This is a genomic window from Microbacterium allomyrinae, assembly GCF_020682705.1.
Lineage (GTDB): Bacteria > Actinomycetota > Actinomycetes > Actinomycetales > Microbacteriaceae > Microbacterium > Microbacterium allomyrinae.
The window spans coordinates 1-54553 of sequence record NZ_JAGTTN010000002.1; the positions used below are offsets into that span (position 1 = coordinate 1).

At 68.4% G+C, this 54553-nt stretch carries 68 protein-coding genes, 1 tRNA gene and 1 rRNA gene (1 of these 70 cut by a window edge); 61 read left to right on the top strand and 9 right to left on the bottom strand.

The genetic code is table 11. From position 1 onward, the window contains the following. The 17 genes from rrf to der all read left to right on the top strand — a co-directional run. Positions 1–72 (top strand): 5S ribosomal RNA (gene rrf, locus KEC57_RS19245); the annotation flags it as partial. Positions 73–1133: 1061 nt separating this feature from the next. Further along, positions 1134–2132: a tetratricopeptide repeat protein gene (locus tag KEC57_RS06210; protein WP_229383710.1), complete on the top strand. Its 999-nt coding sequence runs from the start codon at positions 1134–1136 to the stop codon at positions 2130–2132. Then, positions 2132–3172 carry an HAD-IIA family hydrolase gene (locus KEC57_RS06215; RefSeq protein ID WP_229383711.1) on the top strand — a complete coding sequence of 347 codons (1041 nt, stop codon included), beginning with the start codon at positions 2132–2134 and terminating at the stop codon, positions 3170–3172. Before KEC57_RS06210 ends, KEC57_RS06215 begins: the two co-directional genes overlap by 1 nt. A gap of 38 nt (positions 3173–3210) precedes the next feature. Next, positions 3211–3369: a hypothetical protein gene (locus KEC57_RS06220; protein ID WP_229383712.1), complete on the top strand. Its 159-nt coding sequence runs from the start codon at positions 3211–3213 to the stop codon at positions 3367–3369. Beyond that, the gene (locus KEC57_RS06225; protein ID WP_229383713.1) at positions 3366–4166 is read left to right on the top strand and encodes a TlyA family RNA methyltransferase; all 801 of its coding nucleotides are present in this window, start codon (positions 3366–3368) and stop codon (positions 4164–4166) included. Before KEC57_RS06220 ends, KEC57_RS06225 begins: the two co-directional genes overlap by 4 nt. Further along, positions 4163–5233 carry an NAD kinase gene (locus tag KEC57_RS06230; RefSeq protein ID WP_229383714.1) on the top strand — a complete coding sequence of 357 codons (1071 nt, stop codon included), beginning with the start codon at positions 4163–4165 and terminating at the stop codon, positions 5231–5233. The genes KEC57_RS06225 and KEC57_RS06230 overlap by 4 nt, the downstream gene beginning before the upstream one ends. Then, the gene (gene recN, locus KEC57_RS06235; RefSeq protein ID WP_229383715.1) at positions 5230–6921 is read left to right on the top strand and encodes a DNA repair protein RecN; all 1692 of its coding nucleotides are present in this window, start codon (positions 5230–5232) and stop codon (positions 6919–6921) included. Before KEC57_RS06230 ends, recN begins: the two co-directional genes overlap by 4 nt. A gap of 17 nt (positions 6922–6938) precedes the next feature. Next, on the top strand, positions 6939–8636 hold the full coding sequence (gene pyrG, locus KEC57_RS06240; protein WP_229384393.1) for a CTP synthase: 1698 nt from the start codon (positions 6939–6941) through the stop codon (positions 8634–8636). Continuing rightward, a complete protein-coding gene (locus tag KEC57_RS06245; RefSeq protein ID WP_229383716.1) occupies positions 8629–9240 on the top strand; it encodes an NUDIX domain-containing protein in 612 nt (203 codons plus the stop codon). Before pyrG ends, KEC57_RS06245 begins: the two co-directional genes overlap by 8 nt. 40 nt (positions 9241–9280) lie before the next feature. Next, positions 9281–10261, top strand: coding sequence for a site-specific tyrosine recombinase XerD (gene xerD, locus KEC57_RS06250; protein ID WP_229384394.1), 981 nt, complete (start codon positions 9281–9283; stop codon positions 10259–10261). A 79-nt stretch (positions 10262–10340) separates the two neighbouring features. After that, on the top strand, positions 10341–11222 hold the full coding sequence (locus KEC57_RS06255) for a ParA family protein (protein ID WP_229383717.1): 882 nt from the start codon (positions 10341–10343) through the stop codon (positions 11220–11222). Beyond that, on the top strand, positions 11206–12102 hold the full coding sequence (locus tag KEC57_RS06260; protein ID WP_372456956.1) for a segregation and condensation protein A: 897 nt from the start codon (positions 11206–11208) through the stop codon (positions 12100–12102). The genes KEC57_RS06255 and KEC57_RS06260 overlap by 17 nt, the downstream gene beginning before the upstream one ends. Beyond that, on the top strand, positions 12092–12775 hold the full coding sequence (gene scpB, locus KEC57_RS06265; RefSeq protein WP_229383718.1) for an SMC-Scp complex subunit ScpB: 684 nt from the start codon (positions 12092–12094) through the stop codon (positions 12773–12775). The genes KEC57_RS06260 and scpB overlap by 11 nt, the downstream gene beginning before the upstream one ends. Beyond that, positions 12772–13644, top strand: a complete 873-nt coding sequence (locus KEC57_RS06270; RefSeq protein WP_229383719.1) for a pseudouridine synthase — start codon at positions 12772–12774, stop codon at positions 13642–13644. Before scpB ends, KEC57_RS06270 begins: the two co-directional genes overlap by 4 nt. Continuing rightward, a complete protein-coding gene (locus tag KEC57_RS06275; RefSeq protein ID WP_372456957.1) occupies positions 13645–14799 on the top strand; it encodes a prephenate dehydrogenase in 1155 nt (384 codons plus the stop codon). Beyond that, complete coding sequence (gene cmk, locus KEC57_RS06280) at positions 14792–15553, top strand: (d)CMP kinase (RefSeq protein ID WP_229383720.1); 762 nt, start codon at positions 14792–14794, stop codon at positions 15551–15553. Before KEC57_RS06275 ends, cmk begins: the two co-directional genes overlap by 8 nt. Then, positions 15543–17084, top strand: a complete 1542-nt coding sequence (gene der, locus KEC57_RS06285) for a ribosome biogenesis GTPase Der (protein ID WP_229383721.1) — start codon at positions 15543–15545, stop codon at positions 17082–17084. Before cmk ends, der begins: the two co-directional genes overlap by 11 nt. 44 nt (positions 17085–17128) lie before the next feature. Here der and KEC57_RS06290 read toward each other — a convergent pair whose 3' ends face one another. Then, positions 17129–17545: a GNAT family N-acetyltransferase gene (locus KEC57_RS06290; protein WP_229383722.1), complete on the bottom strand. Its 417-nt coding sequence runs from the start codon at positions 17543–17545 to the stop codon at positions 17129–17131. Positions 17546–17806: 261 nt separating this feature from the next. On the opposite strand from KEC57_RS06290, the gene KEC57_RS06295 reads away from it, so the two are divergent. Further along, entirely contained in the window at positions 17807–18730 is a 924-nt protein-coding gene (locus tag KEC57_RS06295; RefSeq protein ID WP_229383723.1) for an NUDIX domain-containing protein, read from the top strand. 21 nt (positions 18731–18751) lie between these two features. On the opposite strand, the gene KEC57_RS06300 is transcribed toward KEC57_RS06295, so the two are convergent. Further along, the gene (locus KEC57_RS06300) at positions 18752–20332 is read right to left on the bottom strand and encodes an MDR family MFS transporter (protein ID WP_372456960.1); all 1581 of its coding nucleotides are present in this window, start codon (positions 20330–20332) and stop codon (positions 18752–18754) included. 137 nt (positions 20333–20469) lie between these two features. Here KEC57_RS06300 and KEC57_RS06305 point away from each other — a divergent pair, with 137 nt between their 5' ends. Beyond that, the gene (locus tag KEC57_RS06305; protein ID WP_229383724.1) at positions 20470–21048 is read left to right on the top strand and encodes a TetR family transcriptional regulator; all 579 of its coding nucleotides are present in this window, start codon (positions 20470–20472) and stop codon (positions 21046–21048) included. Positions 21049–21093: 45 nt separating this feature from the next. On the opposite strand, the gene KEC57_RS06310 is transcribed toward KEC57_RS06305, so the two are convergent. From KEC57_RS06310 to KEC57_RS06320, 3 genes are all read right to left on the bottom strand, one after another. Next, positions 21094–21471, bottom strand: a complete 378-nt coding sequence (locus KEC57_RS06310) for an RNA-binding S4 domain-containing protein (RefSeq protein ID WP_229383725.1) — start codon at positions 21469–21471, stop codon at positions 21094–21096. After that, positions 21468–22136: a lysoplasmalogenase family protein gene (locus KEC57_RS06315; protein ID WP_229383726.1), complete on the bottom strand. Its 669-nt coding sequence runs from the start codon at positions 22134–22136 to the stop codon at positions 21468–21470. Before KEC57_RS06315 ends, KEC57_RS06310 begins: the two co-directional genes overlap by 4 nt. A 114-nt stretch (positions 22137–22250) precedes the next feature. Beyond that, positions 22251–22838 (bottom strand): GNAT family N-acetyltransferase, encoded by a 588-nt coding sequence (locus KEC57_RS06320; protein WP_229383727.1) that lies wholly within the window; start codon positions 22836–22838, stop codon positions 22251–22253. Positions 22839–22967: 129 nt separating this feature from the next. Between KEC57_RS06320 and KEC57_RS06325 the strand changes: the two genes are divergently transcribed. Continuing rightward, positions 22968–23041, top strand: a tRNA-Pro gene (locus KEC57_RS06325). A 106-nt stretch (positions 23042–23147) separates the two neighbouring features. On the opposite strand, the gene KEC57_RS06330 is transcribed toward KEC57_RS06325, so the two are convergent. The 3 genes from KEC57_RS06330 to KEC57_RS06340 are packed head-to-tail and all read right to left on the bottom strand — an operon-like array spanning position 23148 to position 25268. Then, positions 23148–24458, bottom strand: a complete 1311-nt coding sequence (locus KEC57_RS06330; RefSeq protein ID WP_229383728.1) for a tyrosine-type recombinase/integrase — start codon at positions 24456–24458, stop codon at positions 23148–23150. Continuing rightward, positions 24458–24898, bottom strand: coding sequence for an ImmA/IrrE family metallo-endopeptidase (locus KEC57_RS06335; protein WP_229383729.1), 441 nt, complete (start codon positions 24896–24898; stop codon positions 24458–24460). The genes KEC57_RS06330 and KEC57_RS06335 overlap by 1 nt, the downstream gene beginning before the upstream one ends. A gap of 16 nt (positions 24899–24914) precedes the next feature. Next, the gene (locus KEC57_RS06340; RefSeq protein ID WP_229383730.1) at positions 24915–25268 is read right to left on the bottom strand and encodes a helix-turn-helix domain-containing protein; all 354 of its coding nucleotides are present in this window, start codon (positions 25266–25268) and stop codon (positions 24915–24917) included. A gap of 90 nt (positions 25269–25358) precedes the next feature. Between KEC57_RS06340 and KEC57_RS06345 the strand changes: the two genes are divergently transcribed. From KEC57_RS06345 to KEC57_RS06440, 21 genes are all read left to right on the top strand, one after another. Next, positions 25359–25613, top strand: coding sequence for a hypothetical protein (locus KEC57_RS06345; RefSeq protein WP_229383731.1), 255 nt, complete (start codon positions 25359–25361; stop codon positions 25611–25613). Then, the gene (locus KEC57_RS06350; protein WP_229383732.1) at positions 25613–25864 is read left to right on the top strand and encodes a helix-turn-helix transcriptional regulator; all 252 of its coding nucleotides are present in this window, start codon (positions 25613–25615) and stop codon (positions 25862–25864) included. The genes KEC57_RS06345 and KEC57_RS06350 overlap by 1 nt, the downstream gene beginning before the upstream one ends. Further along, a complete protein-coding gene (locus KEC57_RS06355) occupies positions 25861–26085 on the top strand; it encodes a hypothetical protein (RefSeq protein WP_229383733.1) in 225 nt (74 codons plus the stop codon). Before KEC57_RS06350 ends, KEC57_RS06355 begins: the two co-directional genes overlap by 4 nt. A 439-nt stretch (positions 26086–26524) precedes the next feature. Next, a complete protein-coding gene (locus KEC57_RS06360) occupies positions 26525–26704 on the top strand; it encodes a hypothetical protein (RefSeq protein ID WP_229383734.1) in 180 nt (59 codons plus the stop codon). Beyond that, positions 26701–27393 carry a phage antirepressor KilAC domain-containing protein gene (locus tag KEC57_RS19080; protein WP_229383735.1) on the top strand — a complete coding sequence of 231 codons (693 nt, stop codon included), beginning with the start codon at positions 26701–26703 and terminating at the stop codon, positions 27391–27393. The genes KEC57_RS06360 and KEC57_RS19080 overlap by 4 nt, the downstream gene beginning before the upstream one ends. A gap of 11 nt (positions 27394–27404) precedes the next feature. Further along, positions 27405–27536 carry a hypothetical protein gene (locus KEC57_RS18905; protein ID WP_267492222.1) on the top strand — a complete coding sequence of 44 codons (132 nt, stop codon included), beginning with the start codon at positions 27405–27407 and terminating at the stop codon, positions 27534–27536. Beyond that, positions 27533–27673: a hypothetical protein gene (locus tag KEC57_RS06370; protein WP_229383736.1), complete on the top strand. Its 141-nt coding sequence runs from the start codon at positions 27533–27535 to the stop codon at positions 27671–27673. Before KEC57_RS18905 ends, KEC57_RS06370 begins: the two co-directional genes overlap by 4 nt. Positions 27674–27675: 2 nt before the next feature. Continuing rightward, a complete protein-coding gene (locus tag KEC57_RS06375; RefSeq protein ID WP_229383737.1) occupies positions 27676–27900 on the top strand; it encodes a hypothetical protein in 225 nt (74 codons plus the stop codon). After that, a complete protein-coding gene (locus KEC57_RS06380) occupies positions 27897–28154 on the top strand; it encodes a hypothetical protein (protein ID WP_229383738.1) in 258 nt (85 codons plus the stop codon). Before KEC57_RS06375 ends, KEC57_RS06380 begins: the two co-directional genes overlap by 4 nt. Continuing rightward, entirely contained in the window at positions 28151–28606 is a 456-nt protein-coding gene (locus KEC57_RS06385; protein WP_229383739.1) for a RusA family crossover junction endodeoxyribonuclease, read from the top strand. Before KEC57_RS06380 ends, KEC57_RS06385 begins: the two co-directional genes overlap by 4 nt. Then, positions 28603–28908, top strand: coding sequence for a PIN domain-containing protein (locus tag KEC57_RS06390; protein ID WP_229383740.1), 306 nt, complete (start codon positions 28603–28605; stop codon positions 28906–28908). The genes KEC57_RS06385 and KEC57_RS06390 overlap by 4 nt, the downstream gene beginning before the upstream one ends. Continuing rightward, positions 28905–29165, top strand: coding sequence for a DUF3263 domain-containing protein (locus tag KEC57_RS06395; RefSeq protein ID WP_229383741.1), 261 nt, complete (start codon positions 28905–28907; stop codon positions 29163–29165). Before KEC57_RS06390 ends, KEC57_RS06395 begins: the two co-directional genes overlap by 4 nt. 34 nt (positions 29166–29199) lie before the next feature. After that, a complete protein-coding gene (locus KEC57_RS06400) occupies positions 29200–30684 on the top strand; it encodes a ParB/RepB/Spo0J family partition protein (protein WP_229383742.1) in 1485 nt (494 codons plus the stop codon). A 92-nt stretch (positions 30685–30776) separates the two neighbouring features. Further along, positions 30777–32330, top strand: a complete 1554-nt coding sequence (locus KEC57_RS06405) for an Lsr2 family DNA-binding protein (RefSeq protein WP_229383743.1) — start codon at positions 30777–30779, stop codon at positions 32328–32330. Further along, a complete protein-coding gene (locus KEC57_RS06410) occupies positions 32327–32902 on the top strand; it encodes a hypothetical protein (protein WP_229383744.1) in 576 nt (191 codons plus the stop codon). The genes KEC57_RS06405 and KEC57_RS06410 overlap by 4 nt, the downstream gene beginning before the upstream one ends. Next, complete coding sequence (locus KEC57_RS06415; protein WP_229383745.1) at positions 32899–33075, top strand: hypothetical protein; 177 nt, start codon at positions 32899–32901, stop codon at positions 33073–33075. Before KEC57_RS06410 ends, KEC57_RS06415 begins: the two co-directional genes overlap by 4 nt. Beyond that, on the top strand, positions 33075–33641 hold the full coding sequence (locus KEC57_RS06420; protein WP_229383746.1) for a hypothetical protein: 567 nt from the start codon (positions 33075–33077) through the stop codon (positions 33639–33641). The genes KEC57_RS06415 and KEC57_RS06420 overlap by 1 nt, the downstream gene beginning before the upstream one ends. Then, positions 33638–33943, top strand: coding sequence for a hypothetical protein (locus KEC57_RS06425; RefSeq protein ID WP_229383747.1), 306 nt, complete (start codon positions 33638–33640; stop codon positions 33941–33943). The genes KEC57_RS06420 and KEC57_RS06425 overlap by 4 nt, the downstream gene beginning before the upstream one ends. 800 nt (positions 33944–34743) lie before the next feature. Next, a complete protein-coding gene (locus tag KEC57_RS06430) occupies positions 34744–35316 on the top strand; it encodes a hypothetical protein (protein WP_229383748.1) in 573 nt (190 codons plus the stop codon). Between the two features lie 238 nt (positions 35317–35554). Next, on the top strand, positions 35555–36151 hold the full coding sequence (locus KEC57_RS06435) for a MerR family transcriptional regulator (protein WP_229383749.1): 597 nt from the start codon (positions 35555–35557) through the stop codon (positions 36149–36151). Between the two features lie 708 nt (positions 36152–36859). Next, positions 36860–37129, top strand: coding sequence for a hypothetical protein (locus tag KEC57_RS06440; protein ID WP_229383750.1), 270 nt, complete (start codon positions 36860–36862; stop codon positions 37127–37129). 12 nt (positions 37130–37141) lie between these two features. Here KEC57_RS06440 and KEC57_RS06445 read toward each other — a convergent pair whose 3' ends face one another. Further along, complete coding sequence (locus KEC57_RS06445) at positions 37142–37690, bottom strand: hypothetical protein (protein ID WP_229383751.1); 549 nt, start codon at positions 37688–37690, stop codon at positions 37142–37144. 121 nt (positions 37691–37811) lie between these two features. On the opposite strand from KEC57_RS06445, the gene KEC57_RS06450 reads away from it, so the two are divergent. From KEC57_RS06450 to KEC57_RS06545, 20 genes are all read left to right on the top strand, one after another. Beyond that, positions 37812–38324, top strand: coding sequence for a phage terminase small subunit (locus KEC57_RS06450; protein WP_229383752.1), 513 nt, complete (start codon positions 37812–37814; stop codon positions 38322–38324). Then, entirely contained in the window at positions 38324–40009 is a 1686-nt protein-coding gene (locus KEC57_RS06455) for a hypothetical protein (RefSeq protein WP_229383753.1), read from the top strand. The genes KEC57_RS06450 and KEC57_RS06455 overlap by 1 nt, the downstream gene beginning before the upstream one ends. Positions 40010–40018: 9 nt before the next feature. Then, positions 40019–41359 (top strand): phage portal protein, encoded by a 1341-nt coding sequence (locus tag KEC57_RS06460; RefSeq protein WP_229383754.1) that lies wholly within the window; start codon positions 40019–40021, stop codon positions 41357–41359. A 19-nt stretch (positions 41360–41378) separates the two neighbouring features. Then, positions 41379–42188 carry a hypothetical protein gene (locus KEC57_RS06465; protein WP_229383755.1) on the top strand — a complete coding sequence of 270 codons (810 nt, stop codon included), beginning with the start codon at positions 41379–41381 and terminating at the stop codon, positions 42186–42188. 73 nt (positions 42189–42261) lie between these two features. Further along, complete coding sequence (locus KEC57_RS06470; RefSeq protein ID WP_229383756.1) at positions 42262–42759, top strand: hypothetical protein; 498 nt, start codon at positions 42262–42264, stop codon at positions 42757–42759. A 68-nt stretch (positions 42760–42827) separates the two neighbouring features. Then, on the top strand, positions 42828–44072 hold the full coding sequence (locus KEC57_RS06475) for a hypothetical protein (protein ID WP_229383757.1): 1245 nt from the start codon (positions 42828–42830) through the stop codon (positions 44070–44072). Positions 44073–44099: 27 nt separating this feature from the next. Next, positions 44100–44684 (top strand): hypothetical protein, encoded by a 585-nt coding sequence (locus tag KEC57_RS06480; RefSeq protein WP_229383758.1) that lies wholly within the window; start codon positions 44100–44102, stop codon positions 44682–44684. Continuing rightward, complete coding sequence (locus tag KEC57_RS06485; protein WP_229383759.1) at positions 44674–45006, top strand: hypothetical protein; 333 nt, start codon at positions 44674–44676, stop codon at positions 45004–45006. The genes KEC57_RS06480 and KEC57_RS06485 overlap by 11 nt, the downstream gene beginning before the upstream one ends. Before the next feature lie 15 nt (positions 45007–45021). Further along, positions 45022–45255, top strand: a complete 234-nt coding sequence (locus KEC57_RS06490; RefSeq protein WP_229383760.1) for a hypothetical protein — start codon at positions 45022–45024, stop codon at positions 45253–45255. Continuing rightward, positions 45255–45653 carry a phage tail termination protein gene (locus KEC57_RS06495; protein ID WP_229383761.1) on the top strand — a complete coding sequence of 133 codons (399 nt, stop codon included), beginning with the start codon at positions 45255–45257 and terminating at the stop codon, positions 45651–45653. The genes KEC57_RS06490 and KEC57_RS06495 overlap by 1 nt, the downstream gene beginning before the upstream one ends. Positions 45654–45762: 109 nt before the next feature. Further along, positions 45763–46317 (top strand): phage tail tube protein, encoded by a 555-nt coding sequence (locus tag KEC57_RS06500; RefSeq protein WP_229383762.1) that lies wholly within the window; start codon positions 45763–45765, stop codon positions 46315–46317. Beyond that, positions 46317–46514, top strand: a complete 198-nt coding sequence (locus tag KEC57_RS06505) for a hypothetical protein (protein ID WP_229383763.1) — start codon at positions 46317–46319, stop codon at positions 46512–46514. Before KEC57_RS06500 ends, KEC57_RS06505 begins: the two co-directional genes overlap by 1 nt. A gap of 87 nt (positions 46515–46601) precedes the next feature. Next, entirely contained in the window at positions 46602–46973 is a 372-nt protein-coding gene (locus tag KEC57_RS06510; protein ID WP_229383764.1) for a hypothetical protein, read from the top strand. Then, positions 46970–47374: a hypothetical protein gene (locus KEC57_RS06515; protein WP_229383765.1), complete on the top strand. Its 405-nt coding sequence runs from the start codon at positions 46970–46972 to the stop codon at positions 47372–47374. Before KEC57_RS06510 ends, KEC57_RS06515 begins: the two co-directional genes overlap by 4 nt. Positions 47375–47388: 14 nt before the next feature. Beyond that, positions 47389–50127, top strand: a complete 2739-nt coding sequence (locus tag KEC57_RS06520) for a tape measure protein (protein ID WP_229383766.1) — start codon at positions 47389–47391, stop codon at positions 50125–50127. Further along, positions 50127–51044 (top strand): phage tail family protein, encoded by a 918-nt coding sequence (locus KEC57_RS06525; RefSeq protein ID WP_229383767.1) that lies wholly within the window; start codon positions 50127–50129, stop codon positions 51042–51044. The genes KEC57_RS06520 and KEC57_RS06525 overlap by 1 nt, the downstream gene beginning before the upstream one ends. Before the next feature lie 11 nt (positions 51045–51055). After that, positions 51056–52123 carry a Gp37-like protein gene (locus KEC57_RS06530; RefSeq protein ID WP_229383768.1) on the top strand — a complete coding sequence of 356 codons (1068 nt, stop codon included), beginning with the start codon at positions 51056–51058 and terminating at the stop codon, positions 52121–52123. Positions 52124–52126: 3 nt separating this feature from the next. Further along, positions 52127–53539 (top strand): hypothetical protein, encoded by a 1413-nt coding sequence (locus KEC57_RS06535; protein WP_229383769.1) that lies wholly within the window; start codon positions 52127–52129, stop codon positions 53537–53539. Next, entirely contained in the window at positions 53536–54318 is a 783-nt protein-coding gene (locus tag KEC57_RS06540; protein WP_229383770.1) for a hypothetical protein, read from the top strand. Before KEC57_RS06535 ends, KEC57_RS06540 begins: the two co-directional genes overlap by 4 nt. 43 nt (positions 54319–54361) lie before the next feature. Further along, positions 54362–54553 carry the 5' portion of a hypothetical protein gene (locus tag KEC57_RS06545; RefSeq protein WP_229383771.1) on the top strand. The gene runs 192 nt beyond the window's last position, so 192 of the gene's 384 nt are visible here — the first part of the coding sequence; its start codon is at positions 54362–54364; the stop codon falls past the right edge of the window.

The window sequence follows — 54553 nt, forward strand, 5'->3', positions numbered from 1 at the left end:
CCGGAAGCTAAGCCTCTCAGCGCCGATGGTACTGCAGGGGGGACCCTGTGGGAGAGTAGGACACCGCCGGACTTCCATTACCGAAATGGCCACCCAACGCAGGGTGGCCATTTCGCGTTAACAGACCGATTGCCTGGGGGCACGGCATCCAGGAGGATCGAGTAATGACAGACCACGAATCACGTGACGGCGCGGGAGCGAGCGCGCCGCGCGAACGATCCGGGGAGAAGTCGTCCTCGAACCGAAGCGATCGCAAGCCCTACGAGAAGCGCGGCTCCGACCGCGCTCCTCACCAGAAGCGTGACGGCGATAAGTCGTACGCTCCGCGTGAGGGGGATCGGAAGCCGTACGCCCCGCGCGATGGCGATCGGAAGCCGTATCAGAAGCGTGATGGCGACCGTCCCTACGCTCCTCGGGACGGTGACCGGAAGCCTTACGCTCCTCGGGACGGCGATCGCAAGCCGTACACCCCGCGCGATGGCGAGCGGAGGCCGTATCAGAAGCGTGATGGTGACCGTCCTTACGCTCCGCGTGACGGGGATCGCAAGTCGTACCCTCCGCGCGATGGCGAGCGGAGGCCGTATCAGAAGCATGATGGCGACCGTCCCTACGCTCCGCGCGATGGGGATCGCAAGCCGTACACCCCGCGCGATGGCGAGCGGAGGCCGTATCAGAAGCGTGATGGCGACCGTCCCTACGCTCCTCGGGACGGTGACCGGAGGCCTTACGCCCCTCGGGACGGTGACCGGAAGTCGTACGCCCCGCGTGACGGCGATCGCAAGCCGTACCCTGCGCGCGATGGCGATCGGAAGCCGTATCAGAAGCGTGATGGCGACCGTCCCTACGCTCCGCGTGACGGTGACCGGAAGCCGTACACCCCGCGTGACGGTGACCGGAAGCCGTACACCCCGCGTGACGGTGACCGGAAGCCGTACACCCCGCGTGACGGTGACCGGAAGCCGTACACCCCGCGGGACGGTGACCGGAAGCCGTACACCCCGCGTGACGGTGACCGGAAGCCGTACACCCCGCGTGACGGTGACCGGAAGCCGTACACCCCGCGTGACGGCGATCGCAAGCCGTACGCCGCGCGCGACGGCGATCGTGCCTACGCGCCGCGCGGAGACCGGCCGATGCGTGGTGGGGCGGATCGTCCCGACCGCGCCACGCGTGATGGCGAGATCCGTTCCGTTCGCCCGCGGCACGACGACCCCTTCATCCCGGAGGAGGTCACGCCGCACGATCTTCCTGCGAGCGCCCGCAATGAGCTCAAGACCCTGAGCAAGGAGAACGCCGACGAAGTCGCCCGTCACCTGGCGATGGCTTCGCAGCTGATCGACGAGGATCCCGCACTCGCCCACCAGCATGCGCTGTCGGCATCCCGTCGTGCCGGTCGCATCGCGATCGTCCGCGAGACGCTCGCGATCACGGCGTATGCCACGGAGGACTACGCGCTCGCGCTCCGCGAACTGCGGACGTACCGGCGGATCTCTGGCAACGACGACCAGATCGCACTGATGGTCGACAGCGAACGCGGTGTGGGACGACCGGACCGCGCGCTCGAGGTTGCTCGCGCCGTCGATCGCACCAAGCTTCCGACAGCCGTGCGGGTCGAGCTCGCGATCGCGATGTCGGGCGCTCGGCTGGACCTCGGCGAAACGGAGCGCGCACTTCACGAACTGGACATCCCGGAATTCGATCCCGACCGTGCTTTCGAGTGGAGTCCCGCGCTGTTCGCGGCCCGCGCGTCCGTGCTCGAAGAGCTCGGTCGCACGGACGAGGCAGCGGAGTGGTCGCGGCGAGCGTTTGTTGCCGCCGAGGCGCTCGACGCCGCATCCGGAGCCGGCGATCTCGAGACGGTGTTCGTCGAGGACGCGTTCGAGGACAACGGGATCGACGTCGAGGATGACTCGGATGAGGATGACTCGGATGAGGATGACTCGGATGAGGATGACTCGGATGAGGATGACTCGGATGAGGATGACTCAGACGACGAGGACGAGGACGAGGACGTAGTCGCTGCGGCTGCCGAACCAGCGCCGTCGATCGAGGACGAGGTCGCCGAGATCCTCGTCGAAGCAGGCATCGACGATCCCGAGTCCGACGAGCAGATCGACGAGGCCGGACGCTGATGGCACTGTTCGGGCGGCGGTCGTCGTCGACGACCGCCCCGCTCGAGGGTGTGGATGTCGTGCTCGCCGATCTCGATGGCGTCGTGTACGCCGGGGCTGGCGCGCTGCCCTACGCGGTGGACAGTCTGAATCTGGCTCGCGACGGTCGCACGCTCGCCTACATCACGAACAATGCGTCGCGGACGGATGCCTCGGTGGCAGCGCACCTGACGGAGCTCGGTCTCGAGACGGCGCCCCGCGATGTCGTCACGAGCCCGCAGGCCGCGATGCGGTTGCTCGTGGATCTCATCGCCCCGGGTTCGACGATCCTCGTGGTCGGCGGCGAGGGACTCGTCGTCGAAGTGGAGAAGGCGGGCTTCGTCGTGACGCGCAGCGCCGACGACTCGCCGGCCGCCGTCGTGCAGGGCTTCGCGCCCGAAGTGGGCTGGACCCAGCTCGCGGAGGCTGCGTTCGCGCTGAAGACTCCTGAAGAGGAAGGTGGCATTCCCTGGATCGCCACCAACACCGACTGGACGATTCCGCAGTCGCGGGGGATCGCACCAGGCAACGGCACTCTGGTGTCGGCTGTGCACACCGCCATCGGTCGCCTTGCGACGGTGGCGGGCAAGCCCGAGGTGCCGATCTTCGACGAGGCTGTCACGCGATTCGACTCGCGGCATCCGCTATTTCTCGGCGACCGTCTCGACACCGATATCCTCGGGGCCAATCGTGCGGGGATCGCGTCGGCGCTCGTGCTCACGGGAATCGACCGGCCCAAGCATGTGCTCGCGGCCCCAGAAGGCTCGCGTCCCGCGTACATCCTGGGCGATTTGCGTGAGCTTCACGAGCCGTACCCGGAAGTGCTCGTCGCCGACGGCATCGCGACGGTGCGGGGAGCGCGGGTCGCGATCGAGGGACCCGACGTGCGCATCGTGAGCGAGGGGGATCGGCCGATCGATCTCGTGCGCGCCGGCGCGGCCGCGATCTGGTCGACGGGGCGGGCGATCTTCGGATTCCGTGTTCCCGAGCGGCTCTACGCGGATCCGTTCCACCGGCCCTGATCGCCGACCGGCGCGCTGCTCGGCCGTATCCTGGGGGCATGGATCAGCCTCGTGACCGTGACGCCGACGCCGGCGACCTGCTGTCGACCCTCGAGGTGATCGAGGCGCAGCCCCTCGCCACGCGAGCGGACGCGTACGACGCCCTGCACGACACGCTGGCCCGCCGCCTCGAAGCGACGCCCGGCGCGACCTCATGACGACTCGCCTCGACGCCGCTGTCGCCGCTCGGGGCCTCGCGCGCTCCCGCACCCACGCCGCGGCGCTCATCGCCGAGGGGCTCGTGAGCGTCGATGGGCTTCCCGTGGTCAAGGCCTCCACCATCGTCTCCGACGACGCGGCGATCGAGGTGGCAGGCACCGACCACTACGTGAGCCGTGCGGCCCACAAGCTGCTCACCGGTCTCGACGCGTTCGGCGTCGATGTGCGCGGGCGCGTTGCGCTCGATATGGGCGCCTCCACAGGCGGGTTCACCCAGGTGCTGCGCGAGCGCGGCGCCGAGCCCGTGATCGCTGTGGATGTCGGGCACGGTCAGCTCGCGGCATCCGTCGCCGGCGATCCTTGCGTGATCTCGATCGAGGGTTTCAACGTCCGTTACATGACGCCCGCATCGCTCGCAGAGGCGAGCGGCGTCCAGGCGCCTGTGTCCGTGATCACCGGAGACCTTTCATTCATCTCTCTGGCGCACGTCCTGCCGGCGGCGCGCGGTGTCGCGGCGTCGGATGCCGATCTCGTACTCCTCATCAAGCCGCAGTTCGAGGTCGGCAGAACCGCGGTCAAGGGCGGCCTGGTGACCAACCCGACTCGTCGCGCCGATGCCGTCGCGGGCGTGCTCTGGGCGGCCTGGGATGCGGGACTGGGTACGTGCGGCGTCATCTCCTCCCCGATCCTGGGCACGCACGGCAATTCCGAGTTCATCGCCCACCTCGCGCCGGACCGGGGAAGCAATCCGACAGAATGGTTGAGCACTGTGAACCGACTGGCGGGGAGCCGATGAACAACGCCGACGCACAGCACCATTCGCGCGCTGACGGGCAGGCCGAGCGCAGCATCCTGGTCGTGGCGCACGCCCACCGCCCAGACACGGTGATCGCCGCGGAAAGGGTCGTGGCGTCTCTGCGCGCTGCCGGCGCGCGACCCGTGCTGGCGCCCGACGATCGCGACGACCTCATCGCGGTGCGGTCCACCCTCGTGGATGTGGCCGTGCTCGGAATCGATGTGCCCGTCGACGACATTGAGCTCGCGATCGTGCTCGGTGGCGACGGCACGATCCTCCGGGCGGCGGAGCTCGTTCGAGAAGGAACCGCACCGGTGCTCGGCATCAACATGGGGCACGTCGGCTTCCTCGCCGAGATCGAACGCGACGATATGGACGAGGCGGTGCACCGCGTCATCAATCGCGACTACGACGTCGAGGAGCGCCTTGCCCTGCAGGTGCGAGTGAAGGACACCGTCGACTCCGTCATCTATGAGACATGGGCGCTCAACGAGGCGACCGTCGAGAAGGCGAGCCGCGAGCGCATGCTCGAGGTCGTGATCGAGATCGACGGGCGTCCGCTGTCGACGTTCGGCTGCGATGGAGTCGTCGTGTCGACGCCCACCGGCTCCACCGCCTACAACTTCTCTGCCGGAGGGCCGGTCATCTGGCCCACTGTCGAGGCGATCTCGGTCGTTCCGCTCTCGGCGCATGCCCTGTTCGCCAAACCCCTCGTCGTCGGCCCCGAGCACGCGGTCGCGATCGAGGTGCTCGAACGAACGAACGGCACCGGCATCCTGTGGTGCGACGGGCGGCGCTCGCACGAGCTGCCCCCGGGCGCTCGGGTCGTGGTGCGCAGGTCAGATCGCCCGGTGCGTCTGGCGCGCCTGCATCTGGCGCAGTTCACCGACCGGCTGGTGCGCAAGTTCCGCCTTCCCGTCGAAGGCTGGCGTGGTCCGGCAGCGATCACCGCGCCGCTCACCAGCCGAACGGTGGATCCCGCGCGCCGTGGCCTTTCGTCCGTCGTTGCGGACGCTCCCGGGGAGCCGGTCGTTCTCGCGCCCCCGGGAACCGAGGGCGCACTGTGATCGAGGAGATGCGCCTGCGCGATCTCGGAGTGATCGCCGAGGCGACGCTGCCGATCGGTCCGGGATTCACGGCGATCACGGGTGAGACCGGAGCAGGCAAGACGATGGTCGTGACGGGTCTCGGTCTGCTGCTCGGACAGCGCGCCGACTCCGGCGCGGTGCGCGCCGGAGCCTCGCAAGCCACGGTCGACGGCGTATGGATCATCCCCGAGGCGGGGGGAGTGGCCGATCGCGTCCGCGAGGCCGGCGGCGACGTCGAGCCGATCGGCGACGGACGTGCCGAGCTGTTCGTCGGCCGCTCCATCTCGAGCGAGGGCCGCGGGCGGGCCTCCGTCGGCGGACGCGCGGCGCCCGCGGGCGTGCTCGCCGACCTCGCCGACGAGCTCGTCGTCGTGCACGGTCAGTCCGACCAGCTGCGCCTGCGGTCGGCCGCGGCCCAGCGCCACGCTCTCGACCGCTTCGGCGGTGCGAAAGTGCAGTCCGCGCGTGATGAGTATCGGCTGGCATTTGAGCGATGGCGCGCCCTCGATCGCGAGCTGTCGCAGCTGACGGCCGATCGCGACACGCGGGCGCGCGAGGCGGAGGAACTGCGCGCCCAGCTCGATGAGATCGAGCAAGCTGCCCCCCAGACAGGCGAAGACGCCGAACTCGCCACGCGTGCGGAACGTCTCGCGAATGCCGAAGAGCTGCGGGTCGCAGCCGCTTCCGCCCATGACGCTCTCTCGGGCGAGGGGGAGGCTCCGGATGCCGGATCCCTGCTCGCCGAAGCACGTCGTGCACTCGAACGCGTGCACGACCCGGTGCTGGAAGAACTCGCCGGTCAGATCGCCGATCTCGGCTACCGGGCCGCCGACATCGCGGCAGCGCTCGCCGGATACCTCGCGGATCTCGACGAGTCGGGTCCTCACGAGTTGGCCGCCGTCGAGGAACGCAGGGCTGTGCTCGCCGGCCTCGCTCGTGCCCACGGCACGCTCGATGCTGCAGTGGCGCTGCTCGACACGGGCTCTTCGCGCCTTGCCGAACTCGAAGACGACTCCGACCGCCTCGAACGGCTGACCGTCGAGCGGGACTCCGCGGCATCCGCTCTCGACAAGACCGCAAGCGCTCTCACCGCGGCCCGCACCGCAGCCGCCGGTCGCTTGGGAACCGCCGTGACGGTCGAACTGCGGGCACTCGCGATGCCCGACGCGCGGCTCGAGGTCGCCGTGTCTGCGGGCACCGAGACCGCGTCAGGGCGCGACGACGTCGCGATCCTGCTGGCGCCGCACCCGGGCGCTGAGCCTCGCAGCGTGGCTCGCAGTGCGAGCGGCGGCGAACTCAGCCGCGTGATGCTGGCCATCGAGGTCGTCATCTCCGCCGTCGACCCGGTGCCGACGTTCGTGTTCGACGAGGTCGATGCCGGAATCGGCGGGGCTGCAGCCATCGAGGTCGGTCGGCGCCTGGCGCGGCTCGCACTGTCGTCCCAGGTGATCGCCGTCACCCATCTCGCGCAGGTCGCGGCCTTCGCAACGAACCACTTGAGTGTCGTGAAGGCGAGCGACGGCACGGTCACCGCCTCGGACGTCCGCCGCCTGGACGGATCCGAGCGAGAGGCCGAGATGGCGCGTCTGCTCTCGGGAATGCCCGACTCGGAGGCTGCGCTCAGTCACGCTCGTGAGTTGCTCAGCCTTCGCACTGCCACCGACTGATAGGATCAAAGCCCGTGATGCAGACTTCTGGTTCTACCCGCGGCGACAGTTCGAACGACACCACCAAGCACATCTTCGTGACCGGCGGTGTCGTTTCCTCGTTGGGCAAGGGCCTCACCGCCGCCAGCCTCGGAAATCTCCTCACGGCGCGCGGTCTGCACGTCGTGATGCAGAAGCTCGACCCTTATCTCAACGTCGATCCGGGAACGATGAACCCGTTCCAGCACGGCGAGGTGTTCGTGACCGACGACGGCGCTGAGACGGATCTCGACATCGGCCACTACGAGCGCTTCCTCGACATCGAGCTGAGCCAGGCGGCGAATGTCACGACCGGTCAGATCTACTCGCAGGTCATCGCCAAGGAGCGTCGCGGCGAGTACCTCGGCGACACGGTGCAGGTGATCCCGCACATCACCGACGAGATCAAGCGCCGCATGCGGTTGCAGGCCGACGAGAATCCCCGGCCCGACGTCATCATCACCGAGATCGGCGGCACGGTCGGCGACATCGAGTCGCAGCCCTTCATCGAGTCGGCGCGTCAGATCCGCCACGAGCTGGGCCGTGCGAACGTGTTCTTCGTGCACGTGTCGCTCGTGCCGTTCATGGGTGCGTCCGGCGAGCAGAAGACGAAGCCCACGCAGCACTCGGTCGCAGCTCTGCGTTCCATCGGCATCCAGCCCGACGCTCTGGTCCTGCGCAGCGATCGCCCCGTCACCGAGGCGAACAAGCGCAAGATCGCGCTCATGTGCGACGTCGACGAGGATGCGGTCGTCAACGCGGTCGACGTTCCGAGCATCTACGAGATTCCGACCATGCTGAATGCGCAGGGTCTCGACGAGTACATCGTGCGCACCCTCGGTCTCGGCAAGGCTGCCGATGTCGACTGGTCGCGGTGGCAGCGAGTGCTCCAGGCGGTACACAACCCCAAGCACGAAGTCACGATCGGGCTCATCGGCAAGTACATCGATCTGCCGGATGCCTACCTCTCGGTCACCGAGGCGCTCAAGGCCGGCGGGTTCGCACAGGAGACGCATGTCAGCATCCGGTGGATCCCGTCCGACGAGTGCGAGACGCCGGAGGGCGCCGAGAAGGCGCTCGGCTCACTCGACGGCATCGTGATCCCGGGCGGCTTCGGCATTCGGGGGATCGAAGGCAAGATCGGCGCGCTCAAGTTCGCGCGTGAGCAGGGCATCCCGACGCTCGGCATCTGCCTGGGTCTGCAGTGCATCGTGATCGAGTACGCGCGGAACGTCGCCGGCATCGTCGATGCGTCCTCCAGCGAGTTCGACCCCGACACCGAGCACCCCGTCATCGCGACGATGCAGGAGCAGGTCGACATCCTCGACCACGGCGACCTCGGCGGTACGATGCGTCTCGGCCTCTATCCGGCGAATCTCGCGGAGGGCTCGATCGCGGCCGAGGTGTACGGCTCGACGCGAGCCGAGGAGCGCCACCGTCACCGCTACGAGGTGAACAACCGCTACCGCGATCAGATCGCCGCGGCGGGCCTCGTCTTCTCGGGAATCAACCCCGACCTCGACCTCGTGGAGTACGTCGAGCTGCCGCGCGACGTGCACCCGTACTACATCGCGACGCAGGCGCATCCCGAGCTGCGTTCGCGCCCGACGAACGCCAACCCGCTGTTCCGCGGCCTCGTCGGTGCGGCCGTCGAGCGTCACCGGGCAAGCGAGCTGTTCGATGTCGAGAATGGCTGATCCGGCCGTGGTCGACCTTCGCACCCTCGCCGACGAGCCGGTCGAGGCGGCGGTGCTCGATACCGAGCTCGTGTATGGCGGGCACGTGTGGGATGTCCGCAGCGACACGGTGGCCTACGGCGACGGACAGATCGTGCGCCAGTACGTCGACCATCCGGGAGCGGCGGCGGTCGTGGCTCTCGATGAGGACGATCGTGTGCTGCTGATCCAGCAGTACCGGCATCCGATCCGTCATAGGGATTGGGAGATCCCGGCCGGACTCCTCGACGTCGACGGCGAGACGCCTCTGGAGACCGCGCGACGTGAGCTCGCCGAGGAGGTCGACCTCGTCGCTTCGTCGTGGGAGCCGCTGGTGAGCATCTTCACGACGCCAGGCGGCAACGACGAGATCGTCCACCTGTTCCTCGCTCGCGGGCTCGCACCTGCCGGCGCGGTGCACGCGCGCGAAGACGAGGAGGCCGACATCCGCCTGGAATGGCTGCCGCTCGCCGACGTGATCGCAGGGGTCTTCGCCGGGCGACTGCGCAACGGCATCATGGCGGTGGGCGTGCTCGCCGCCGCAGAGCGCCTCCGCGGCGCGCAGGCGGAGGCCGCGGGAGACTGACGATGCGGCGCGCAGGGTGCTCGGATGCGGCGTGGCCGACATGAGACTCAAACGCGCGGTGGACTCGTACCTGCGGCACGTCTCGATCGAACGAGGTCTGTCGGAGAACACCGTCGCCGCCTACCGACGTGACCTGGCGGTCTACCTCTCCTGGCTGCACGAGCAGGGGATCGATGACTCGGCTTCGGTGACCACCGATCTCGTCGCGAGCTTCGTGGCCGATAGGGCCGCCGCGAAGCCACCGGTCGCGGCGTCGTCGCTCGCGCGCCTGCAATCGTCGGTGCGGGGCTTGCACCGCTTCCTGGCGCGGGAGGGCGTCGAATCCGATGATCCGTCCGCGCGGCTGCGTCCGCCGAAGCAGCCGCGCCGGCTGCCGAAGGCGCTGACGATCGACCAGGTCGAGAAGCTGCTGGATGCCTCGGGGCCGGCCCCGGCCCCGGCCCCGGCGGTGGCGGTGGCGGAGGGTGCGGCATCCGAGGCGCCCGGCGAGCCCGGAGCATCGGCGGGCGATCTGACGGGACTGCGCGATCGGGCGCTGCTGGAACTGCTGTATGCGACGGGCGCCCGGGTGACGGAGATCGTGCAGCTCGATGTCGACGATGTCGCGCACGGCGATGTGCTGCGTGTGCGCGGAAAGGGCTCCAAGGAGCGCATCGTGCCGGTCGGATCGTACGCACGCGCAGCGGTGGACGCGTATCTCACGCGGGCAAGACCCGAGCTCTCGCGCAGGGGGCGAGCGAGTCCGAGGCTTTTCCTCGGTGCCCGTGGGGCTCCGCTGTCGCGCCAGAGCGCGTGGCTCGTGATCCGATCCGCTGCCGAACGCGCCCACCTCACCGCACACGTCTCGCCGCACACGCTGCGCCATTCGTTCGCGACGCATCTGCTGCAGGGCGGCGCCGACGTGCGCGTCGTGCAGGAGCTGCTCGGGCACGCGTCGGTGGCGACGACCCAGATCTACACCTACGTCTCTGTGGACGCCCTGCGCGACGTCTACGCGACATCCCACCCGCGCGCCCGATGATCGCCGGGCCGCGTCGCCGGTGCTGCGGGTCGTGGCGTGACTAGAATCGGGAGACGGATTCGCAGAGGCGGGAGCATCGGTGGCGGGCAAGGCACAGGCGGCGGCAGTCGCCACGGGGGACGTTCCGATCGGACCCACCGGTCGTCCCTATCAGGGGTTCCCGACCCCGCCGAAGCTCGACGGCCACGGCCCCGCGCGGATCATCTCGCTGTGCAACCAGAAGGGCGGCGTCGGCAAGACGACGACGACCATCAACCTCGCCGCCGCACTCGCGAGCTACGGTCGCAAGGTGCTCGCGGTCGACTTCGACCCGCAGGGTGCGCTTTCGGCGGGTCTCGGCATCCAGACCCACGACATCCCGACCATCTACGACCTGCTGCTCGATGGCAAGCGCGACCCGCACGACGTGGTCGTGGCGACGCGTGTCGAGAACCTCGACATCATTCCCGCGAACATCGATCTGTCAGCCGCAGAGGTGCACCTGGTCAATGAGGTCGCCCGCGAGCAGACCCTCTCCCGTGCGCTGCGCCGGGTCTCGGCGGATTACGACGTCGTGCTCATCGACTGCCAGCCGTCGCTGGGCCTGCTCACTGTCAACGCGCTCACCGCGAGCCATGGCGTCGTGATCCCGTTGGAGTGCGAGTTCTTCGCCCTCCGTGGCGTCGCGATGCTGATCGAGACGATCGACAAGGTGCGCGACCGACTCAACCCGACGATCACTCTCGACGGCGTGCTCGCGACGATGTACGACGCCCGCACGCTTCACTCCCGAGAGGTGCTGGAGCGCGTCGTCGACGCGTTCGGCGACGACGTTCTCGAGACCGTCATCGGACGCACGGTCAAGTTCCCGGATGCCTCGGTCTCGGGCATGCCCATCACCGAGTTCGCGCCCGAGCACGCCGCCGCGCAGGCCTACCTGCGGCTGGCGCGAGAGCTGGTCGCACGTGGCGCGGTCGCCTGACCCCTCGACACCTTCAGGGTCCGCGGGGGATTCTCCTGCAGCCACCGGGCCGGTCGCAAAGACCGGTGATGCCGCAGTCGGCTCGGCCGCAGTCGAGGCGGACGGGTTCCGGGTCTCCCTGTCGAACTTCGACGGCCCGTTCGACCTGCTTCTGAATCTCATCTCGAAGCACGAGCTCGACATCACCGAGGTGTCGCTGTCTCTCGTGACGATGGACTTCATCGCGTACCTGCGGGCTCTCGGGCCCGACGAAGAGCTGGAAGAGGCATCCGAGTTCCTGGTCGTCGCGGCGACCCTGCTCGATATGAAGGTCGCGGGGCTTCTGCCCCAGGGTGAACTCGTCGACGCCGAATCTGTCGCGCTGCTCGAGGCGCGCGACCTGCTGTTCGCCCGCCTGCTGCAGTACCGCGCCTTCAAAGAGGTGTCGGGGTGGTTCGAGCGGAGCCTGCGGCGCGAAGAGCGGCGCCGCAGCCGCTCGGTGCGGCTCGACGAGAAGTACCGCAACGCAGTGCCCGAGCTCGTCTGGAGCCTCAGCGTGGACGACTTCGCGTCGCTCGCGCTGTTCGCGATGACGCCGAAGGAGATCCCGCGGATCGGGCTCGACCACCTGCACGCGCCCCTCGTGAGCATTCGCGAACAGGCCGCGATCGTGGTGACGCTGCTGCAGAATGCCGGGACGCTGTCGTTTCGTGAGCTGATCGCCGGAGTGGATCAGCCGGGAGTGGTCGTGGCGCGGTTCCTGTCGGTTCTCGAGCTCTACCGCCACGCCGCCTTGTCGTTCGAGCAGCTCGAGCCGCTCGGTGAGCTGACCCTGCGCTGGAGCGCGCCGCGCTGGTCGGACGAGAACCTCGCAACACTGGGAGCCGACTATGACCGATGACTCCGATACGTCCGCTTCGCGGGCAGTCGATCCGGCGGATGCCTCGAAAGGCCCGGCGACCGGGAAAGCGAGCGTCGCGGCGCCCGTGCAGACCGCCGACGTCGCGCGGCGACTGGAAGCCATCCTGCTCATCGTCGAGGAGCCGCAGAGCCTGGTGAGTCTGGCGGCAGCCGTGAACGCACCCGTGCCCGCGGTCCGGCAGGCCATCGAGAGCCTCGTCGACGACTACGACGGCAAGGTGGCAGGCCCCGTTCGCGGCTTCGAACTGCGCGAGGTGGGTGGCGGATGGCGGCTCTACGTGCGCGAAGAACTCGACGACCTCGTCAGTGAATTCGTCGGGGGCCAGGCGCCGTCGCGACTGTCGCAGGCGGCTCTCGAGACGCTCGCCGTGATCGCGTACAAACAGCCCGTCACCCGCAGCCAGGTCGCGTCGATCCGCGCGGTGAACGTCGACTCGGTCATTCGGACGCTGGTCGCCCGCGGGCTCATCACCGAGCTCTATGCCGACGCCGAGACCGGTGCCATCAACTACGGCACGACGGACGCGCTGCTCGTGCACCTCGGGATCAACTCGCTCGACGAGCTGCCGCACATCTCGCCACTGCTCGACGGCGCAGACGAAGTGGGCGGCGCCGGCAACGGTTCCGCCTGGGACGAAGGGATTCGACGATGACCGATCTCGAGAACACCGAGGGGGTGCGGCTGCAGAAGGTGCTCGCGAACGCCGGAGTTGCGTCGCGGCGGGTCGCCGAGCAGCTCATCGTCGAGGGACGGGTGCGGGTCAACGGCACGGTCGTGACCGAGCTCGGCTCGCGCATCGATCCCGAGAACGACCTCGTCGACGTCGACGGCACCGCGGTTCAGCTCGATCAGTCCAAGCGATACGTCATGCTGAACAAGCCCACCGGCGTTGTCAGTTCGATGAAGGACGACCGCGGCCGCCCCGACCTCCGCCGGTTCACGAAGGACTGGGAGGAGCGCCTCTACAACGTCGGCCGATTGGATGCCGAGACCAGCGGACTGCTGGTGCTGACCAACGACGGTGAACTCGCGCACGTGCTCGCCCACCCGTCGTTCGGCGTGACGAAGGTCTACATCGCCAAGGTCGAAGGACGCGTCACACCGCAGACGATCCAGAAGCTGACACGGGGGATCGAGCTGGAGGATGGTCACATCGCCGCCGACAAGGCGCGACTGCTTTCCACGTCGGCGGGGTCGGCGGCCGGCGAGTCGGAGGCAGGCGAGAGCGAGTCTCTCGTCGAGCTCACGCTGCATTCCGGCCGCAACCGCATCGTGCGCCGCATGATGGCGGAAGTCGGCCATCCGGTCGTAGAACTGGTGCGCAGGCAGTTCGGGCCGCTGCACCTGGGAACGCTGCCAGCCGGACGGGCGCGCGAGTTGACTAAAGTGGAGCGGGGCGCTCTGCTGACTCTCGCGCGCCGCGCGACTTCCTCTTCGGCAGACGATGCCCCCGACACCCGTGACAGCGATCCGACTGCGCGGGGTGACGTGCCCTCCTCACGGGGCGAACAGGAGAAGTAAGTGACCGATTCGACGCCGGCTTCCGCGCGCATGCCCGCGCGGGCACGCGTCGCCGAGGCGAGCCTCGCGCCTCGCGTCCAGGGAACGGTTCGCATCGTCGGCGCGGGACTCCTCGGCGCCAGCATCGGGCATGCACTCACCGCGCGCGGCGTGGACGTCGCGCTCGATGACAGCTCGCCCGCCCAGCTGCGGCTTGCGATCGACTACGGCGCGGGGCGTCGGGCCCTGGATGACGATGAGCCGGTGCTCGTCGTCGTGGCGGTTCCGCCCGACGTGACGGCCGACGTGATCGAACGGGAGCTGAAGCTGCACCCGCTCGCGGTCGTCACCGACGTGGCGAGCGTCAAGCTCGAGCCGTTGCGAGCGCTGCGTGCGCGTGGTGTCGATCTGACCCATTACATCGGCTCGCATCCGCTCGCGGGGCGAGAGCGCGGCGGCGCCATCTCGGCGCGCGCCGACATCTTCATCGGCAGGCCCTGGGTGGTGTGCCGCGACGAAGAGACGCCGTCGGCCGACCTCGCGCTCGTCGAGGCGCTCGCGCTCGAACTCGGTGCGACGCCGATCGAGATGACGCCCGAGGACCACGACCGCTCGGTCGCGCTGGTGTCGCACGTGCCGCAGCTGATGGCGAGTCTGCTCGCGGGCCGCTTCGTGGACGCCCCTGAAGGGTCGCTGCGTCTCGCCGGTCAGGGAGTGCGCGACACGACGCGGATCGCGGCGTCCGCCCCCGAGCTGTGGGTGCAGATCCTCGGAGCGAACGCACAACCCGTGGTCGATGTGCTCGACCGTCTGGCCGATGATCTGAACGCCGTGGCCGATGCGCTGCGCGCTCCGGACGCGCCCGGTGCACGCCGAGCCGTCGCCGACACCATCCGGCGCGGCAACGACGGAGTCGAAAGACTCCCCGGAAAGCACGGCCAGAACCGTCGCTTCGAGCAGGTCGTCGTCATGGTCGACGACACGCCCGGCCAGCTGGGCCGGCTGTTCGGCGAGCTGGGAGAGCTCGCGGTGAACGTCGAAGACCTTCGACTCGAGCACTCACCCGGAGCACAGTTCGGCCTAGCCGAGATCAGCGTCGTGCCGAGTGCGGTCCGCCGCGCGGTCGATGGTCTGGAATCTCGGGGCTGGAAGATTGCGAGCACCACCAATGACTGACTCTTCGCCCGAATCGGTGACCGAGGACGGTGCACCCGTCGGATCCGCCCCCGTGATCGTCGCGATCGACGGCCCCGCGGGCAGCGGCAAGTCGAGCGTCTCGAAGCAGGTGGCGCGCCGCCTCGGCTACGGCTACCTCGACACCGGCGCCGCATATCGGGCACTCGCCTGGCACGCGCTCGAGCACGGCATCGACACATCGGATGCGGCATCCGTTCTCGACGTCGCGGGTGATTTCGACTACTCGATCTCGCTGGACCCCGACTCGTACTGGGTGCGGGTGGGCGCGACCGATGTGACCGAGGCGATCCGCGACCCCCGTGTGACGGATGCCGTCAGCGGCGTCGCCCGCGTGCCGGTGGTGCGCCAGACGGTCAACGCCCTGTTTCGCGCGCTCGTGGCGGAGTCCCGGCGTGCCGGCGTCGTCATCGAAGGCCGCGACATCACCACCGTCGTCGCGCCCGATGCGCCCGTGCGCATCCTCTTGACCGCCGCGCCCGAGGTGCGGGCGGCACGTCGCAGCGCGGAGGTGACCACGCAGGACGCGGCGGCCGTCGCCGCAGCACTCCACAAGCGCGACACCTCCGATTCGGCCGTCGTCGACTTCCTCACCGCCGCACCCGGCGTCGAGGTCGTGGACTCGACCGACCTAGATTTCGATCAGACCGTGGACGCCGTGCTCGGCGTGATCCGCGGGGCGCTGCCCCGGGCCACGGCCGATCCTGTTCAGACGGGAGCCCGAAATGGCATCTGACAACCGCGAATTCGAATTCGCAGACGACTACGACGACGATGACAATCTCGTCGAGAACCTCGCCGAGATCGACGACACCCTCGCCGACCAGCGTGCAGCCGCCCTGCGCGCAGGTCTCGAGGACTACGACCTCGATCCCGATGACGCGGCTCTGCTCGAGGGACTCGTCCACGGCGAGGACGGCATCGAGTTTCTGCCGGCACTTCCCGTGGTCGCGATCGTCGGGCGCCCGAACGTGGGCAAGTCCGCGCTCGTGAACCGCATCCTCGGTCGGCGCGAGGCCGTCGTCGAAGATACCCCGGGAGTCACGCGCGACCGCGTCACCTACAAGGCCGAGTGGATGGATCGCCGCTTCTCGCTCGTCGACACCGGCGGCTGGGAGCCGGACGCACGCGGTATCGACCGTTCGGTCGCCGCCCAGGCGGAGATCGCCATCGACCTGTGCGACGTCGTGCTCTTCGTCGTCGACGCGATGGTGGGTGCGACGTCCACGGACGAGCACGTCGTGAAGATGCTCCGCAAGAGCGGTAAGCCCGTCTTCCTCGTCGCGAACAAGATCGACGACGCCCGCCACGAGCCCGAGGCGGCTGCGCTGTGGAACCTCGGACTCGGCGAGCCGTACCCGGTCTCCGCCATCCACGGCCGTGGGGTCGCCGACCTCCTCGACCACATGATGAAGGTGCTGCCCGACGTTTCGGCGGTCGCCAAGCACGAGATCGGCGGCCCGCGCCGCGTCGCGATCCTCGGGCGCCCGAACGTGGGCAAGTCGTCGCTGCTGAACAAGGCGGCCGGCGAGGAGCGCGTGGTCGTGAACGAGCTCGCCGGCACCACGCGTGACCCCGTCGACGAGGTCGTCGAGGTCGGTGGCAAGCTGTGGCGCTTCGTCGACACCGCCGGCATCCGCCGCCGCGTGCACCTGCAGCAGGGTGCCGACTTCTATGCGTCGCTGCGCACCTCCACCGCGCTCGAGAAGGCCGAAGTCGCCGTCGTCGTGCTCGATGTGAGCGAGCCGGTGAGCGAGCAGGACGTGCGAATCATCGACCTCGTGCTCGAGTCGGGCCGTGCTCTCGTGCTGGCGTTCAACAAATGGGACCGCCTCAACGACGACGACATGGAAGACATCGATCGCCGTCGTTATCTCGAGCGCGAGATCGAGCAGGACCTCGCACACGTGGCGTGGGCACCGCGCGTGAACATCTCGGCGCGCACCGGTCGCCACCTCGACAAGCTCGTCCCGGCGCTCGAGACGGCGCTCGACTCGTGGGATCAGCGCATCTCGACCGGCAAGTTCAACGCGTTCCTTTCCGAGCTCGTGGCAGAGCATCCGCACCCGCTGCGCGGTGGCAAGCAGCCGCGCATCCTGTTCGGCACCCAGGCATCGACGCGTCCGCCGACATTCGTGCTGTTCACGACCGGTTTCCTCGACCCGGGCTACCGTCGCTTCATCCAGCGGCGCCTGCGCGAGCTGTACGGCTTCGAAGGCACGCCGATCGTGCTCAACATGCGGGTGCGCGAGCGCCGGCAGCGCTGACGAAACGGGTGAGGGATGCCGCGGCATCCCTCACCCGCTTCTTCTCAGGTCGGTGTGCGCGCCGGACGCACCATCGCGGTCTCATCGGGCTCGGCGAAGCCGAACCCCCGGTATAGACCGTGCGCATCGCCTGTGAACAGGATCCAGCGCATATCGGACCCGGGACCGTCGTCGATCATGAGTCGAAGCAGGCGCTTGCCGAGTCCCTGACCGCGGTGCTCCGACAGGACGAAGACATCGGCGAGGTACGCGAAGCCGACCCCGTCCGACACCGCTCGGGCGAAGCCGACCAGCTCGCCTGTGTCGCGCGAGTACGCCCCGACCACACGCCACGCGTTCCGCACCTGGGTCTCGACCTGGTCGCGTGTGCGCCAGCGTCCCCAGTAGGCCTCGGTCGAAAGCCAGGCCCACACCGCGTCGAGCTGGATGCGGGACGGGTCGTCGTCGAGGTCGTAGGTCACCCCGCCATTGTCGCCGGTCGGTCCCGGTCCGGTGCGATTGCCGCGGCAGTCCGCCTGTGCAGCTGTGGCTCGCCCCGCCCTGCCCCGATCTTCGCTGAGTGCGAGTGCGCGCCCGAGCTCGCCTCGCGGCCGCCTTCCGCGCCCTCCATGCGGGCACGCGCACGCCCGGTGCCTGGTGATGGCTACCGCCGCGGGTGACGCCGCATTTCAGCGGAGATCGGCCGGAGCGACGTGTGCACGGCGGTGTGAAAGGCTGACAGCGTGACGATCCAACCCCCCGCCCCCGGCGAACCGCGGCGCCCGCACGGACCTCGCGACCCGGGCGACGCGTGGGTGGTCGCACCGACGGGAGAGCGGTACTGGGGCAGGTTCGGCGCCGCGGGCCTGCTTGCCGTCGACCCCGATCACGGCGTACTGCTGCAGCACCGCGTCTCGTGGAGCCACTTCGGCGACACCTGGGCGCTTCCCGGCGGTGCGCGCCACGAGGGCGAGTCGGCGAGCGATGGCGCGCTGCGCGAAGCGGCGGAGGAGGCGGGTGTTCCAGGTGCCGCGATCCGGCCGCGTCTGCTCAGCGTTCTCGACCTCGGGTACTGGAGCTACACCACTCTCGTGGGCGATGTGGTCGAGTCTTTCGAGGCGACGATCAGCGATCCGGAGAGTCACGAGCTGGCGTGGGTTGCGGCGGATGACGTGGCGCGGTATCCCCTTCATCCGGGATTCGCCGCGTCGTGGGAGCAGCTGCGCCCGCTTCTGGAAATCCGCCCGGCAGTGGTCGTCGACGTCGCGAACGTCATGGGATCGGTCCCCGACGGGTGGTGGCGCGACCGTGCCGGTGCCGCCGAGAAGCTGATCCGCCGCCTCGCGACGCTCGCCGACCGTGGCATCGCCGCCGCCGCCCTCGATCTGCCCGAGCACATCTGGTTTCCCGAGTGGACGGCCGTCGTCGAAGGTCAGGCGCGCGATGCCGCGGGGGCATCGGGCGTCGATGTGGTGCGGGCACCGGCATCCGGAGACGACGCCGTCTTCGCCGCCACCGTGCGGCTCGTCGCGGAGGGACGTGCCGTCACCGTCGTCACGAGCGATCGTGAGCTTGCGGCGCGAACGAGCGCCCTGACTCCTTCGACGGTAGGTGCACCCGGAGTGGCCGTGCGAGGCGTACGCTGGCTGCTCGATCTGCTCGGCTGATCCTCCGACCCGGGTCGTGGATCAGTGCGCGAGGATCGCGCCCGCTTCGTCGTCGGAGGTCTCGGCCGGCTTGCGGACGAAGCACGCGAGGACGACGGCGACCGAAGCGACGAGCGCGCCCACCAGGAACGCGTTGTGCACGCCTGCCGCGGTGGTCGCCGAGGCATCGGCTCCGGACTGCAGCTGCGCGGTCGCGGTCACCGTCATGAGGGTCACGAACAACGCCGTGCCGGCGGCCCCGGCCACCTGCTGGATCGTGCCGACGATCGCGCTTCCGTGCGGGTACAGCGGTCTGGGCAGCGAGCCGAGCGCAGATGTCATCAGCGGCGTGAAGACGAAGCCGAGACCCAGGTTGAGCGCCATGTGCACCGCGACGATCCAGATGATCGGAGTGGCCGTGTCGAACGTGGTCATGCCCCAGAGCGCGGCGGCCGCGACCGCCATGCCCGGGATGACGAGCGGCGTCGGACCGTACCGGTCGAACAGCGAGCCGACGATCGGAGCGATGGCGCCCATCAGGATGCCGCCGGGGAGCATCATGAGGCCGATGGTGAGCGTATCGAGCCCGAGCACCTGCTGCAGGTAGATCGGCAGCAGGATGAGCGAACCGAACAGGGCGGCCATCAAGACGGCGACGAGCACGACCGCCAGGCTGAACGATCGTGAACGGAAGGTGCGCAGGTCCAGCAGTGCGGAGTCGGTGCGCTGCAGCTGTAGCTGGCGCAGCACGAAGGCGATGAGGGCGAGCGACCCGACGACGAGGGGGATCCACACCGGGATCAGCGCGTGCCCGGTCGCCGCTTCGCCGATCGAGCTGAGCCCGAAGATCAGGCCTCCGAAGGCGAATGCGGAAAGCACCACCGACAGGACGTCGAAGCGCACGTCGTGAGTCTCGGTGACGTTGCGCACCCAGATCGCACCGAGCACCAGCGCGAGCAGAGCGATCGGCAGGACGAGCCAGAACAGCCAGCGCCAGTCGAGCGCCGACAGGATGATGCCCGAGACGGTCGGGCCGATGGCCGGGGCGACGGCGATGACGATCGAGATGACCCCCATCATCCGGCCGCGGTGTGTTGCCGGCACGACGGTGAGCACGGTCGTGAAAAGCAGCGGCATCATGATCGCGGTACCCGAAGCCTGCACGATGCGCCCGGCGAGCAGCATCTCGAAGCCGGGTGCGAGGGCGGCGATCAGCGTTCCGATCGCGAACAGTGTCATCGCGGCGAGATACACGCGGCGCAGCGGGAACCTCTCGAGCAGATATCCCGTGAGCGGAATCACGATCGCCATCGTGAGAAGGAAGCCCGTGGTGAGCCACTGAGCGGTTGCGGCTGTGATCTGCAGATCGGCCATGAGGCTCGGCAGGGCGACGCCCATGATCGTCTCGTTGAGGATCACGACGAACGCCGAGGCGACGAGGAGGGCGATGACCGGACCGGTACGGCGGGCAGGGGCGACCACCGGTGCGGCGGGGAGCGAGGTGAGCGTGGGCGGCTGCTGTTCGAGCGTCACGGGAGGCTTTCTGTGGGGTCGCGACGATGAGGACGCGCGGCGGCGAAGGCCGCGGGCGCGACGTCGAGCCGGGCGGATTGAATCAATCATATGGCAGTCTCTGCCATGTTGGCTCAGAGTGTAAACTTCGGCTCGTGAATGAGGCAGCCGCTATCGCCCCGGAGAGTGAACATGTCGACGCGCCCGTGGGTCTACGCGAGCGGCGGCGCCGAGAGACCCTTCGGGAGGTGTCGGACGCCGCGATCGATCTGTTCGAACGGCATGGCGTCCACGGCACCACCGTGGACGACATCGCCCACGCGGCGGGGATCTCGCAGCGAACGTTCTTCCGGTATTACCCGACCAAGGAGCACGCCCTCTTCGTGGACGACGAGGGCTTCGGGGCGGTGATGCGACGCACCGTGGCCGAGATCCGAGAGGGCGCGCCCGTCGTCTCGGCGCTCGAAGCTGGCTGGCTCCTCCTGTTCGACGACTTCGACCGGCGGCCCGAGGAGCACAGGCGTGCGCTGCGGGTGCGCCGACTCATCCAGAACGAGCCCTCGCTGCTCGCCCTCGCGCTCGCCAACGACGCGGAGCACGCCGACGAGCTGACCGCGGCAGCCGTGGAGGCCGCGGGTGCCGACGCCGATGTCCTCATCGCGAGAGCGGTCGTCGCTGCGGTCACCACGACCATCCGGCTTGCGTTCGACGAGTGGGCCCGTCGTGCCGAGGAGGGCACGCCTTCGAGCGCACGTGGCATATATCTGCAACTTCGGCGCGGCCTCGCGACCTACGCTGCGGAACTCGGCAGACCGCCCAGCTCATGATCGGCGGGCGCTGCGCGGGACAGCAGGGGCCGTCGTCGCGCGCCGTCAGTCCTCGTCACGGCCTCGCAGCCGATCGAGGTCGCGTCGTTCGCGCTTGGTCGGTCGTCCGGCACCGCGGTCGCGCACGGGGACGAACGCCGTCAGTTCTCGAGGCAGCGGGGGAGGAGTGCGATCGTCGACCGCTTCTGCGGCGAGGGCGGCGCCCACGCGCTTGGAGATCGGCAGCTTGACGATCAGGATCCGGTCGAAGCCGTTGATCCGAACGCGCAACTCGTCGCCGGGACGCACCGGCTGGGCCGCCTTCGCCCGGTCGCCGTTCACGCGCACATGCCCGGCGCGGCATGCCGTCGTCGCGGCCGATCGGGTCTTGTAGACGCGGATGGCCCAAAGCCACGCGTCGACACGAGCGGAGGCATCGGTCATGCGGTCACCTCCGCCACGCGACGTGCTCGCACGGCGATCAGAACGCCGGCAGCGATGAGGCCCTGACCGAGGCAGTAGGTGAGCATGACGAGCGGGCTCGTCCATTCGGGCATGGCTTCGGGAGTGAAGAGGCGGAATGCCAGGATCGTGTCGGACGCCAGGAAGAAGACCCCACCCCACGCGATGATCGGATGGCAGCGCGAAGCGCCGGCCGCCGTCAGCCCGAGCACCAGCCCGTAGGCGGCGACGGGCACGAGGAGCCCGCCGAGCGCCGGCCACAGCACCGTGAGCAGCACCACCCACCAGGCGGCGAAGACGATGGACCACACCGGCAGTCGCCGGATCGCGAGAACTCGCCAGAACAGCCAGATGTAGCAGAGGTGCGCGAGCCCGAACCAGAGCAGCATGAGGGGGACGGTCTCGAACTGCGGGAAGAATGTACTGGCACCGTCGCCCAGCCACGAGAGGGCAATCGCGACCACGAGCAGGGTGTGCGCGGCCGTCCATCTCGTCCCACGGGCTCCCCACGCCACGGCGACGGCGAGCAACGGCATGAGCGCGAGTTTGCTGGGCGCGGCGATCGTATCGGAGCCGACCGCGAGTGCGCCGACGTGCACGGCGGCGACCACGATGTACGGGGCGAACCCGATCCAGAGCCGTGGCATGATCCTCCTCGATTCGCGGGGCTTTGACATCGTCGCACGCCGCCGCAGCAGGCCATGACACGCGAGGGGACTGCCCCCGAATGCCCCTGGATGCCCCGGGGACCGCGTGACCGGTCAGGTCGTCAGATCGAGCGACATGATCGCGAGGTCGGGCCGGGGGCGCGCGACCTCACGGAAGCCGGCGCCTTCGAACGTCGAGACCACGCCGTGGAAGAGTTCGTTCGCCGGCTTCTTCGGCCCGCGCTCGGGGTCGCGGGGGTAGGCCTCGAGGACTCGCGCGCCGCAGCGGCGCGCGAAGTCGATCGCCGCGTCGAGCAGTTGCGCGTTCAATCCTTCGCGGCGATGCTCTTTGCGGACGACGAAACAGCTCACCGCCCAGACGTCGGGGTCATCCCACTCCTCCTCGGAGTGGGAGGCGAAGTTCCGAGTGCGCGCGAGCCGTACCTGGCGTGTGCGCGGTCCGACCCGCACCCAGCCCGCGGGCTCACCGTCGACGTAGGCGATCAGGGCGGGCGGCGGTCCGGCATCCACTTCGTCGTGAAGCATCGTCCGGCGCTCCTCGCGCGACGTCTTCTGCCATTCGGCGTTGGTGAGTGTCCACCACTGGCATTGGCAGCTGCGGCCGTCGCCGCCCCCGCTCAGTGCGTGCTCGGCGTCATCGAAGCGGTCGGCGGTGACGGGTTCGATGGTGATGTGCGCCATGTCGTGACGCTAGCCCCGCCCGCCGACACCGGCAAGGGCGAACGGATGCCGCGGAGAGCCTGCGAGTGTTCGCGACCAGGCCGGCGAGCGGGTAGGATAGTGGAGTTGCCCGCGCGCAAGCGGGGACAACGGGATGTGGCGCAGCTTGGTAGCGCACTTGACTGGGGGTCAAGGGGTCGCAGGTTCAAATCCTGTCATCCCGACACATAAGCCTCGGAGAACCGCAGAAACACGCGGATCTCCGGGGCTTTCGTCATTTCCAGAATCAGGCTGAATCGGCCCCGTCTCACATGCGTCTCACATTGCATCTCAGGCTGCCTCGGCCGCGCTCGCCGCGAGGGCCTCGGCACGTCGCTTCTCGACCGCTGCGATGACCTCGTTGACGCGGTCTGGCCAGAGGTGCGCGTAAGTGTTGAGCGTCTCGGTGGCGTCCTTGTGTCCGAGCATCTGCTGCACGAGCTTGACGTCGGCGCCGGCGGCGATCGCGTTCGTCGCGGCGACGTGACGGAGATCGTGCACCGACATCGCGATGGCGAGGCCCGCAGCGGCGCGGACCTTCAGCCAGACTCGGTTGTACCAGTTGGACCCGTCGACAGCAGCGCCGCGCACGGTGGTGAAGAGGAACTCTTCGGGGTCGCGCCCCTTCGTGAGCTCGACGAGCTCGAGCATGAGGAATGCGGGGATCGGTAGCCACCGCTTCTCCCACGTCTTGACCGGGCCGAGCTTGCGCCGACCGTCGCGGTCGACGGTCCATGTGCGGTGGACACGAGCGCGGTTGGACATCGGGTCGAGGTCCTTCACTTTGAGTGCGGTCGCCTCGCCGATCCGGGGCCCGCTGTAGGCCAACAGTTGAAGCAGCTCCCGATCGTCCTCGCGCCCGCTCAGCTCGAACGCGGTGTCAGCGAGCTCTTCGATATCGACGAACGACAGCGACGGAAGGTCTGACTCCAGGTCTCCTTCGGTGCGGGGGAGTTCGACGTTCGCGAGCGGATTGCGTCCGATGAGGCTCTCTGCGACGGCATAGCGCAGCGCGCCGCCGAATGTCGAGCGCACGATGTGTCCGAGATACGCGGGCGCCATCTTGACCGGTTTGCGCTCGGTCTTCTTGATGTGCTGGTTCTTGTCGAACACGTGGGGCGCGGTCGCGTCCCGAAGCTGCTGCACCCACGCGTCGATCTGTGGACGCGTGATGCTGCCGATCGTGCGCGCGCCCCACATCGGCAGAACATAGTTGTCGAGCTCGCGACGGTAGCGCCGCCACGTCGAGTCTTTGATTCGGCTCTTCGACGCCAGCCAGGCCTCGGCGACGACGGTGAAGTTCTGCTCACGCGCTGAGGGGTCGATGTAGCGATCGGAGCGGATGTCGTCCTCGAGCGACGCGGTGAAGGACTCCGCGTCCGTTCTACGTGCGAACAGCCGCTGTCGTTGGGCTCCATCCGGTTCGTACCAGCCGGCGACCCAGCGCGATCCCTTGCCGAACTTTGCCGTGCGGAAGTGGTCGGGCAGCGTCTTGATCGCGCGGAGCTGCGCGCTCGTGGGGCTGATCCGCGTTGTCGTGCCGTCGGGCATGGCGACGAGGGCGTCTTTCACCCAGCGGTCGGTGATCCAGGAGCGTGCCATCACACAACCTCTGTGCGGAGCAACCACTGGCCTGCGCCCATGCGCGGATCCAGATAGGTCGCATCCCCGATGCGGTGGAGCATGCTCCGGAAGACCGTGAGGAGCTCGGTCGCGACGTCGAGGTCGAACGCCATCGATTCGAGGTGCCCATCGCGGATCCGCTCCACCTCGACATACTTCGCGTGGTCGATCAGATGCAGGGCTGCCCACTCGTTCGCCTCGCGCTCCTGGCGCTTACGGATAGGGCCGAACTCGGTTGGTCGGTGGCCCAAGATGTGGTGCCCGAGCTCATGCGCGAGGACCGAACGTGCCGACCGTCGTTTCATCCCCGGTGAGAGGCGGATGAGGCGTTCGTCGGCGCGGTATCCGCTGCAGTGCGTTGCGCGTTTCTCGATCACGGTCACCCCGAGTTCAGCGGCGAGTTGGAGCAGTGCCTGCATGATTCCCCCCGGCGTGTCAGGCGTTGTCGAAGTCGCTGTCGGTCTCGACGGGGTCCTCGTCGATCGACTCGTTGGCGACTTCTTGGAGATCCTGCTGGAAAGCCCCGACATCGCGGCGACGAGGGTGAAGCTCTGTGACGTTCGGGGCGGCCGCCGCGCGCAGCAGATCGAATGGGTCGACATCGAGCGCTGCCGCGATCGCATCGATGTCGTTCGTGTTCAGGGGAGTCTCGCCACGCATCTTCCGATAGAAGGTGTTGCGCGGAACACCTGAACGCACGATCAGTTCGGCGTCGGTCATCCCTTTCTGCTCGATGAGCTTCTGGATCACATCGATGACGCGCCAGCTGAATCCACTGAGTTCTCCCATGGTTGTTGAGAGTACCCGTTTTCGGTACTTGATACATGCAAGTACCAAAATTGGTTGCAGGCCTGTACCAAAGTTGGTACTGTCCCATTTATGGGAGTCAAGACGAAGTTCTCGGCGCAGGTTACCGGAGCGATCAAGGCAGAGCTGGCTCGCCGCGACATTGACGGGGTTGCTCTCGTAGACGTTCTCGAGCTGAGTCGCAATTCGGTGTATGCGCGACTGCGGGGGGAGCGGCCGTTCGATACGGACGAGATCGCCGCTGCTTCGGAGTTCCTGGGGATGTCGATCCTTGACCTTCTGGCGTCGGCGAGCATCGATGCCGAGTCCACGAAGGCGGTGGCCTGATGGGTGCCTTGACCTCGCTACCGACGATCGGCATTGAGCCACAGCCAGATTCGACCCTCTCGGGATTCGAAGACGTGCCGGCGGTGATGGCGCCGAAGGCGCTCGCGGCGATCCTCGATGTCACGCCGAAGACGCTCGAGCGCTGGCGTGATGCGAAGACCGGTCCGAAGTGGCTGAAGCTGCCCGGGTCGAGCCTGATCCGTTACACGCGTGCCGACGTGCTCGCCTGGCTGGCGGAGTGTGCAGCATGAGCGCCAAGATGACGCGCCGTCGTCGCCACGACCGCCGCAAGCGGATCCTCACGCAGCGGCGCGAGGACGCCCTGTTCTTCGCCCGCGGCACCTTCCCGGCGTCGGCGACATCGTTCACGATGTGCTCGTGCGGGGCGCGGGCGTTTGCCCGTGGTCGGGATGACTCGTTCCTCGACGACTTCGATGCGGCCCACGCGTACTGCGACGAGGAGCAGTCATGACTGCGCTGACGCCGCCGGTGTGCTGCCCGGCGCACCCCGAAGGAACACTCATCCCGTGCGGCCCGTGCTACAGCGCACGTCGAATTCATGACGAGCACGCCGCACGTGCGCGCTTCGGGTCAGCGCTCGCGGCGTTCGTACGCGCGGAGAGCGATCTGAATGCTTCGGCGTCGCCCCCCAGCGGCGTCGAAGCGGCCTCGTCGTTCCCCAGCGACGCGGCCGTACCGTCCGGGGCGTCTAGTGCGTTCCCCAGCGCCGCCACCCCCAGGGCAGGCGCCCCGGACACCCAGTGTTGGCGGGCCCGCCGCCGAGCATTCCATGCTGCGGCCGCTGAGGACCTGGAGCGGGAGCTGCGGAACCACTCCCGCTTCCTCACACCCCGTCAGTGGGCACGCCTCAGTCGTGCGGTCGCGCGCCACCGCCGTAAGGCGGGTCTCGCATGATCGCGGAGGCAGCGCTGATCGTGGCGGTCGTCGCGCTCGGTGTGTCGTTCGCCGCGTTCTTCGTCGCGATCGCCGCTCTTGCTCGTGCCGCAGCTGTTGAGCGTGCTCGCCGCGCCCACCAGCTTCCGCCGGCGGCCATCATCGGCTCGCGATCCTCGTTCGAGGGTGACCGGTGAGTGCCGTGGCCGAGCTCGCGCCGACCCGCAAGCTCATCCACCGGTGGGCCCGTCAAGGTGACCTGTACATCGCGACAGTCGGTGACAGGGTCTATGCCCGCGCCGACCAGGTCGAGCGCCTCGCCGAGATCTCGCCGTGGTCAGGCGGCGAGACACTGTTCGGCGATACGTGGCCCCTCGTCCTCGAAGGCTTCCCGTACTACGACCTCGACGACGCGATCGCCCGGTGTGAGTCAGCCGGCACACCCCGCGCGGCCGCGTTCCTCGAATGGCTGACCGACACGCTCGCCCCGATGCTCACCGACGAGGTCCTTGACCTCGCGCAACGCGTCCCGAGCTTCATCGGCTCCCACCCCGTCAACATCGCCGCGCGACTCCTGAGCGAAGACCCCGCGGTCCAGATCGGCCGCGCCGGCCTGTTCGCCCACATGCACCAGCTCGGCTGGATCCTTCGCACTGTCGGCAAGGCCGCACAGCACAGCGACTGGCACATCGCGCAAGCTGCTCGCCGCGCCGGATGGCTCACCGTCCGCGACGTGACCATCCCCGCCACGAACCGCGAGCACCGCCGCACCTACTCCCAGATCCACGTCACCCCCGCCGGCCTCACCGAGCTTGCCCGCACCCTCCACGCGCTGCATCCCGACCGGGACACCGCCGCGCCACCCCACCCGCAGCTCTTCGACTAGGACCCACCGCCATGCCCACCCGATCCAATGACGACGAGCGCGCCACCGCACGCCACTACGTCATCGTCTTCGCCGCGTACACCTTCCTCATCTTCGGCATCCCTGCGCTCGCCGAGGCCGTCACAACGGTGGTGCTCCCGTGACCCGCCGACCCGGCATCGCACGCGACATGCCGATGCGCTACCGCCGCGACTGGCACCACCTCACCACCCTCGCCGTCGGCGCGCTCGCCACTGTCGAACTGGTCGCGCTCGCGGTCGGTGTGGCGGTGGTCTTGTGAGCGTGCTCACGGGTGCCGATGAGCTCCGGGCCCGCATCGAGAACCCTGCACTGTTCGCGGCCGCCGACGACCTGCTTGAGGCGGAGATGGCGCGGCGGGGGGAACTGACCTTCACCCTGCCGTCGTCGAACGGTCTCCGCCCGGTCGACCGCGAGGCGAGCGGCGATCGCGACACGGTCGCGGACCACACCCACACCCAGAGCTACGAGGAGCGAGTCGCAGCATGAGCAAGACCATGAACCGGGCCTCGTACCAGGTGCGCTGGTACATCCGTCAGGAGACGACCCTCGTCCCGTTCGGTACCGCGAACCGTGAAGCCATCGTCTGGGTCGCGTATCGAACCACGGGCCGCGACAGTCAGGGGCGACCCCGTCTTCTCGTGAGCAGCCGAACCTCGTTTTCGAGGGAGCGGGGCGGCCGTGCGGCTGCGTTCCGCTACGCCCGCAACGAGGCCCGCCGCTTCTACGGAAACGCCCGATGATGATGTACCCGACCGAGCTCGAGATCTACGGCAGCTCGCACCCCACCCCCGACACGTGGATCCTGCACTTCGGCTGGCCCACCAACCCGATCCCCGCGAACGGACCTAAGGCGAACTGGCGCGGTCGGAACCGTGCTGTCGCGGCCGCGAAGGACCAGGCGCTGCAGCTGGCGATCGCCGCCCGCATCCCTGAGATGGCGAAGGTCGAAGCGCAACTGTTCTGGTGGTACACGATCAGCCGTCGCCGCGATGTCGACAACCTCGGGGGACTGGAAAAGCCACTCTTCGACGCTCTCGTCGTCGCCGGTGTGGTCCGTGACGACACCCCGGACCTGATGGTTAAGCCGCGGGCGGAGATCCGCCACGTCAACGACTCCGACGGCCTCGTCACCCGCGCCGGTTTCACCCTCCACATCCGCCAGCTCGTCCCGCTCGAGGAGATTGAGCTGTGAGCCACATCATCGGCGGATCCGCTTTTGGTCGCGGCGATGCGCTGATCGACACGACTGACGCGGTGCTGCTGGACGGCACGTCGGTCGCTGTGATCGGCGCGCTTCGCCAGGAGGGTGTCGAGACCGTCATTGCGCTCGAGCTCCGCGGCCGCGTCAACCACGCCACCGAACGCTCGGACGTCCTCTATCTGCTCAACGGTGAGGGTGCGGCCGACATCATCAGCCAGCTGCTCGGAGTCGCGCATCGCGCCAACCCGAAGTTCCTGAACGAGCTGCTCGAGCGGATCGGCCAGCTCCCATGACCGGAGAAGCGAAGCCGCGCCCGACCGGCGAGCAGCTGCTCGCGTTCGAAGCGAAGCACCCGAAAGCCACCGGTCGTAAGGAGACCGCGATCCTCGACGAGCTCGGCATCCGGCCCGCCCGCTACTACCAGCTCCTCGGTCGCCTCATCAAGACCGAGGACGCGCTCCGCATCGATCCGATGCTCACCAATCGTCTCCGCGCTCGCTCGATGAAGCAGCAGACGGAGCAGAAGCGCCGCGCCCACCGCGGCCGCTGACCACCCCACCACCCACAGAAAGGATCCACCCGACATGACCACCGCCACCACCGCTCCCGGTCAATCCGCTATCGAGCAGCTGCAGCTCATCACGATCGACCCGAGCACACTTCGAAGTGCTGACCAGATCCGCGAGGACGCGACCCCCGATGGGCAGCTCATCGACTCCGTCCGCGCTTCCGGCATCCTGCAGCCGCCCACGGTCGTGTGGAACGACACCGATGGTGCGTTCTACATCGTCTTCGGACACCGACGCGTCGGCGCCGCGATCCTTGCCGGTCTCGCCGCGATCCCCGTGATCGTCCGTGACGCATCGACCATCACCGGATCGCTCGTGCTCGAGCAACAGATCGTCGAAAACGAGCGCCGCGAAGGCGTCACCCAGCGCGAGCTCTCCCGCGGATGGGCGAACCTCGAAGGCCTCTTCGGGCTCACCCCCGAAGACATCGCCACTGCGATCGCCGAGAAGCCCGACCGAGTTCGCGCCGGCATCCGCGCTGCCCGCTCCGAAAAGACCTCCGCGATCCTCTCCACCAAGCCTGCGATCGATCTCGAGCAGGCCGCCGTTCTGACCGAGTTCGACGAGCACCCCAGCGTGCAAGCCGAGCTCGCCGATACCGCCTCGACAAAGCCCGCTGACTTCGAATGGAAGGTGCGCAGCGCCCGCGACAAGCTCGCGAAGGACGCACGAGTCGCCGAACTCAAGGCAGAGCTGCGCGCCGCGAAGGTCAAGCTCGCCCCGGTCGATACCTACGGGTCTCTCAAAGGAGGCGCCGCGGCGATCGCTCACCTCGTCGACGAGAAGGGCAAGAAGCTCACCGAGAAGAACCACGCAGCCTGCCCCGGGCACTCCGCTCGCGTCGCCGGATACCGCGTCGAGGACTTCGCCATCGAGTACGTCTGCCGCGACTACGCCGAACACGGCCACCGCCGTGCGAACGCAGTCGCCGCACGCGAACTCACCGACGAGCAGAAGCAGGAGATCGCCGACCGGGAGGCCCGCCAGCAGGCGCTCGAAGCGAACCGCGCCGCACGCCGGCAGTGGATCCACGACCTCCTGCCCGGCAAGATCAACCAGCTCGCCGGCGTCTATGAATACATGGCAGCCGCTCTCCTCGACAACGGCGACTACTACTACGACGACCAGCGCGCCCCGAAATGGACCCTGCCCCTCCTCAACGTCGACGCGCCCGACAACTCCAGCGAAGCAACCGCAGCACTCGACGACCTGATCGCATCCAAGAGAATCGCACCGTTCCGACTCATGCTCGCCACCTCGTTCGGCATCCACGAGAAGCGCACCGAGCACGGTCACGACGAACTCCTCACCATCCGCCACCTCGAGCAGCTCAAGAAATGGGGATACCCCCTCACCGAGATCGACGAAACCGCGCTCGCCGCATGCCGCGAAGCGATCGCCAACCGTGCCCACGACGATGCTCTGCGCGCGGAAGGTGAAGGCCTCGATGGCGACCCCCGCGAGGACGACGTCGATGACGAGAGCGACAACGAGGACTGAGTATGCCGAGGCCGCGCGAGCACGGAACGCCGGAGGGATACGACGCCGGCTGCACGAGGAACACCACCTGCCCCGCATTCACCGTGCACGGCATGAGCTGTGAGTCGGCCCACTTCCGATTCGTCAGCGGCGAACGCCGCTACATGCAGCTCCGTGGTCGCGGGCTCACCTCCACCGAGATCGCCAAGCGCCTCGGCTTCTACCCGCCCACCACCGAAGACGAAGCGCTCGCTCACGAGGAAGCCGCCGCGAAGGACGCTGCCGTCGACGAGGAGTTCGCGAACCGGCCCGACGACTTCCGGTGGAAGCCCCGCCGGATCCGCACCCACACCAGCGAGACCACCCCCACCCCGAAGGACATCGTCATGCCCACCACCCACGACGTCGAGCCGACGACGGAACCGGTCGCACACGTCGAACAGGCACCGCAACCGCTGCCGGCCCTGGTCGAGCCCGACCCGGTTCCCGTCGAAGCGGGGGAGACCACCGCGCCGGCCGTGCCCAAGCAGCCGCGACAGAAGAAGCTGACCACCAGGCAGGCACCTCCCGCGGCCGCGGCACTGTCTGCATCCGACATCCGCGCCTGGGCGAAGCACGTCGGTCTGGACTGCCCCGCCCGCGGCCGCGTCCCACTCGCGATCGTCAAGGCCTACGACGACGCCCACCCGACCCCGGCGGCAACGCCGGCCGCTGCACAGCCCCTTGCAGAGCGCTCCCAGGACGCCGACCCCCAGGAAGACGCCGGTGAAGAGCCGACGATCGAGGAAGAGGCCCCGGCAGAAGGAACGCCGGCCGCCGAGGCCGAGGAGATGGGGCACCCACCGCTCGAGCCCGCCGAGTTCGCCGAAGCAATGACCGGCGCCCGCGCACGCGCCGAGCTCGAGCAACTCAACGACGACGCCGACAACGAACCCGACCCCCCGGCCGCCCCGACCCACGAAACCGACACGCCCGCCGCGGTGTACGTAGAACGGATGCTGTCGCTCGCGTTCGCGAAGATCGGCACCCGCCTCGCGGCCGCATCAATCGACCCGGACGGCACAGCCCGAATCGAACTGATCGAACGCGTCACCGAACTCACGCCCACCGCGCACTGGTGGAACCACACCCGCGACATCCCCATGACCCACACCGCAGTCGTCGACGCCTACGACGACCTCACGATCGCATACCTGCCCGACGACGAGACCGAGCAGGATGAACGCATCGTCGCCTGGGAGCAAATCGCCCAGCACCCGTTCTTCGCGAAATGCTACGACAGCGAGACACCGCTCATCGTCGCATTCCTCCAACAACTCGACCGCCACCACACAGCACCGGATAGTCCGGCACCCACCACCGACTCCCGCCCCGAATGGGCCGACGTCACCATCCCCGAAGACATCGAACGCGCTCGCCGCTGGGCGATCCATTGGGAATCGACGGCCCGGCACCTCGAGGAGGACAACGCGCAGCTGCAGCGCGCGCTCGACACCGTCGTCACCCGCTGGTGGGGGCAAGTCGAGGAGAACAACCGGCTGCAACTCGCGCTCACCGTCGAGAAGGCCGCCAACGCCGCTGTCGTTGCTGGCGCCGGTGCCCTCGTGCGCGGCAAGCTCCGCCAGGCATCCGAGTACCGCCGCCGAGTCCGAGGGAGCCGCCGATGAGCGTCACCGCCCGCCACCGTATCGCCAACGTCATCGCCTACCGCATGTGCCAGCGCGGAGGCCACATCCCAAACCGGGACCGATCGCTGCCCGACGCCTGCGACTTCCACTACCGCGAAGCCCTCGCGCTCGCCGACCTCCTGGTCCCGAACCTCACGCCGGGGGAGCGGTTCGGGCAGGCGCTCAGCGACGTGCTCAACGAGATCACGCGCTCGATAGCGAAGCACGGCGAGCAGGAGCACCTGCCCATGGGAACCGGGCCCGACACGATGCCGCTCTCGGCCGGCGCCGGAGTGCCTTACGTCGACGAGGTATGGCTCGCCGATCACATCGCCGACGAGTTCCGCACCGCGACGAAAGCGCACAGCCACAACGACGGCGGCGACGGCACGGTCACCTGGTGGGAGATCCTCCGCGAAGAGGTCTTCGAAGCCGCGGCCACCGACGACACCGTCGCGCTGCGCGAGGAGCTCGTCCAGGTCGCTGCAGTCGCGCTCAAGATGATCGACGCACTCGACTACGCCGCCGCCGAAGACCAAGCCGAGCGACGCGCTGAGGAGCTGCCCCGATGAACCGCGAGAAGCGGATTGCGGGCCGCCGCGTCCGCCGGCGCCGCCGCATCCGCGTACGCCTCATCGCCTATGCGGCCGCTGCCGGCATTGCGCTCATGCCCTGGCAGATCGAGGTCACCGTACGCCTCCTCGACGGCGAATACCTCCAGCTGACGATGGGGAGGAGGAACTGATGGTCGAACACAACCACATCACGCAGGGCGCCCGCGCTGACTGCTTGTCGTGCGTCTCGATCCGCCCCGAGTCGCAGGTTCACCCGCACCTGGTGCCGCCGTTGCCGGCGGCGTACGTGCCGACGTCCTTCGACCTGCCAGAGGACCCGACCGAGCCCGAAGCCGTCGCCGCTCTGCCGCTGGCGACGCACCGGATCCGCAACGGCCGCGCCGTGTGCGATGGCGGCCGCGATCACCGATGCCACTGGTACCCGTCGTGCGACTGCGACGCCTGGCCCTGCGGACACGAGTATGTCTTCCACAGCGACTGTTGGATCATCGGCTGGCTCGACGAGCCTGCGAACGCGCTCGACGACAGCGCGACCGACGACACGTGGGACCACCACATTTACGACGAGGGCAGCATCACGACCGGCCGCTGGCCGGACGGCGTCATCGACTGGGAGTGGCAAGGCCCGGGCGAAGGCGTCACCTGGTCGTACGCGAGCGTCGACACCCAAGCTGCCGCGCTGCCTGACGGCCGCCGCGAGAGCGACGTCCCGCTGTGGGATGAGGAGGGCGCATGACCCGCCTGGAACCGACCGCGAAGATCGCAGGCATCGTCGGTGCACCGCGCGATCTCGAGAAGCACCTCGGCCGCGCGGTCTCCGCCGAGCAGCGCGTGTACATCCTGCACTCCCAGTCGTGCGTCGACAGCGGCATCGATCTGCGCGAGTGCGAGTACTCGATCGCACTCGACGCCGGCATCGACCTCGGCGTGTGGGACGAACACCAGGACGTCCCCGTCGTGCTCGGCATCAGCGAAGAGTACGGCGACCTCGAACCTGCACCAGTTGAGGCCACCACCCCGACGAACAGGAGCGAGTGATGCCGACCCGTCAATGTCGATCGCGCGACGACACGTCGAGACTCCGGTGCGAACGGATCGACCGCCACGACGGCCCCCACCGAGCAGAGACGGGAGAACCCGCTCGCCCCGCTCCGGACGGCAAGGGCATGGTCCTGCCGATGGCCGTCTGGAACGGGAGGAGCGAGTGAAGCCGCGCTCGCGGCGGGCTTGCGAGTACCCGCTGTGCGGTCGCCCGCACCGTGCGAACGGCCTGTGCAACGCCCACAACGAGCAGCGCCGACGCGGCAAGGAACTCACGCCACTGCTGGCGCTGCCGAAGTACGCGCTCACGTACGTCGCGTACTGGCGCGACGAGCTCGGCCCGGGCGTCGGCGTGCTCAAAGTGGGTCGGGCGTGGAAGTGGTCGCGGATCGAGGAGATGCAGCGCTCCGGCGCGCACGTGATCGTCGCGCACCCCGGCACGGACGCGTCGTGGGAGCGAGAAGCGCTCATCGAGATGGACCGCCTGTTCGAGCCGGCATTCGCGGCCGCGGACGAGGCGGCGCGTCTGCTGTGGCGCGGCCGCGGCTGGACGGAGTGCTTCCGCGTCGACGAGCGCGATCTGTACATGGCGTTCCGGATGTGCATCCGGGCGTTCGCAAGAGGAAATGAAGAGGGAGTCAACCCCGATGACGGCCACCGACCCAAGTGGAACCGCGAGCAGTGGCTCCGCCACAAGATCCGCCAGGTCGCCGAACACCTCGCCGCCGCAGCAGTCTCATCCGACCCCATCGGAAACGCTCACGGGGCTGGCGAGGATGGCGGACACCCTGGGGCGGGTGCCGCTGGACGCGACGCTGATCGCATCGATTCTCACTCCGCACCTGGATGCGCCGACGACGGGCCGCGACCTGCTGGAGACGCACCTGCTGACGCTCGAGGAGCTGGGCTTCCTGACGCTGCGCCCGGGCGATCAGTCGTGGTGGATCGTGCTGCAGCCGGCACACGTCGGCCCGCCGCCACTCACGGCGGCACGCCCGCCAGAGCCCGCCTGGGAGGCGGAATCCTCCACGGCTATAGAGGGAGAGAGAGGAAGAGCGCACACGCGGGAGAGCGCGCGCAGGCGTGCGTGGGAGCAGGTGCTGGACGAGGAACGTCAGGCGGAAGAGCGCTGGGCCGGATGGGATCGCCGGGAACCAGGAACACCCGCCCGACCACAACGCCCTCTCGAACTGCAAGCACCTCCGCTGGGATGTCCGGATCACCCGCACGGCTCGCTCGAGTCTTGTGGTCCCTGCGGCACCCAATCCGACTACCGGAAGTGGTGGATCACTCGCGAACGATACGGGGAACGGCTGGCCATGTTCAAGGAGCAGCAGCCGGAGGAGCCCGACGATGACAAACCCTTCTGACCGCGGGTGCGTTCGTTGTGTCCAGCCGGGTATGCACTTCGCCGTGTGCCCCAGCTACGGCGCGACCAACGGCGACTGCACCGGCTGCGCCCCCAAGCCGGCACGGCCTGAGGGAGGCAGACTGTGCGACACCTGCTACCGACGGATCAGGGGCCTGCTGCGCGATCTGCCCGATTTGATCGGGCGGATGCGATCGCTTGCTGATCCCGCTCGAGCGGCAGTGTTCGATCGAGTGCGAGTGTCCTCGTCCGCCTCGTCCGCGTCGGCACCGATCGCTGATGACCTCGCCGATGCGCTGCACGCTGTCGAGCAGGTCATGGACGTGTGGCTTGCGTACGGGCGAGATCTCGACTGGATTGCCACCCACGAGCGCGCGGCAACCTGGATCGCAGAGCACGTCCTCGACTGGCATGTCGAGGTCGACGGCATCCGTGGCGGATGGTCGGTGCTCGATGCGATGAGGCAGTGGGGAGTGGAACGCCGCGATCGCCACGCCGATCCGCTCACCGAGGCGACTCAGCGAACGAGCGCAGACCGGACCCTCTCGCGCTTCAGCGATCGCGAGAGCGACGAACACGTGATCGCCCGAGCGCCGGTCACCGAGTGGTACGACCCGCTGCTGCCGTTGACGGATGCTGCGGAGAGAGCCGAGGTGTCACAGCGCCAGTTCCGACGGTGGGTGCAGGCCGACGTACTCAAGCCCGCGACGACGTCGCGAGACTCGCGCGGCACCGTCACTCGATGGTTCTACGCCTCAACTGTCGACGCCGCGGCCGAGACGATGAAGGCCCGCCGACACGCCGGGATCCCGCTCGCACCAGCCGCGCAAGAGTGACGACCGCGGCTCGTGCTACGCTGTGCGTGCACGAGAACTATGACAAGGCCTCATCTGAACGGATGGGGCCTTCGTCGTTCTCGGGGGTTGGTGCGTCGTCGAGCGTCTGGGTGGGCGCAGGGGTGCGCCGCACCGACCCTGGCATTCGTCTCGATGAATGGCCCGGGGGTGAAGCGATGCCCTGGGAGAACAGCCGCCCTACCCATGTTCCGACTCCGGTTCGGGATGCCTGCCTTGCTCGCGATGGGTACCGGTGCACGGCGGACCTGAACACGGGGCAACGGTGCCCGGCGACTACCGATCTGCAGGCCGCTCATCGGTCGCAGTGGCAGCAGGGCGAATGCACGACGGTCGACGACGTTCGCACCCTGTGCCACTGGCATCACAATCGCGAGACGCAGGCTCAGGCATCGGCCGCGCGTTCCCGTTTCCGTCCCGGAAGTGGGTATCGCCCGCGCGAGCAGCATCCAGGTCGGCGTTGATTCTGGTCTTCGAGGGGGCGGGGGACCCCCACCCCCGCTCCGGCCCTCGCGGGGAGGAGCTGTGATTCGGAGTGTGTACGGGTCTGAGGAAAATACCCTCAGATCAGGCAGAACTGGATGCCCGCCGAGGCTTCCGCGCGCTACTGGGGGCCTCGCGACCCGATCGGGCTCGCCGCGCTGACATCAGCGCCTGTCGAGAAAAGCGTTACAGATTGGAGCGGGGCGGATGGCCGACGAGGACGAGCGACCCTACGACTACCTGGCGCCCGACGTCGTCGCTGCCCGGGATGCGGTGGCCAAGGCGATCGCGGAGTACCTCCGCACGATCCGCCCCAACGATGACCCCTACGTCGTAGCGTGGGCGGTCGGAGTGGAATGGACGAATGCCGAGCTCGAGCAGACGGGCCGCGCCGGCCGCGACACCGTGTCGCCCTCGGAGCAGAGCATCAGCGCTTCCGCCGGCCTCGGCGCATACCTGGTAAATCGCTTCGGCTGAGGCGAGGCTCGATCACAGCTCGATGGGCGCGAGCGAGCCGTACTGGAACACGCTCCCGGTGACCGTCATGTACCGTCCGGTCGAGTAGACCTCGATGGGCAGGCCGGCCACGGTGTACCGTCGGCCAGGCTGCTCGGCGCGGTGCCCCCAAATGTGAAGACCGGTCCCGCTGGGCGAGATCTCGATGTAGTGCCCCGCGTAGGCGGCGAGGAACGCGGCCGCGGCCGCAGTGAGTTCGCCGTCGACGAGGCAGTGGTCGATGTCGATGCAGCCGAGGCCGTCGCCGAGTGCGAAGCCGAGGCCTGCGCCGACCGTAGAGTCACGGGCGGCCTGGTAGCTGCCCCACGTCGTCGGGTCCGTCGACGAGGCGGGCTCGCCGGTGACAGTGATCGGGCGCTTGCTCGGCGTCCAGCGCACCCACCGGTCGCGGCGGGTGAGCTCGAGCGGCAGCTGCTGGCGCTTCGCGGCGCGGTGGCCGGCGACTCGACAGCGGGTCGAGCAGTACCGGGCCTGAGCGTTCCGGTTCGTGATCGACCGGCCACACGATTCGCACTCTCTCACCTTCCTATTGTAACGGTTTTAGCCGCGAAATCACGCGGTATGTCGCGTTGGAAGGCGCCCCGAAACGGGACGCTCGCCCACCCGAAACGGGGGAGTACGACCCATGAACGGACTCATCTAAATGGCCGGCCGCGGCCCCGCGCCGAAGGCGTCGGATCAGCGAGCTCGCCGCAACAAGGACGTACTGCAGCTGCGCGTGCTGCCAGCGACCGCCACCACGCAGCCGTCCCTGCCCACGATCTACTTCGACGTGGAGATCGAACGTCCCGGCGAAGCTAAGGAGACGGTCAAGCGCCGGTTCAACTGGCCTACTGCGACCCGCGGCTGGTGGAGCATGCTCGCCCACCACCCCCTCGCCCCCGAGTTCACGGACCTCGACTGGTCGTACCTCGCCGAGACCGCGCTCATCCACGCCCACTTCTGGAAAGGCGATATGCGGGTCGCGTCCGAGCTCCGACTGCGCGAGGCGAAGTACGGCTTCACACCCGAGGACCGCGCCCGCTTGCGCCTGCAGTTCGCGATCGCGAACACCGCCGAGATCGAGGCCAAGGAGCGGCTCAAAGCTCACCACGACCAGGCGCCTGGCTCCTCGCGGGACCGCGCTCGCGGCATTGCGCGGCGGGACACGGCCTGATGCCGTGGGTTCCGCAGTTCGAGGGCGATTTCCCGACGCTGGGCTGGCACGTCGCCGATCAGATGGCGGAGTACCTTGGCCGGCCGGACGCGGGCGACGATGACATCTTCGACCCGTTCATCCTCACGATCGAGCAGCAGGAGTACCTCAACGAGCTGTACCGGATCGATCCGCACACCTGTCGGCGCGTCATCCACCGTTCTTCCCTGATTCGTCCTCGAGGGTGGGGGAAGTCACCGTTCGTCGGCAGCATCATGATCGCCGAGGCGATCTTCGACGTCGTGCCCGATGGGTGGGATGCCGAAGGGCAGCCGGTCGGCAAGCCCTGGTCGAAGGTCCGCACCCCGTACGTCGCGATCGCCGCGGTGTCGGAGGAGCAGACGAAGTACACGTGGGAGCCGCTGCTCGAGATGCTCCGCCAGGGGTCCGCGGTGGACGAGTTCAACCTCGACCCGATGGATTCGTTCGTCGCCCTCGAACGCGGCCGCATCTCCCCGGTCACGTCGTCGTCGACCACGAACAAGGGCGCCAAGAACGTCGCCGCATCGTTGGACCAGACCGAAACCTGGCTCAAGGGCAACGGGGGCATCAAGCTCGCCCAGGTGCTCCGCAACAACGCCACCAAGCTCGGCGGCGTGACGATCGAGACCCCGAACGCCTACGTGCTGGGAGAGCGCTCAGTGGCGGAGGCATCGTTCGGGTTCTGGGACGACATCCAGTCGGGCAAGTACAAGAACCTCGAGGACGTCCACTCGATCTACTTCGACCACCGCCCGGCGCCGGCGTCCACGAAGGTCGACGACATGGATTCGCTCGTGCACGGCCTTCGCGTCGCGTACGGGGACTCGGCAAAGCACCCCGACGGGTGCCTGCTGCACGATCCGCCGTGCGCGCCGGGTTGGTTCGACGTGCACCGCGGCGCACTCGACTTCTTCGATACGTCCAACGACATCGCGGTGATGCGCGCCGACTTCCTCAACCAGGTTGACGCGGCCCGCGACGCCTACGTCTCTGATCCGGAGATCCGCGCGTGCATCCCGAAGGAGCCGAAGACGATCGGGCGAACCGAGCCGATCACGCTCGGCTTCGACGGGTCTGAGGGGCGCAAAGACAAGCACATCGCCGACTCCACCGTGCTCATCGGCTACTCGGTGACGCAACGACACTTCTTCAAGCTCGGGATCTGGGAACAGCCGGACGGGCCTGCAGGTGAGGGCTGGCGGCCGCCGAAGCTGGAGATCGAGCAGACCGTGGCGAAGGCGTTCAAGGACTACAACGTCGTCGGGTTCTACGCTGACCCGTCCGCCGGGTGGGCGGGCGAGGTGAAGCAGTGGGAGGCCGCGCATCACAAGCGGTTGAAGGCGAAGATGAGCGTCCCGGAGCCGATCCGGTGGCGGCAGAAGGACATCTCGCGCACGTGCGACACGTTCGACCAGCTGTACTCGGCGATCCGGCAGGTCGAGGTCACCTTCGACGGCGACCCGACCGTGATCGCGCATTTCCTCAACGCACGCCGCGATCCGCGGCGCGCGGGGTACGTGCTGAAGAAGGCCGACGACAACCAGGACTACGGCAAGATCGACGCGACCTACGGGGCCGCGTTCGCGTTCGCCGCCGGCAACGACGCACTCGGTAAGGGCGTCACCGCTCAGACCAACAGGCGGATGCCGCGACAGCTTCGATAGGGGGCCCATATGGCGACCACGCCCGAGCAGTGGCTCCCGATCCTCGCCAAGCGCCTGGATGCCCGGATGCCGGCCATCGTGCGGCTGCGGAAGTACTCCACGGACGGCGACGCACCGATGCCGGAGATGGGCAAGAACACCAAGAAGTCGTGGGAGGCGTTCCAGAAGAAGGCGCGCACCAACTACGGCGGGCTGGGGTGCCAGTCGCTCGCCGGCCGTATCGTCCCCAACGCTGTGCGGGTCGGCACCGCGCGCACCAGCCCCGCGATCGACGCGCTGCGGATCGTCTGGCGCGACAACCGCCTCGACGTCGTGTTCGCCGACGCGATCATGAACATGTTGTCGGTGCGGGTCGGTTACCTGGTGGTCGGCACCCGCGACGGGAAGCCGATCATCACGTCGGAGACGCCGGAGAAGGTCATCACCGCGGCGGACCCGGCGCAGCCGTGGCGCTCCCGCGCCGCACTGCGCGCCTGGCGCGACCAGGACCTCGAGCGCGACTTCGCGCAGGTGTGGGTGCCCGGCGTCCGGCAGCGGTTCTCCCGGCCGGTGAAGACCGTCTCCGGGACCATTCGCGGGACGGTGGCGGGGGACTGGGAGCCGGACGGCGACCCCGAGGTGTTCGACGGCCCGGTGCCGGTGTACGCGCTCGAGAACGAGAACGGCATGGCCGAGTTCGAGCCGCACATCGACGTCATCGACCGCATCAACCTCGGCAAGCTGCAGCGCCTGGTCGTCACCGCCTACCAGGCATTCAAGGCGCGTGCGCTGAAGAACCTGCCGGAGCAGGACGATAACGGCAACGACATCGACTGGAGCAAACGACTCGACTTCGCCCCCGGCGCGCTCATCGACCTGCCCGAGGGCATCGACGTGTGGGAGTCCGGGGCCGTCGACATCACCCCGCTGCTGTCGGGCGAGAAGCAGGACGCCCGCGACTTCGCCGCCGTGATGCGCACCCCGATCGACGTGTTCCTGCCGGAGGGGCAGAACCAGTCCGCCGCCGGCGCCAACAATGCGCACAAGGGCGAGATCCAGAAGGCCAAGAACCGCATCCAGCGGGCCCGCGGCCCTATGGAGGGCTCCCTGCTGGACGCGCTGCGGATCCTCGGCCTCGACGAGGGCGAGACCATCCAGGTGCTGTTCGAGTCCCCGGAGCACGTCTCGCTGACAGAGAAGGCCGCGGCCGCCGCGCAGGCCAAGGCCGCCGGCAAGTCGTCCCGCTGGATCGCGAAGAACATCTGGGGCATGTCCCCGGACGAGATCGACGAGGAAGAGGCCGACCTCGCCGCCGAGCAGCTGCAGACCCTCGCCCTGACTGGAGTGCCTGGTGGCGGCACCGAGTTCTGACCGGCTCACCCTCGCCTACATGCAACGCTCCACCGAGATCCGCAAACGCGTCCGCGCGTTCGCGGCCGCGCTCTGGGGCGCGTCCGCCTCGCTGCGCGACGCGGACGTCGACCGGCTCGTGGCCCGCATCATCCCGGTGGTGCAGGGCGGCCAGCTGCAGGTCGCGAACATCACGAACGCGTACATCCAGCGGCTCGCCGAACTCGAGGGCGTGACCGCCACCGCCACGGCCGTCAACCGCGACCAGGTGGTCGGCTACCGCGGCGTGCCTGCCGCCGACGTCTACCGGCGCCCCGCGGTCGCCACCTACGCGGCGCTCGCGGCCGGGAAGCCGTTCGAGAAGGCGCGCGCGGAGGGGCTGCACCGGCTCGAGTCGATCGTCACGACCGACATTCAGCAGGCCCGCACCCGGCAGGCGCGCGCCGGCTACGAGCAGACCGGGTTCGACTACACGCTGCGGGTGTTGTCCGGCGCGGAGAACTGCGCGCTGTGCGTGATCGCGTCGACGCAGCGCTATCACCTGTCCGACCTGCAGCCGATGCACCCCGGGTGCGACTGCGGCGAACGGGGCGTGAAGGCCGGCCGAGATCCCGGCCAGGTGATCGACGCCGACCTGCTGGAGCTCACGCACACGCAGATCGAGTCGAAGCTCGGCTACACCGACCGCAACGCCCGCGACCTGCTGCGCGGCAAGACCGACAGCCGCGGCCGGCCGATCTCGGACTTCACCGAGCTGATCGTGACCCGCGAGCACGGCGAGCTCGGCCCGACGCTGACATGGCGCTCGGACCAGTTCACCGCCGAAGCCGACATCGACGCACTCCACTGACCTCCCGGCGCTGCCGGGTCGCGGCATCCCGAAACGGGCTGCCGATTCATCACTCCGAAACGGGGAAACCATCATGCCCAAGACGCCCGAAGAGATCGCCGCCGAAGAGGCCGCCGCAAAGGCAGCCGCGGAGGCGGAGACACCCGAAGGCAAGCTCGCTGCGGCGCAGGCCGAGGTCGAGAAATGGAAGACGCTGTCTCGTAAGAACGAGGACCAGGCCAAATCCAACGCCGACAAGGCCAAGAAGTTCGACGAGCTCGAGGAAGCGAACAAGACCGAGCAGGAGAAACTCCTCGCCCGGGCCGAGTCCGCCGAGAAGAAGCTCGCCGACCGTGACGCGAAGGATGCCGCAGCCGCAACGGCAGCGGAGGTCGCGAAGGTGAAGGGTGTGCCCGTCGAGGCGCTCCGCGGGACCACCCGCGAAGAGCTCGAGGCGCACGCTGACGCCCTCGCCGCCATCCTCCCGAAGAAGCCGCCCGCACCGTCCGCAGACGGCCAGGGCGAAGGCGAAAAGATCGGCGCCGGCGAGATGTCGGCCGACGACATCGTCACGGCGGCAACCGCCCGCTGAGACATCCCCCGTAGACGTTCGCCACGAACTCTCACGGGTCCAACCACACCCACCGAAAGGGGTACATCGTGGCGAACATCTTCGTGAAGGGGCAGAAGCTCGCGGCCACCGCGCTCGGACTGCTCCGCAAGCAGGTGAAGGCCCCGGGCCTGTTCACCTACAAGTTCGGCATCGCCGACTTCAAGGGCGCCGAGGGCGACACCGTGATGGTGAAGCGGCCGGCGGTCCTCGTCGCGCGAGAAAAGCCTTGGCGCGGCGACGACGCGATCGTCGTCGATCGGATCGCCAACTCCAAGATCGCCGTCGTCCTCAACCGGCACATCTACAGCGCAGTCGCGCTGTCGCCCGAGGAGGAGACGCTCGACGAGATCGAGTACGTCCGCGACGTCCAGGCACCGCAGGTGCAGGCGGTTCTCGATTTCATCGAGAACATCATCGTGGGCGTGCTGCGTGCCGCATCGTTCGTGTTCGGCGTCACGTTCAATCCGGCATCGGCCGCGGCCGTCGAGAACGACGCACGTAAGGTCGCGATCCGCGCTCGCAAGCTCGCGCAGAAGGCGCACTGGCCGCTCACAGGTCGGTACTGGCTCGTCGGCGCGGATGTCTCCGAGGCGATCGCCACGCACGACAAGCTGCTCGAGGTGGACGCTTCCGGCCTGCCCGAGGCTCTCCGAGAAGGTGTCGTGGGCAAGCTCGGCGGCTGGATCATTGTCGAGCTCGATGCGCTCGGCGACACGGAGTCGTTCTTCGTGCACGAGACGGCGATCGCGATCGCGAACGTCGCGCCGGCAGTGCCCAACGGCGTCGCGAAGGGTGGTGGCGTCGCGGCTGGCAATGGCCTGGCCGTCACGCAGCTGTGGGACTACGACAGCGACCTTCTGAAGGACCGCTCGGTCGTCCACGCGTTCGCCGGTGCCACGCCGGTGCTCGACCCGGAGCAGGACCCCGCCACTGGGGCCATCGTCCGTGACGAGAACGATGCGGTCGTGCTGAAGTTCCAGCGTGCGATCAAGGTCACCTTCGGCGCAGGCGGCGCGGAGAAGGCGACCTACACGCTCACCATCACGGGCGCCCCCACGGGTGGCACGTTCACGGTGACCGTCGACGGGCAGACGACCGACGCGATCGCGTACAACGCGTCGAACGCGACCATCGCGGCGGAGATCAACGAGCTCACCGGAGTGTCGGGTGCCGTCGTCTCCGGTGGCGCGTTCCCGGCCAACGTGAAGACCCTCACGCTCAACGAGCGTGTCGTGGTCTCCGCGACCGGGTCGTTCACCGGCGGCAGCACGCCCGCCATCGCGGTCGCCTGATCGCAACCATCTGAGAGGAGTCAGGGCATGGCTGAGACCTACACCCCGCTCGCGACGTCGGAGAACGTCGTAGCGGCGCTCGGCCGTGCCCTGACCGCCTCCGAGCAGCAGGGCGTCGACGCGAAGCTCGCGAAGGCGTCCGAACTGTTCCGCGACGCGGCTCGACGCACCTTCACCCCCGGGCGCCGCACCATGCGGCTGAAGATCCACGGCGACGAGGTGCGGCTTCCCGAGATTCCCGTCGTGACGGTTCACACAGTCACTGACGACGCCGGCGCGGCGGTCGGCTACTCGCTGTTCGAGAACGTCCTCACCGTGGCGCACTGCTCGCAGGCGTTCGTGCGGGTGGACTACAGCTTCGGATCCGTAACGGTGCCCGAGCTCGCGAAGACCACGGTCGCCGAGATGGTCGCCCGCACCTACGACGTCGACAAGCGCGCCCGCGCCGGCATGACCCAGTTTCAGCAGACCGCCGGGCCCTTCCAGGAGGGCGGCACGTTCGCGGCCTGGGCCGTCGGTGGCCAGGTGCTGCTCTCGCCGGCCGACGCGGCTGCTGCGCAGTCGTTCCGCCCGCCGCGGCTCCCGTCGACGGTGGTGCTGCGTGGAAGGTGAGACCGTCGTCGTCCGCCGGCGCACCCAGACCGGCACCAACAGGCACAACCAGCCGATCTACGACTGGCAGCCCGAGGACGTCGACAACGTCCTCGTGGCCCCCGGCCCTCGTGCCGACCTCGGTGAGGATCGCCGCCCTGATGGCACCACGATCGCGTGGACGCTCTACTTCCCGAAGACATTCACCGGGTCGCTCCGCGGCGCCCAGATCAGTGTGCGCGGCGAGCCGCCCGCGCCGGTCATCGGCGACCCGAAGCCCTACCCCGACGACACTCCGACCGAATGGAACATGCCGGTCGAGCTGGAACGCACCGACGGATAGCGAGGAGGAACCCCCATGACTGCTCAGGTGAAGGTGAACCTCCGGGGCCTGAACCAGCTCATGCGCTCCGAGCCGGTACAGGCCATCGTCGACGCCGAGGGCCGCCGGATCGCGGCCGCCGCCGGCCCCGACTTCGAGTACAAGCCGCTCCCGCACCGCTGGATGGCGCGCGGGTTCGTGCAGCCCGCGAACGCCCGTGGCGCTCGCGAGCAGGCACGCAATGCCGTGCTCGAGCGAGCGATCTCCTGATGGGGATCGTGCTGGCCTCCGCACTCGTTCCGACGCGGTTCGTCGACGTCGAGGTGCTGGTGCTGGACTTCCTCACCGCCAGGATCGACGCGCCCGTTCACACCACCGTCCCGGCAGAGCGTCCGGCCCGGTTCGTTCGGCTGTGGCGCAATGGCGGCGCGGCCGCGAACCGCATCGTTGACCGGCCACAGGTCACCGTCGAGGCATGGTCCACCGATTCCGCGGATGCTGCCGATCTCGCGAATCGCTGCCGCGATCTGCTGCTCGGCGCGTACACGCCGATGACGCTCGTGCGCGGCGTCACCGAGGTCTCCGGACCGTACTCGACGCCCGACCCGGACACCGAGACCCCGCGGTACCGGTTCACGGTGCAGCTGACCGTCCGCGCCAAGCGCTGACACAACGACACAGCCCGCCCCGACCACAGTGGCCGGGCGGAGATCTCCCCGGCGAGGTGTCGGGGGCCATCGCCGGTCATGCCCGGCTCCACACGAAAGAGACACACACATGACCGTGAACGCAGAGCTCGCCCGCATCTACGGCGGGGATGCCGATGCCATCCACCTTGCCCCGTTCGGGACCACGCTGCCCACGACCATCACCGGCGCGCTCGACGAGGCGTTCGAGGACGTCGGGTGGCTGCACTCCGACGGTGTCACCGAGCAGCTCACCGGCTCGGTGAACAAGACCCGTGGCCACCAGGGGCAGGCAGTCGTCCGCACCCGGGTCAGCGAGTCCGGAACAACTCTCACGTTCCACGCGCTCGAAACCAAGGCGCAGACGCAGTCGCTGCGCTACCACGAGAAGTCGGTCGCTGTCGCTGCCGGCGTCCGCACCGTCACTCGCGGTCCCGGCCAGCGCGTCGCCGTCCGCACCGCCGTCATCGACTTCTTCGACGCCGACGACGACGACGTGCAGGAGCGTCTCATCATCCCGCGCTTCGAGATCGTGCAGAACGGCGATCGTGTCTACGGCGGCACCGACATCGCAGGCTTCCCGTTCCTCGGCGAGATCATCGGCGACTACACGCACCTGTCGACCGACGTCGAAGGCGCCGCCTGATGGCCGCGAGGAAGCCGGCCAAGCGGGCGGCTGACTTCGACCGCAGCGCTCCGCACCGACTCGACCAGTTCGGGCGCCCGCACGCGCTCAGCGCCGCCGAAGCCGAGGCGATCGCCCAGCCCAGGGCGAACCTGCCGGCGCTGCCCGTCGAGGCGAAGCGTCCGGCCGCGCCGCCGGCCATCGAGGCCGCCGAGTAGCACCAGACCGGTGGGCGGAGTCACCTCCGACGGCTCCGCCCACCTCACACCAAACCCGCAGTCGGAGATCAGTCGGAGGAGACAACCATGGCCAACGTGCCAGCAGGGGCGAAGACCCCCGAAGACCACAAGCCGAAGACCGCGAAGCCGGAGAAGATCACCGTCACCGTCGGTGAGGGCGACGACGCGCGCGAGCTGCCCGCGCTGCGCGTCACCGTGCACGACATCGAGGTCACCGTGCTTGAGGAAGCGCTGAACGACTTCGAGGTGCTCGATCAGTCTGCGCAGCTGCAGGATCGCAACGCGGCTGCGTTCCCGCGGCTGCTGCGGCTGCTGGTCGGCGACGATGACTGGCGCCGCATCCTCGACGAGCTGCGCGGCGTGAACGGCCGCGTCGCTGTCGAAGACGGTGTCGCGTTCGTTTCCGACCTGATGCAGGCACTGAACCCAAACTCGTGAGCCTGGTGGGCGCCCTCGTCGAGCACGAGGGTGCCCTCCGGGCATCTCTGCAAGCGGTGTACGGACTCCGGCTGCGTCCGGGTGGCCGCACCGAACCCGCACGGACCCTGTCTGAGCTCACTGACCTCGTTGCAGGGCTGCCGCCCGGGTGCGCGCTGTGGCGTGCGGCCGGCGGCGCGGTCGCCCTCACCGATGAGTCGATGCTGCTGCGCGAAGCGATCTACCGGCTCGAGGTTCTCGACTGGCACGCCCACAACCCAAAGGGCGCTCAGCCGAAGCGGATCGAGCTGCCCAAGCCCGCCCATGAGGCGCGTGCCGAGGAAGCGAAGCAGAACGCCAAGGCCGAGGCGTACGCGCGACGGCAGGCACGACGCGCGGCCCGCGAGGCGGACACCGGGTAAAGGAGGAGGCGGGAATGGCGAACCCTTTCGAGATCGCGAAAGCGTACGTCGCCCTGTCCGTGAGGATGCGGGGCGTCCAGCGTGACATCGAGGTGGAGCTCGGCAAAGCGGACGTCGCCGGTGTCGGCGACGACCTGGGCAAGCGGACCGGCCGCGGATTCTCGACGGGGTTCGCGGCCGTCGCCGGTGCTGTCGGCGGCATCGTCGCAACCATCGCACAGAACGCGCTGCAGTCGATCGGCGACGTCGTCGGTGAGGCGCGGATCGCCTCCGACGCGACGCAGAAGTTCGCGCAGACGCTCGGCTTCGCAGGCGTCGACGACAGGGCCATCAAGACGCTGTCGAAGTCGACTCGCGCGTACGCGGACCAGACCGTGTACGACCTGACCACGATCCAGAACACCACCGCGCAGCTCGCATCGAACGGGATCAAGGACTACGACCAGCTCGCCGAGGCGGGCGGCAACCTGAACGCCGTGGCCGGCGGCAACGCCGAGACGTTCAAGTCCGTGGGCATGGTCCTCACCCAGACCGCCGGTCAGGGGAAGCTGACGACGGAGAACTGGAACCAGCTCGCCGACGCGATCCCGGGTGCGTCCGGGAAGCTGCAGGAGGCGCTGCAGCAGGCCGGTGCGTACACCGGCAACTTCCGTGACGCGATGGAAAAGGGCGAGATCTCCGCAGAGGAGTTCAACGCGGCGATCATGACGCTCGGGAACCAGCCGATCGCTGTCGAGGCCGCGAAGTCCGTCGAGACGATGGAAGGCTCGTGGGGCAACCTGCAGGCCACGATCGTCGGCGGCCTGTCCGATGTGATCACGTGGGCGAAGCCGGCGCTGACCGGGTTCGTGAACGGCTTCGCGGAGGTCTTCAAGGGCCTGTTCGCGACCGTCGGGGAGGTCGGCAACTTCGTCCGCGACAACATGACGTGGATCGGTCCGCTCGCGGTCGGCATCGGTGCGATCGCCGCGGCATGGCTGGTGTGGAACGGGTCGATAGCCGCCTGGCAGACCATCACCAAGATCGGTATCGCGGTGCAGGCGGCGTTCAACGCCGTCATGGCTGTCAACCCGATCACGCTCGTCATCATGGCGATCGTCGGCCTGGTCGCCGCGCTGGTGTGGTTCTTCACCCAGACCGAGCTCGGTCAGCAGGTGTGGCAGAACGTCACGACCGCTATCGCCGCCGCGGTGACCTGGCTGTGGGAGTCCGTGCTGCAGCCGGTGTTCACCGCCATCGGCGTCGTGTTCACCTGGATCTACGAGAACATCATCCTGCCCATCGGCACCCTGATCGTGAACTACTTCCGGTTCTGGGGCGCGATCGCGCTCTGGCTGTGGGGCAACGTGCTGCAACCGGTATTCGCGGCCATCGGTGCCGTCTTCCAGTGGGTATGGCGCAGCGTCGTCGAGCCGATCGTCGGCTACATCACGCTCGCGCTGCAGGGCCTTGGTGTCGTGTTCCGCTGGCTGTACGACAACATCGTCAAGCCGGTATGGGACGGGATCGCGTCGGCGATCGCGGTCGCATGGTCGTGGATCGATCAGAACGTGTTCACGCCGTTCAAGTTCGGTATCGATCTGATCGGGCAGGCGTTCGAGAAAGTCGCGGACGGGATCGGCATCGCCTGGGCTGGCATCAAGCAGGCCGCGGCCGTGCCGATCAACTTCGTGCTGGACACGGTATGGAACAACGGTCTTCGCTCGTTCTGGAACGACCTGGTCGACGGGCTCGGGCTCGATGACATGAAGCTGCCGAAAGCGTCCCTCGTGAAGTTCGCGAACGGTGGTGTGCTGCCCGGCTGGACGCCGGGCCGTGACGTGCACCGGTTCTTCTCGCCGACCGCCGGCTACCTGGACCTCTCCGGTGGTGAGGCGATCATGCGGCCCGAGTTCACCCGCGCCGTCGGCGGGCAGGCTGGTGTCGACGCGCTCAATGCGGCCGCACGCCGCGGGCAGATCGGCGACGGTTTCGGCGACATCGCCGGCGACGTGTGGGAGAACGTGCAGAGGGCCGCGGCGGTGGCATGGGAGTTCCTCTCCAACCCCGCCGCCGCGATCCAGAAGCACGTCATCGACGGCATCATCCGCCCGCTGACGGCCGACCAGAACGTGTTCGGGCAGGCGGTCGGCGGTCTCGCCGCGAACACCGTGAAGGGCATGGCCGACCTGTTCAAGGCGGCCGCACCACCCGCCCCTGGCGGCAAGGGCATGGGCTGGGAAGCGATGTGGGACATCGTCCGGGGGCGGTTCCCGGACGCCACGCTCAACTCGGCGCTGCGCCCCGGCGCGGTCACCGTCAACGGCGGCCGGTCGTATCACTCGCTCGGCCGCGCGATCGACCTGCCGCCGCAGATGGAGATCTTCAACTGGCTGAAGACTGCCTTCCCGAACAGCTCCGAGCTGATCTACTCGCCCGCCGGCGCCCGACAGCTGCTCAACGGCAAGGAGCACCTCTGGGACGGTGCGGTGCGCGCACAGCACTTCAACCACGTCCACTGGGCGATGGCCAACGGCGGTGTGGTCCCGAAGCTGTACGACCAGGGCGGGTGGATCCCGCACGGCGGGATGGCTCTCAACCTGTCCGGCCGGCCGGAGGCGGTACTCACCCCGGACGAGTCGCAAGCGTTGAAGAACGGTACCGGCGCAGCGCTGGTGATCGAGGGGGACGTGCACGTGCGTGACCTCGACGAGCTGTTCCAGAAGGCGGAGACGTCGAAGCGGCGGGCGTACGCCCGGGCGGGAGTGTTCTGATGGTCCTTGTTTTCGCGTCGCCCCCGGTGCCCCCTGACGGGTCGCCGGGGGCGTTCCAGCCGCTCGAGTACGAGTGGGTGGCGTGGAACGGGGACACCTACTCGCTCTCCGACTGGACGTCGGGCATCGTGCTCGACAACCGCGGTGTGGAGGGCTTGCACTTCCCGCAGATCACGAAGTTCTCGTCGACGTCGCACGTCGTGCCCGGCAAGCGGCTGCGGGGGTGGCGTGCGGAGGCACGGACCGTGTTCTGGCCGATTCAGATCTGGTCGGATGCCGGGTCGGTCGAGTGGCTCGACCGCGCGCTACGCTTCTTCGCCACGCTCCACCCGTTGCGGGAGGGACGGTGGCGCGTCGGCGCGAACGGTCAGTGGCGTGAGCTGGCGCTGACGGGCGTGTTCGACGAGTCGCACGCGTACCTGATGGACCCGATGCTGGAAGGCTGGGCGCCGTTCGCGGTGAAGCTCGAGGCGGCGCACCCGTTCTGGACCGGCAAGCCCGTGAAAGCGGGCCCGTGGGGGCTCAGCGATGGTGTGGACTTCATCGACCCGGGCGGTGCGCCCAGCTTCCACGTCTCCGCGGCCGCGTCGTTCTCATCCGCCGCGATCACGAACCCCGGCGACGTCGACGCATACCCGATCTGGACGCTGGTGGGGCCGCTGCCGACCGTGTCGGTCGGGATCGGTGGACGGGTGATCGACGTGCCGTTCTCGGTCGCGGATGGTGAGACGCTGCGGATCGACACCGACCCGCGCAACGTGACCGCGACGCTCGACGGAGCGGACGTGACCGCGGACCTCGGCTTCCAGCAGTTCGCGCCGATCCCGCCCGGCGCCCAAGCGAGCTTGGACATCGTCACATCCGGTGCCGGCGCGGTGTCGATCGAGCTGACACCGCTGTACCTCCGGGCATTCTGAGGGGAGCCGTAGTGCTGCAGTTCGTGCTCCTCGACAAGACGTCGACGTTCATCCGACTGATCACCCCGAACACCTCGCACGTCGAGCTGCTGTGGGACGCGGTCTCGTTCGCCGAGCTCGAGTTCGACGACGACGACCCGATCTGGGCGGCCGTCGCCGACGGCGCCCGGGTCCGGGCGCTGTTCGACGGGCAGCCGGTGATGTGCGGGCCCGTCATCACCCGCCGGGGCAACGCCCCGATGGGGTCCTCCACAATGCTCGTCGAGGACGACTTCCGGATGTTCCGGAGCCTCGGCTGGCCGAACCCGGCCAGCCCGCTCACCGCGCAGACGTCCGAGTATCGGCGCTACAGCGGGCCGACGGAGACGATCGTGAAGACCGCTTGCCAGGAACTGTCTGACCGGCTGGGCCTGGGCTGGACGATCACCCCGACCCTGGGTCGCGGGACGTCGCAGCGGATCGAGCTGCGCATGCACCCGCTGGTGGACAAGTTCACGGTGCCGCTGAAAGCGGACCGGCTGACATGGACCATCTCCGACGGCGTCGTCGACGTCGTCGATGGCGACACGTTCCCCCGCGTGCTCACCCCGGACAGTGGCGTTCTCGGCAACTACCGGTGGGAGATCAGCTACCCGGAGGCAACCCGCGTCGTCGTCGGCGGCGAAGGAGAGGGCACCGACCGGCTGTTCCAGCAATTCATCGACACCACCCGAGAAGCCCACTGGGGATCCGTCGTCGACGTGTTCAAAGACTCCCGGATGGCTCAGGGCATCACCGACCTGTCCACGGACGGCGCGGAGGCCCTCGCTGAGGGCGCCCCGAAGGTGTCGGTGTCCACCGACCTGATCGAGAACTCGTGGTTCCGGTTCGGGCGGTATCACGTCGGTGACAAGGTCGCCGTGAACATCGGCCCGATCGACACGGTCGAGGTGATCACGCGCGTGGTCATGGACGACGGACCCGCGGACGGGCTCGTGGTCGTCCCTCATCTGGGGGAGGCGGCCGATACGCCCGACGACAAGACCGCGGCCGCGATCGCGAGCCTCGCCAGAGGTGTCAGAGACCAGGAGAAGAGGTAGGCCATGTCCATCACGTCCCGAGGCTACGAGGGGACCATCGATTACGAGGACTGGGCGCTGCTGACGTCGCACCTGGGCGTGCAGTACTCGGTGTTCGGTGCGGATTCGTTCGCCGTGACCGCCGGTGCTGGGACCCGTGAGGTGGTGGTGCGCGCAGGCCGCGCAGCCGGGCAGGGCATCCTCGACATCTCCGACGCTGACATCACACTGACCGGCGCCGCGGTGACATCGGGGAACCGGTGGGACATGGTCGTGCTCCGACGCGACTGGGCCGCGGGCGCGACCAGCGTCGTGCTGGTGCAGGGCGGGTCTATCAAGGCGATCCCCACCCGGTCGACGGACGTGGGCGTGGAAGACGATCAGCCGTTGTTTCTGGCACGGTTCGCGGCGGGGCAGCCGACCGTACAGGAACTCGTCGACGTGCGCGTATGGAAGGGCGACGGGGGACTGGTCGCGAAGGACCTGCTGGTCCGCGACTACCTGCAGGCCATCGGGTCTACCGTGCGGGTGGGCAGCTCGACGTGGGGGCTCGGGTTCAGCGGCCTCGACATCCCGCAGTGGACGCTCGTGTCTGGCACCTGGGATTCCATCCAGGGGAAGCCGGGCGCGTTCGCCCCGACGTCTCACATTCACGACATCGTCGACGTCCGCCAGGACGGCCAGCCGATCTTCACGCACTACCTGCCGAACACCTACGCGGCGAAGGGGCACAGCCACAACCTGCAAGACCTCGGCGGGAATCTTCCCCTCCTCAAGGGAGGCACGGGCGTCGCCAACCTCGCTGATCTGCGCTGGATCCTCGGGCTCCGCGGGTGGGACGTAGGCAACCCGATCTCGATCAGTGCGGGCGGAACCGGCGCGACGACTGCAGCGCAAGCCCGCTCGAACCTCGGTGCATCCGCGGTCGGGCACACCCACATCGTGAATGAGATCAATAGCGGCACCTGGGATCGGGTGGTCAACACCGCGCAGCCGATCACGACCACGAACCACGTGTATGTGCCGAACAGCTCCGCCGCGGTGTCGTCCTACACGATCGCGTACATCAACAGCGACGGCCGCTTGTCGCGCGGCGCATCCTCGGAACGGTACAAGGATGAAATCACTCTGGTGGAGGCGGCGGCACTCGGGGCAATCTTCCCCGACCTGTACGAGTTCGTGATGAAAGGCGACCGGGGCCAGATGCCCCGCATCGGGTGGATCGCGGAACGGCTCAACGAGTCCGACGATCTGCGGCGGTTCGTTGTCTACGCCCGTGAGGTGGAGACCGACGACGACGGCAATGTGACCGGCGCGCACCTCGCGCTCGACGAGCACGGGGACCCGATCCCCGAATCGATCGACTTCATCTCGCTGCTCATCGCACAAGTCGCACAACTCCACGTCCGCGTCGCCGCACTGGAAGCACGAGCATGAGCCCGCTGGACGTCATCGAGATCCCGGGATACCCCGGCTGGTACGCACGGCGGTGCGCGGTCGAGGCGTGGCAGCGGGCAGGCTCCCCGCCCCTCGTGTCGGCTGGGCGGCTCTACGGCGTCCAGAAGGACCTGTACGACCGTTGGCGGGCCGGTGAGCCGGGGTACAACCCGGCTGACAATCCCGACGACGAAACACAGCGCCTCGCGCATGTGCGGTTCGTCGCGTTCGACCTGAAGAACCCTGCTCGCGACCGTGCGGCGATGATCCGGGAAGGGTTCGTCTTCCCGTACGGATACGAGCCGTGGCATGGCGAGCTTCCGAACGTGCGCAGCTATGCGATCGTCCGCTCGATCCCCACAACCGCATCGACATCGGTCGAGGCGCTGACCACTACGACGGAGGAAGACCCCATGTTCACCATCTATCGGCGCGGCGGCTCGATCCGAGTCGTCGGCAACGATCGTGATTTCCGTATTGGTGGGGCGCTTACCGTCCTGACCGGTGTCGACGGGACGGAGACGCTTGACGTGCTCGCGAAGGGCGCGAAGGTCGTGGATCTCGATGACCGTCAGTGGGATGTGACGATGGTCACTCTCGACGCGACCGCCGGTAAGCCGGTCGCGTCGCTTGACGACACCGTCATCGGGAAGCTCGTCGACGCGATCATCGCGAAGCTGCCCGCAGCCGCCGGTGCAGCGACACCGGCGGATGTCCGGGCTGCTGTCGCGGATGCGTTCGGTGGTCTGGTGCTGAAGGCTGAACGGCCCGCGTCGTGACATGCATCACGTGGGCGGTGCCACTGCTAAACGGGGGCCGTTAATGCCGGACTGGCAGCGCCTGTTCGGCGACACGACCGTCGTCCAGGCGCTCCTCTGGATCGCGGCGGCCGGGGCCCTGATCGTCGTCGTCGTGAAGCTGTGGCCGTTCGTACGCAACGCGGTCGCGATCGTCGACGCGCTCGTGTTGCTCCCGGCGCTCGTGAAGCAGGTCGAATCGATGAGGGCCCAGGTC

What these genes read in the sequence shown, in the direction of transcription:
- KEC57_RS06330 (WP_229383728.1), bottom strand. Translation starts at nt 24,458, where the DNA reads ATGGCACGCTCCTGGATCACCGACCGCTGGGTGAAAGACGCCCTCGTC.
- KEC57_RS06320 (WP_229383727.1), bottom strand. Translation starts at nt 22,838, where the DNA reads ATGGCGCACATCACCATCGAACCCGTCACCGCCGACCGCTTCGATGAC.
- KEC57_RS06535 (WP_229383769.1), top strand. Translation starts at nt 52,127, where the DNA reads ATGTCCATCACGTCCCGAGGCTACGAGGGGACCATCGATTACGAGGAC.
- KEC57_RS06480 (WP_229383758.1), top strand. Translation starts at nt 44,100, where the DNA reads ATGGCTGAGACCTACACCCCGCTCGCGACGTCGGAGAACGTCGTAGCG.
- KEC57_RS06405 (WP_229383743.1), top strand. Translation starts at nt 30,777, where the DNA reads ATGAGCTGTGAGTCGGCCCACTTCCGATTCGTCAGCGGCGAACGCCGC.
- KEC57_RS06510 (WP_229383764.1), top strand. Translation starts at nt 46,602, where the DNA reads ATGGCCAACGTGCCAGCAGGGGCGAAGACCCCCGAAGACCACAAGCCG.
- KEC57_RS06210 (WP_229383710.1), top strand. Translation starts at nt 1,134, where the DNA reads ATGCGTGGTGGGGCGGATCGTCCCGACCGCGCCACGCGTGATGGCGAG.
- KEC57_RS06525 (WP_229383767.1), top strand. Translation starts at nt 50,127, where the DNA reads ATGGTCCTTGTTTTCGCGTCGCCCCCGGTGCCCCCTGACGGGTCGCCG.
- KEC57_RS06520 (WP_229383766.1), top strand. Translation starts at nt 47,389, where the DNA reads ATGGCGAACCCTTTCGAGATCGCGAAAGCGTACGTCGCCCTGTCCGTG.
- KEC57_RS06385 (WP_229383739.1), top strand. Translation starts at nt 28,151, where the DNA reads ATGATGATGTACCCGACCGAGCTCGAGATCTACGGCAGCTCGCACCCC.
- KEC57_RS06380 (WP_229383738.1), top strand. Translation starts at nt 27,897, where the DNA reads ATGAGCAAGACCATGAACCGGGCCTCGTACCAGGTGCGCTGGTACATC.
- KEC57_RS06440 (WP_229383750.1), top strand. Translation starts at nt 36,860, where the DNA reads ATGGCCGACGAGGACGAGCGACCCTACGACTACCTGGCGCCCGACGTC.
- KEC57_RS06490 (WP_229383760.1), top strand. Translation starts at nt 45,022, where the DNA reads ATGACTGCTCAGGTGAAGGTGAACCTCCGGGGCCTGAACCAGCTCATG.
- KEC57_RS06340 (WP_229383730.1), bottom strand. Translation starts at nt 25,268, where the DNA reads ATGGGAGAACTCAGTGGATTCAGCTGGCGCGTCATCGATGTGATCCAG.
- der (WP_229383721.1), top strand. Translation starts at nt 15,543, where the DNA reads ATGGCATCTGACAACCGCGAATTCGAATTCGCAGACGACTACGACGAC.
- KEC57_RS06450 (WP_229383752.1), top strand. Translation starts at nt 37,812, where the DNA reads ATGGCCGGCCGCGGCCCCGCGCCGAAGGCGTCGGATCAGCGAGCTCGC.
- KEC57_RS06495 (WP_229383761.1), top strand. Translation starts at nt 45,255, where the DNA reads ATGGGGATCGTGCTGGCCTCCGCACTCGTTCCGACGCGGTTCGTCGAC.
- KEC57_RS06345 (WP_229383731.1), top strand. Translation starts at nt 25,359, where the DNA reads ATGGGAGTCAAGACGAAGTTCTCGGCGCAGGTTACCGGAGCGATCAAG.
- KEC57_RS06355 (WP_229383733.1), top strand. Translation starts at nt 25,861, where the DNA reads ATGAGCGCCAAGATGACGCGCCGTCGTCGCCACGACCGCCGCAAGCGG.
- KEC57_RS06300 (WP_372456960.1), bottom strand. Translation starts at nt 20,332, where the DNA reads ATGATTGATTCAATCCGCCCGGCTCGACGTCGCGCCCGCGGCCTTCGC.
- pyrG (WP_229384393.1), top strand. Translation starts at nt 6,939, where the DNA reads ATGCAGACTTCTGGTTCTACCCGCGGCGACAGTTCGAACGACACCACC.
- KEC57_RS06505 (WP_229383763.1), top strand. Translation starts at nt 46,317, where the DNA reads ATGGCCGCGAGGAAGCCGGCCAAGCGGGCGGCTGACTTCGACCGCAGC.
- KEC57_RS06245 (WP_229383716.1), top strand. Translation starts at nt 8,629, where the DNA reads ATGGCTGATCCGGCCGTGGTCGACCTTCGCACCCTCGCCGACGAGCCG.
- KEC57_RS06400 (WP_229383742.1), top strand. Translation starts at nt 29,200, where the DNA reads ATGACCACCGCCACCACCGCTCCCGGTCAATCCGCTATCGAGCAGCTG.
- KEC57_RS06395 (WP_229383741.1), top strand. Translation starts at nt 28,905, where the DNA reads ATGACCGGAGAAGCGAAGCCGCGCCCGACCGGCGAGCAGCTGCTCGCG.
- KEC57_RS06215 (WP_229383711.1), top strand. Translation starts at nt 2,132, where the DNA reads ATGGCACTGTTCGGGCGGCGGTCGTCGTCGACGACCGCCCCGCTCGAG.
- KEC57_RS06465 (WP_229383755.1), top strand. Translation starts at nt 41,379, where the DNA reads ATGCAACGCTCCACCGAGATCCGCAAACGCGTCCGCGCGTTCGCGGCC.
- KEC57_RS06360 (WP_229383734.1), top strand. Translation starts at nt 26,525, where the DNA reads ATGATCGCGGAGGCAGCGCTGATCGTGGCGGTCGTCGCGCTCGGTGTG.
- KEC57_RS06425 (WP_229383747.1), top strand. Translation starts at nt 33,638, where the DNA reads ATGACCCGCCTGGAACCGACCGCGAAGATCGCAGGCATCGTCGGTGCA.
- KEC57_RS18905 (WP_267492222.1), top strand. Translation starts at nt 27,405, where the DNA reads ATGCCCACCCGATCCAATGACGACGAGCGCGCCACCGCACGCCACTAC.
- KEC57_RS06500 (WP_229383762.1), top strand. Translation starts at nt 45,763, where the DNA reads ATGACCGTGAACGCAGAGCTCGCCCGCATCTACGGCGGGGATGCCGAT.
- KEC57_RS06315 (WP_229383726.1), bottom strand. Translation starts at nt 22,136, where the DNA reads ATGCCACGGCTCTGGATCGGGTTCGCCCCGTACATCGTGGTCGCCGCC.
- scpB (WP_229383718.1), top strand. Translation starts at nt 12,092, where the DNA reads ATGACCGATGACTCCGATACGTCCGCTTCGCGGGCAGTCGATCCGGCG.
- KEC57_RS06420 (WP_229383746.1), top strand. Translation starts at nt 33,075, where the DNA reads ATGGTCGAACACAACCACATCACGCAGGGCGCCCGCGCTGACTGCTTG.
- KEC57_RS06470 (WP_229383756.1), top strand. Translation starts at nt 42,262, where the DNA reads ATGCCCAAGACGCCCGAAGAGATCGCCGCCGAAGAGGCCGCCGCAAAG.
- KEC57_RS06220 (WP_229383712.1), top strand. Translation starts at nt 3,211, where the DNA reads ATGGATCAGCCTCGTGACCGTGACGCCGACGCCGGCGACCTGCTGTCG.
- KEC57_RS06310 (WP_229383725.1), bottom strand. Translation starts at nt 21,471, where the DNA reads ATGACCGATGCCTCCGCTCGTGTCGACGCGTGGCTTTGGGCCATCCGC.
- KEC57_RS06230 (WP_229383714.1), top strand. Translation starts at nt 4,163, where the DNA reads ATGAACAACGCCGACGCACAGCACCATTCGCGCGCTGACGGGCAGGCC.
- cmk (WP_229383720.1), top strand. Translation starts at nt 14,792, where the DNA reads ATGACTGACTCTTCGCCCGAATCGGTGACCGAGGACGGTGCACCCGTC.
- KEC57_RS06350 (WP_229383732.1), top strand. Translation starts at nt 25,613, where the DNA reads ATGGGTGCCTTGACCTCGCTACCGACGATCGGCATTGAGCCACAGCCA.
- KEC57_RS06415 (WP_229383745.1), top strand. Translation starts at nt 32,899, where the DNA reads ATGAACCGCGAGAAGCGGATTGCGGGCCGCCGCGTCCGCCGGCGCCGC.
- KEC57_RS06335 (WP_229383729.1), bottom strand. Translation starts at nt 24,898, where the DNA reads ATGCAGGCACTGCTCCAACTCGCCGCTGAACTCGGGGTGACCGTGATC.
- KEC57_RS06460 (WP_229383754.1), top strand. Translation starts at nt 40,019, where the DNA reads ATGGCGACCACGCCCGAGCAGTGGCTCCCGATCCTCGCCAAGCGCCTG.
- xerD (WP_229384394.1), top strand. Translation starts at nt 9,281, where the DNA reads ATGAGACTCAAACGCGCGGTGGACTCGTACCTGCGGCACGTCTCGATC.
- KEC57_RS06225 (WP_229383713.1), top strand. Translation starts at nt 3,366, where the DNA reads ATGACGACTCGCCTCGACGCCGCTGTCGCCGCTCGGGGCCTCGCGCGC.
- KEC57_RS06270 (WP_229383719.1), top strand. Translation starts at nt 12,772, where the DNA reads ATGACCGATCTCGAGAACACCGAGGGGGTGCGGCTGCAGAAGGTGCTC.
- KEC57_RS06455 (WP_229383753.1), top strand. Translation starts at nt 38,324, where the DNA reads ATGCCGTGGGTTCCGCAGTTCGAGGGCGATTTCCCGACGCTGGGCTGG.
- KEC57_RS06540 (WP_229383770.1), top strand. Translation starts at nt 53,536, where the DNA reads ATGAGCCCGCTGGACGTCATCGAGATCCCGGGATACCCCGGCTGGTAC.
- KEC57_RS06410 (WP_229383744.1), top strand. Translation starts at nt 32,327, where the DNA reads ATGAGCGTCACCGCCCGCCACCGTATCGCCAACGTCATCGCCTACCGC.